Genomic DNA, 57,671 nt, shown 5'->3' with positions numbered 1-57,671 from the left:
AATGACGCAAATATTAATTGGCACTAGCAGCTTTTTTGTTAACTACTGGTGGTTATTGTTGGTAATGGGTATTGGTTCTGTTTTTGCTTGGAGGCGTTATTTAAATACAGAGCCTGGACGCTTTAAGTGGGATCAATATAAATTAAAAATTCCATTTATTGGGGATATTTTAAAACGGACATTGCTTGCGCGCTACAGTCAAAGTTTAGCTATGGTATTGCGCTCCGGTGTGCCTATGACCACTGGTTTATCACTAACAGCGCATGCCGTAGATAACAGCTATATGGAAAAAGCGATTATTACTATGCGCCAAGATATAGAAAAGGGCGATAGTTTGCTTAGGGCCTCAAAAAGTTCTGAGCTGTTTTCTCAGCTTGTATTACAGATGGTGGCGGTAGGTGAAGAAACGGGCCGGGTTGATGAGCTACTTCAAGAAGCTGCTGATTATTATGAGCGTGAAGTTGATTATGACTTACGAAGTTTAACCGCAAAAATAGAACCTATTTTAACTGTGTTTGTTGCCATTATGGTGCTGATTTTAGCATTGGGTATTTTTATGCCTATGTGGAACATGATGTCGGCAATCAAAGGGAATTAAAGTGAACACAACAATAACTTTCTCAAAAGGTTTCTCATTATTTGAGTTAGTTATTGTTGTTATTTTACTGGCAGTCATTTTGAGCTTTGCTATACCTCAATATATAGGTATTAAAAATCAAGCGCATAATGCAAGCGTTGACGCTATTGCAGGTAGTTTTTCATCAGCTGTTGGCATGGTTAGAGGACAATGGGAGTTAGAAGGTAGGCCAAACAGCAGGTCAAACAAAACATTTGTTAACTATGCAGGGGTAATAGTTGGTGTTGATGGGACGTTAGGTACACCAACAAGCGATGAAACAGAAAAAAAAGATACTCGTGCAGAAGTTATAAATGCGAATAAATGCCGCCAAGTTTTAAATATAATTTTACAAGATGCACCCAGTAGTACGTTAAGTAATGAATTATCGATAATAAAAAGTGTAAGTTTTTTAGTTAGGTACAATGCAGAAAATACGCAATGCGTCTATTATTTAACTCACACCATTGATGTTAAAAGTATACCTACCAATACGGGGGAAATATCAGGTCTAACAGGTTTTTCATACTTTGCTAAAACAGGCAAAGTAAAAATATTTAAAAACTAAGTAATTAAAAAGAGGCTTATTTATGAAAACGCAATCGTTAAAAAGTTTACCAATAAATAAACAAGCAGGTTTTACACTTGTTGAATTGATCATCGTAATTGTTATTTTGGGCATTTTAGCTGTTACTGCAGCACCTCGTTTTTTAAACTTGCAAGGTGATGCAAATGCTTCAACACTTGAAGGCTTACAAGGCTCTATTCGCAGTGGTATGAATATTGTGAATGGTAAGGCTATTATTGCTAGCACGCAAAAGGAAGACACAGAAATTGTTGCAGTTGATACAGGAAATGTTGCTATTGTGTATGGCTATCCAGCTGCAACAGAGGCTGCATTTGAAGCATTTTTGGATGTGGATTTCGATGGTACTGGAGCTGATTTGGCAGACTTTAACCTTGTAGTAACGGCTAATGGTACTAACGGCCCGACTAATGCTGGTAGTGTACCAAAAGTTACTATTTACCCTAATAGTTACACTGCAACAGGGGACTCAGCTACAGATGATGAATGTCGTATTGAGTACACTGAAGCAACGGCATCTACTGGACCAGTGAAAATAACACCACCTAAGGTTGAACTTTTCACGGACGATTGTTAATTTATATAAATGAAAAGCAGTAGTAAGCAACGATTGCGTGGCTTCACACTCATTGAGTTAATTATTACTCTAGTGATATTGGGAATACTGTCGGTAACGGCAGTTCCCAAATTTCTGGGCAGCTCAACAGAAGACGCCTATTCGTATCGAGACCGTACTTTAAATGCACTTAGGACAGTGCAGCTACGTGCAATGCAAAATACAGCAACAACAAGTTGCCATACCCTTTATATAACCTCCACACTTATTGCTCCCCCCACACCTGATACATGTAACGGTGGCGCTGATGTAAACAACACCGATCATTTAGTGGTACAAATAGACACACAAAGAAGTGATATAACATTTAGTGCTTTAGATAGTAACGCGAACATTTTTACCCAAATTAGTTTTGATGCTTTAGGTAAATCAAATCAAACTTGTACTACGCAGTGTCGAATAGACGTTGGATTAGCTGGCGTATGCATAAGTGGTGAAGGGCTAATATATGCGTGCCCTTAAAGTAAAAGGCTTTACTTTAATTGAGCTTATTATTGGCATAGTCATGTTTGCGATTGCATTGAGTATTATTACAGCTTTAATTGCCCCACAAGCCAAAAAAAGTGCAGAGCCGATTGTGGCTTTAAGAGCCTCTGAATTTGGTCAATCACTAATGAACGAAATTCAAAGTAAATCATTTGATGAACACAGCGACAGAAGCGCACCTTTTAAGCGGTGTGGCGAAATATCTATAGGTGCTGAGGCTTGTACCGCACCTGCTGACTTAGGAATAGATAACTCAGAAACCAGAACCAGTTATAACGATGTAGATGACTATATTGCACTGTCTAACCAGCCTATTACTAATAGCCTAGGTGAGGTGTTAAGCCAATACAGTGACTTTAACTTAGTTATTACAGTCCAGTACGATAGCGACTTTAACGAATTGACCATTAACGATGGCACAACCTTTAAGCGTATTACTATAGAAGTAACATCACCCTTAGGCGAAGTTTACGGATTTAGTGCATATAAAGGGAATTACTAATGCAAAGAGCCAAATATCAAAATGCATTTACCCTTATAGAGCTATTACTTGTTATGGTTATTATTGGTATTTTAGCCGTAAGTGCATTTTCGTTTATTGGTGCTGGAGTCAGTATTTATTCGCAAGGGGCTGAACGCCAAGAAGCTGTAGCCCAGGCCCGCTTTTTAATAACGCGACTTAGTAAAGAACTTCGCCACGCCACGCCAAATTCATTAAGGCTTTCTTGCGATAACAGTACTAGCGGAGCATGTGGTGCTCAGCAGTGCTTAGAATTTACGCCGTTTTTATCGGCCACTCACTATACAAATTACTTACCAACCGTAGCGCCTTTTAATGTTAGCGCTGTTGATTTTGAACTTAATAATTTAACGCAGCCGCAAGTTGGAGATTGGGCAACAACTTACCCGTTAAGCAGCGCTGATATATACGATGAGAATAATAATAAGCGTTTAAAACTATCAGCATTTAATAGCTCCACCACTAGTGCAATTGATGAATGGCAATTTAGTAAAGCGTTTGCCCAAGAGTCGCCAAGTAAGCGCCTTTATTTACTCTCTCAACCTGTAAGTTTTTGCGTTGAAGGGCAGTATTTATATAGATATACCAATTACGGTTTTACTGTTAATCAATTAGATGCCGTGAGCTTACAAATAAGCAGTGGTGTTAAACGTGATTTATTAGGTATTTATATTGCTAACAATTTAGCGAGCGATTCATTTTTTACTCTTGATGCGCTCTCCCTACAAAGAAACGCAGTGCTTAATGTGAATGCGCAAATGCAATTTAACGATACTGAAGTAATGAGCTTTAACCATGAGGTACATATTCCTAATGTACCTTAAAAAAAATCCTCACGGAAAAGCCTTACCCAGTAAGCAAAAAGGAAACTTAATAATAGTTTCTTTAGTCATTATTGTTGCTTTATTAGCACTAGGATTAGCATTAGTTAAAGTGCTTTCTGGTGCATCTCAACAAAATACCATTGAGTATTACGGCGCTCGCGCTTTTATGGCGGCGCAAAGTGGATTAGAAAGTGGCTTAACACAACTATTTCCAATAAATAGCTCAGTTAAAAGCTGTACATCAGTTACAACTAATTTAACCTTTCAAACTGCATATTTAGCTAATTGTAAAGTAGTGGTAAGTTGCAATGAATATATAGACCTACCAGATAGCAGTACAACAAACGGGCTTGTAAATATATATTACTTACAAAGCAGTGCAACGTGCGCCGCAATTGATTGCCTTGCAGGGAGTAGCTGCAGAAAGGATTATTGGCAAACACAAAGAACGCTCAGTGTGGAGGCTAAAACCTTACCATGATGAAAAATGCATTGGTCACTATATTTTTTAGCTTCGTGTTACTTTGTAATTACGCAAATGCTGTGCCTCCAAAAATCGAAGGCCGTTATATAGAACTGCAAGATACATATACATCGCCTGTTTGGACAAAAGTTAATTTTCAACAGCAATATATAACGCCTCCTGCTGTCTTTATGCTCTCAACAAACCAAGGCGGAAACCCTGCAATAATAAGAATACGTAATATAACCACAACTAGCTTTGAGGCCTTACCGCTTGAACCTTCAGGAGAGGATGGTGGGCATATTAGTATGGGGGCGCACTATTTAGCTGTTGAGTATGGTGTGCATCAATTTCCTGATGGGACAATTATGGAAGTGGGTAGTACAGACTTATTACTCGAATTACAGTATGGCTCTAAGTCTGGCTTTGCTCCACTAACACCTAAGGGATATAAATCACTGACATTTGCTCAGCCATTTACTCAAAGGCCAAACTTTTTCCATTCATTACAAACACTCAATAGCATAGACAGCAATCCACCAACGCAAGCATTAATACCATTTTTAACAGTTGCAGTAGAAAGTAATTCTCTATCTGCCAGCGGCGTTAATATTGCTTTAGAAGCATCTGAAACAGCACTTGGGGTTATAAAAACCGAAACTGTTGCTTATATGGCTGTAGAGCCTGGAAGTAATCGCACATTTTCTGACGATAATGGCGTTGAGGTATCGTGGGAAACCTTTTTTACCGGCTTTGAAGTTGACGGCTGGAGCAATGGCTGTAATTACTTTAGTTTTACTAATAATTTTAGTATGGCTCCGTTAGTTGTAGCGAGTAAAAACTCACGCCAAGAAGATGATGGCGGGTGGCTACGCAGCTGTAACCTAAGGACTGACAGGCTAGGACTTGTTGTTGACGAAGATCGTGATGGCGATAACGAGCGCCGTCACGTAAACGAGGAAGCATCAATACTCGCCATGACCAGTACCTTTGTGTTTAACGGTGATATTTTAGATTGTGATACGTTATTCCCAGGCGCTATTTCTACTTATAACAATGGTGAGGTGCAGTTAGTTCAGGGAGTAGAAATAACAGATGGTAATGCGCAGTTTGTCACCACTACAAACTTAATTTCTACAGCGCTGACGAGCCCTCCTTTGTGTAATGGTCAGGCGTGTGTTGCTGGTGGTTATAACTCTTTAGAACCAAATCAAGCGGCGCAGGTGCCAACGGTTACAAATGATGGTAGCTCAACAGGGCCCGTACCTACTTCTTTAGCTGGCGATTATTACTACGACGAGTTGCAGTTAAGTATGCTGGAAACAGAGTACAGAGTAACAGCGCCTACACGTATATTTTTAAAAGACACAACCTCACTATTATCAACTTCATTTTTGAATATAGGTAAAACAAGTATAGTGGTCGAAACCGGCGCGTACTTGGCTATTTATGTGGATGGTGCGATTGCTATTGCAGCCGATGCCAATATTGCGGCCTATATTGTTGCCACTGGTGAGGTAAGAATCGCACAAAATGTAACGTATCAGGGGTCAATTACATCGGCTACTCAAATTATTACCGAAGGGAGCTCAACGTTTGACGCTCTACCAGTACCCGAAAGTATCCCTGGTTTTTGTGGCATTTATATACCAGAAACCCTAGATCATTATCGTTTAACAATAAGCGATAACAAAGGTCTAACGTGTGAAGCTAAAGAAATGACACTCACAGCCTGCGCTAATGATGCCTGCGATTTATTATTTGCTGAGCCGTCTAGTTTAAACCTTTCTCCAGATAATAGTGGTCAGCAAAGTTGGGTTACGGGGGAGAATATTAATTTTACAGGATCAGCGGTTGTCGAATTTGCTAAACGCACCACAGGCAGTGTTACATTTGGATACAACACTGCAGAGCCTTCTGCACCTCTTCGTTGTTATATTGCAGGTAATAATGTTGGATTAAGCGGCTGTAAAGTTACGTTTTCTGATGCTGGATTTATTTTTAATAATGATACAGATGGAAATACTACCATTCCAACTCAGTTATCAGCAAAGCCTTCAAATACTGGATTTAATGCAAAAGCGCTATCTATTCAAGCGGTAAAAACAAATACCACTACGGGCGTATGCGAAGCTGCATTTCCCGCTGGTGGCGATGTAAGCTTAGATTTATCGTATACATGCAGTGCTGGTGCAAGTTGCTCTGATACGGTTTCACTTAGTAATAACAATAATACCTTTGCGGTAGAGCAAGCCTCTAAATCATTCATACTTAACTTTGATAGTGAGTCTAAAGCCCCGATTGTTATAAATTATCCCGATGCAGGAAAGTTGAGTTTAAATGTAAATACCAATTTAATTTTAGACCCAGTCACTAATTTATCAGTAAATTTAACGGGGAGTTCAAATGAGTATGTTGTAAAGCCATTCGGATTAGCGATGGAAGTTGCAAGTGATGGTTATGCAACAGACGCTGATGGAAGTTTATTTAGATTAACTGGCGAAGCATTTGATTTAAAGATGAATGCGGTGCAATGGCAAACAGGGCAAGACACTAACAACGATGGTTACCCAGATAACTACAGCAATATAACAAATAACATCATTGCCAAGCACTTTATTACAGAGCAACCACTTGTAGAGGCATTACTTAAAGCGCCTACGCCAGGCGTTCAAGGTACGCTTGAAGCGATGAGCACTGTTGCCTTTAGTGACACAGGCAGTTTGAGTGAATCTATATCGCAGTATAATTACGACCAAGTTGGCATAATTGATTTAACAGCAGGTCTGCAAGATGCCGATTACTTTGGCGCGGGAGATGTAAAAGGTGAATTATATAATATTGGTCGTTTTGCACCTTCGCAGTTTCAGGTAGTGGGGGTTCAAGCTGCCGCACAATGCACGCAATACGGCAGTAATTTAACTTACCTTGATCAACCTTTTGAACTCGGCTTTACAGTACAAGCACTAAATCAAAATGGTGAGCTAATGGCTAATTATAAAGAGGGCTTTGATAAATCGAGTGTAGTCATTAATGCCGAAAATAATGAAGTAGCTAACTATGTACCCGCAACTAATTTTGCTAGCCGCTTAGTAAACCTAGGGAATAATAACTGGGGAGATATAAGCGACGGCCAATGGCAAATGAGTCAAATAAACACCACACTTCAAAGATTAGGTGTAGGGCAAGCAGACGGACCGTTCGCTATGGTCAGTTTAATGGCAACGCTTTCTAACATAGAAGGAGCAACGCTCATTGATGCAAATGATAAACCTAATACACAAACAGCATGTTCGGGTAGCTGTAATAGTGTACGACTAAATACATTACCAATAGAGTTTAGATTTGGACGTTTAGTACTTGGTAATAACGCAGGCTCCGATCTCGACCCTTTACTTATTCCTATGCAGGCTCAGTATTACAACGGCAGTGGATTTGTAAATAACGCAGAAGATAACTGTAGTGTATTTGATCATACCCAAATCACTCAAATATCACCTAACAGCCCGCAATTAGCCTACGAATATGGAACAGGTGTATCTGGCCAGTTAGAGGCGGGAGTGTATCCGGCAAACAATGGTATTTATGCGCAGCCAAATGGTTTGGGTGAATTTACCTTAGAATATAATACTTATGATTGGTTAAAGTGGGATTGGCAGGGGGATGAAACACAGCTTGATCCTCGTACTATTTTACAATTTGGACGCTTTAGAGGAAATGATCGGGTTATTTACTGGCGTGAAACACGCGAATAGTTGTAAACTAAGATAATAATTGAACAAAGCTTGTGTTTTGTGCTGCAAGTACATAGCATAAGGCTTTAATTATAAAAAAATAATAACGACCAAATAATTGCCGCTTTTTGGGACTGGAATATATGCGAATTACTCCTTTATCTCTGTTAATTTCAGCTAGTTTGTTAGCTAGTAGTGCATTTGCACAAGACACAGCTACAGTAACTGGAATTGAGTCAGAGATTAGTGTTAAACAGACAGAATACGATAACTCGACAAGAATACTTGAAAAACATCTTAAAGAAGAAAGTCAGTTACAAAATCAACTAGAGCTACTTCGTTCTCGTTCTACAGAGCTAGATAAAGAAAAAAACCAAGCGCTCGATGCGATGAACGAAATGTACCGTCGTTTAATTGACGATCCCACTATTAATATTAGTGCGGCTCAATCACGCTATCAAAAAGCGGTGATTGATCATAAGCAAAACAAAGATGATATTTCTATGCAGTTGGCGGCAATTGCATCCCACCGTAAAGATATAGAGCAAATTCGTGTTGCTAAACATACGCTTTTAAATACTTTAGAGAGCTTAAAAGAGCAGTTAACTACAGCCAGAGTAGAGCGTTTACGTAACGAGTTTACACGTGAAGGCACGCTTGAAGTTAACCATACGATTAACTGTAAGCGAACAGAAACGCTAGCAGCGTGTGAGCAACGCGGTCAACAAATGGGGCTACAAAAAGCAACTAAACGCTTTGTAGATCAAATATTTGCAAACTTAACAGAAGAGCGCATTGTTGAGCCAAAACGTAATTTGGCGGGCGCTCAAGTACAAATATTAAGTAGCCATGTAGTTAACAGTGCATTTAGCGGCCAAGGTAACTACAACGTCAACTTAAGCGTAACCATGCGCGGCGAAGTAAACAGTAGCCGTTTATGTAGCTTATTAAGCATTGATAACCGTTATTGTTCTGAGTACGGCACGCCACTTACTGCTGCTTATCAACCCGCGTATAACAATACATTTACTGATAGTCAGTTAACATTCAGTAATAGCGCGGATAATAGCAACACGGTGTCGGTTTCTCGTTTAAATGAGCAGCCAGTACGTGATTATTCAGTTAAACCTGCATCGGTGAAAAAAGATTACCCTTCTATCCTTAATAAGAAGAAGGATCAATCAGTAGAGCTAACATTACGATCAAACGTATACGACGATGAAGTGTTTATCGATGGTGTAAGCTTTGGCTCAACACGCTTGATCACACGTTTACCGCCGGGCATTCATAACATTGAAATACGTAAACTTGGTTATAAACCTTATCAAGCACGTGTTGATTTGAATAAAGCGCAAACAATTAATGCAAATTTAGTAAAAAAGCCTAAGTCGATTGCTGCACCGACCTATACTCGAGAGCAACCAGAAGTAACAACACGCCAGGTTAGTGAAAACGTTAATGTATTAAATGCAAACGTTGAAACGCCGGTTGTCGTTATTCCTGCAGGCAAATTTAAAATGGGCGATATTAACGGCAATGGTTTAGCTAATGAACGTCCAGTAATTGAAAAAGTAATAGCAAATTCTTTCGCTATGCAAAGTAAAGAAGTAACCGTGGGTGCCTACGAAAAGTTTGTAGCAAATACAGGTTATAAAACTCAAGCGGAAAAAAATAAAGGGTGTGCGTATTATTTAAATGGCGAACCAGTATGGGAAGCAAATTTAAATTGGCGTAATCCTGGTTTTGAGCAAGGCAGTGACTTTCCTGCTGTATGTTTAACTTATAACGATGCAAAAGCTTACGCTGAGTGGTTATCGGGTCAAACAGGACAGCAATTTCGTTTACCTAACGAAGTTGAGTGGGAATACGCAGCACGTGCAGGAACCGAAACAGAATACCCTTGGGGTAACGAAATTGGTAAAAACCTAGCTAACTGTGGTTGGTGTGGTAGTGAATGGTCAAATAGACGTGCATCACCAGTAGGTTCTTTTTCTCCAAATGCATTTGGATTATACGATACCGTAGGCAATGTATGGGAATGGACCGATAAAGAATCAGGTGAGTCTGATGTAGCAGTAAGAGGCGGAGCGTGGAATTTTGCACCAAGCCTTGCTCGTGCATCTACGCGTTTAATTTTAGCGCCTGATTTTAGATCTAACTACATTGGTTTTCGCTTAGTTCGCGAACGATAAACTCAATTAAGGAAGCTTTGCTTCCTTTTTTCACAAATTCACAAAGGCGCTGCGCTTTATATTGCTCATATAGTTGAGCATGTTAAAGTGAGGCAGCTAATATAAGAACGTATTTCAAAGGTCATCCAGCCTCATGTTTAAAAAACTCCGTGGTATTTTTTCTAACGATCTATCGATCGACTTGGGTACAGCCAATACCCTAATTTATGTAAAAGAAGAAGGTATTGTATTAAACGAACCTTCTGTTGTTGCTATTCGCCAAGAACGCGCTGGTGGACCTAAAAGTGTTGCATCTGTAGGTACAGAAGCAAAACAAATGCTAGGCCGTACACCGGGAAATATTAAAGCAATCCGTCCAATGAAAGACGGTGTAATTGCTGATTTTTATGTAACTGAAAAAATGTTACAACACTTCATTAAGCAAGTGCATAACAATAACTTTATGCGCCCAAGTCCGCGTGTACTAATTTGTGTGCCGTGTGGTGCTACTCAAGTAGAAAAACGTGCAATACGTGAATCTGCAATGGGTGCTGGTGCTCGTGAAGTTTACTTAATCGAAGAACCAATGGCAGCAGCTATTGGCGCAGGTTTACCAGTATCAGAAGCAACAGGTTCTATGGTTGTTGATATTGGTGGTGGTACAACTGAAGTGGCTATTATTTCACTTAACGGTGTTGTTTACTCATCATCTGTTCGTATTGGTGGCGATAAGTTTGACGAAGCTATTATTAATTATGTACGTCGTAACTTTGGTAGCTTAATTGGTGAAGCGACAGCTGAAAATATTAAGCATCAAATTGGCTCTGCGTTCAAAACTGATGAGCCAATCGAAATTGAAGTGCGCGGTCGTAACCTTGCCGAAGGTGTTCCGCGTTCATTCACGCTTAACTCACACGAAATCCTAGAAGCTCTACAAGAGCCGTTAATGGGTATTGTGAGTGCAGTAATGGTTGCACTTGAGCAATCACCACCTGAGCTGGCATCAGATATCTCTGCGCACGGCATGGTACTTACTGGCGGTGGTGCATTGTTAAAAGATTTAGACCGTTTATTAATGGAAGAAACGGGTATTCCGGTTGTTGTAGCTGATGATCCACTTACGTGTGTTGCGCGTGGTGGTGGTAAAGCATTAGAAATGATCGATGTTCATGGTGGTGACGTTTTTAGTTACGACTAATGAAATTAATGTTTGGACGCACAGTCTCTTTGCAACTGCGACTTTTTGTCGCAGTGCTTTTGAGTATCGTACTCATAGTTGGAGACAGATATACGCAAGGTGGTACCGTTGTTCGTACCAGCCTTAATACTCTAGTTAGCCCACTAATCTATGTTGCTAATTTACCCTACGAATTATTTAGCTTAAGTGCTAAAAGCCTGCATACGCGGGATCAACTTCTTACTGAAAACGAAGCGCTGAAAAAAAAGCAAATGCTACAAAGCGAGCAACTTCAGCAGTATCAATTTCTAGCCAGAGAAAATCAAAAACTGCGCGCCTTATTAGGCTCATCTGCAAAGCAATCGAATCGTAAAATTATTGCTCAAGTACTTTCTGTACATTCAAACCCGTATAGTCATCAGGTTGTTATTAACCGTGGTACAACTGACGGGCTTAGTGAAGGCCAAGCCGTAATTGATGAAATGGGTGTAGTAGGGCAGCTTACAAAGGTTGGTTCAACAACTTCACGCGTGCTACTAATGACCGACACCACACATGCCACACCTGTACGTATACTTCGTAACGATGTACGAACGGTTGTTGAAGGCATAGGTAAAATTAACGTCGTTAAGCTCTCTCACGTTCCACACAGTTTAGATGTGCGAATTGGCGATGTACTTGTTACATCGGGTTTAGGGGGGACATTTCCTGAAGGGTACCCGGTGGCAGTAGTAACCGAAATAAATCGTGATGAAGGGCGACCGTTTGCACAAGTTTTTGCAGAACCTATTGCGCAACTAGATCGCATTCGCTTACTGGTTATTTTATGGCGTAATCAACAGGAGCAAATCAGCGATGATTAACCGTTATTCATTGTTAATTGCGCTAAGCATCTTTTTTGCGTTAATAATGGCACTAATGCCACTTCCATTTTCGTTTGAGCCATTTAGACCTGACTGGGTTTTACTTGTACTTATGTATTGGTCGCTAGCAGTACCGCATCGTTTAAATATTGGTACTGCTTGGGTTGTTGGTTTATTAATCGATTTAGCGTCTGGCTCACCGCTGGGCGTGAACTCGCTTACATTCTCGGTATGTATTTTTGTAACCGCGAGCAACTTTCAAAAAATTCGTAACTTTTCGCTTTGGCAACAAAGCTTACTAATTGGTTTATTTTTAACGCTGTATCACTTAATGCAGTTTTGGCTAAATCACTTTTTGTTAGGGGTTTATTTTAATCCACAGTATTTATGGCCAGTGGCAACCGGAATGGTTAGCTGGTTTTGGGTCTTTTTACTACTTCGTAAATATCGCAGACATTTTAGGATCAGGTAATGACTACCGCAGTATATTTGGCATCAGCCTCTCCCCGTCGTAAAGAGTTATTAAGCCAATTAGGTGTCGAATTTACACAATTTAGTGTTGATGCAGATGAAAGCCCACTTCCAAACGAGCAACCTAGAGCACTTGTTGAGCGTTTAGCGCGCTTGAAAGCCCAAAGCGGTGTAGAGCTTGGATATACCGATCGCCCTGTACTTGGTAGTGATACCGTGGTTGTTATAGATAACGAGTCATTGGGTAAACCTCGCGATAAAAACGATTTTACACACACGTTAAAACGCCTATCGGGTAACACGCATCAAGTTCTTACCGCAGTTGCATTTGCGACGCAAAATGATGTGCTTAGCTGTGTTGTAAGCACAGATGTTACTTTTAAAACCTTAACAGATGAAGAAATTAATGCTTATTGGGAGTCAGGTGAGCCACAAGATAAAGCCGGTGGCTACGGTATCCAAGGTTTAGGCGGCCGCTTTGTAACTCACATTGCGGGTAGCTATTTTTCTGTTGTAGGCTTACCTTTATATGAAACCGAACAATTATTAAAAACATTCTTAAGAAGGTAACATGAGTACAGAATTACTGATCAATGTCACACCGAGCGAAAGCCGTGTTGCCCTAATAGAAAACGGTGTACTGCAAGAAATACAGCTAGAGCGAATCGGTAATCTAGGTATTGTAGGCAATATTTACTTAGGAAAAATAAGCCGTGTACTTCCGGGGATGCAGGCTGCTTTTGTTGATATCGGCCTTGAAAAGGCTGCATTTTTGCATGCATCCGATATTGTAAATAGTGCTTCTATTGTTGAAGGCGTAGACGACGTACCAATAAAAAAAGTACAAGATATTAGAGAGTTAGTTCGTCAAGGCCAATACATTATGGTGCAAGTGGTAAAAGATCCGCTAGGCACTAAAGGCGCAAGGCTCACCACTGATATAACTATTCCTTCTCGCTATTTAGTGTTTATGCCTGATGCGACCCATGTAGGGGTTAGTCAGCGTATTGAAACTGAAGAAGAGCGCTCACGTCTTAAAAAAATAGTCGCAGAATATGGCGATGAAAATGGCAGCTTTATCGTACGTACAGCTGCCGAAGGTGCTAGCGAAGCTGAATTACGACACGATGCTGGCTTTTTAAGGAAATTATGGGAAAAAATAACATCACGTCGTAGAAAAACGAGTAAAGCCAGTATCCTACACGAAGATTTAACCCTTGCCTTTAGAACCCTGCGTGACTACGTAGGCGAAGATATGGAGCGCATTCGCGTTGACTCTAAACTCAGCTATGAAGAACTAAAGTTATTTACAGAAGAGTTTGTTCCACAGCTTTCTCAAGTGCTTGAATACTATCCAGGCGAGCGGCCTATATTTGACTTGTTTGACGTTGAAAACGAAATTCAAAAAGCACTACATCGTAAAGTTACGCTAAAATCGGGTGGTTATATAATTATTGACCAAACAGAAGCAATGACGACTGTTGATGTTAATACAGGCGCATTTGTAGGGCATCGTAATTTAGAAGAAACGATTTTTAATACCAACGTAGAAGCAACCTCTGCAATTGCCCGCCAGCTCAGGCTGCGTAACTTAGGCGGTATTATCATTATCGACTTTATCGATATGGTAAGTGAGGATCATAAAAGGCGGGTGCTTCATTCACTTGAATCAGCCCTTGCAAAAGATCGCACTAAAACGAATATTAACGGGCTTTCAGCGCTTGGCCTTGTTGAAATGACGCGTAAACGTACACGCGAAAGCTTAGAGCATATTTTATGTGATGTATGCCCAGCATGTTCCGGTCGTGGTTCACAAAAAACAGTTGAAACGGTTTGCTACGAAATACTACGTGAAATAGTGCGTGTTAACCGAGCATACGCAGCGGACAAGTTTATGGTGTATGCAGCGCCTGCTGTAAGTGAGGCCCTACTAAACGATGAGTATCATAACCTTGCTGAGCTTGAACTATTTATTGGTAAGCAAGTCAATATTCAAACAGAGAGCTTATACAGCCAAGAACAGTTTGATGTGGTAATGATGTAATGAAAGCAAAAGCGGTCTGTTTTTTTTGTTTTAGAAAGTTATGGCAGACCTGCGCCATAATTTTGGTATTACTGGCCGTTATTGTTTCAATTTTAAAATATACCCTCCCGTATGCAAACGAATACAAAGGTGACATAGAAAGCTATTTACACGAAAAGTTTGAAATAAGCTTATCTATCGGTGAAATATCAGCTAGTTGGCAGGGCAGTGGTCCTGCATTAGTGCTAGAAAATTTATCGTTTAAAGATAACGAAACCGCACCAATATCACTCACCATTGCTAAAACCAGCTTAGAGCTAAACCTATGGGAAAGCTTAAAAGCACTGCAACTTAGATCTAATTATTTTGTTATTAATGGTTTTCATACCAGTGTAAATATCACCAACTTATTTAAAACCGGTGACAACGACGAAGTTTCTTTTGAGCAAAAAGAGCTAATTGAAGAACTGTTTTTGGGTAAAACGGGTCATTTTGCAATAGAAAATTCCAGTATTAACTTTATTTTAGAAGACGGTAAAGAACGTAAATTACTTCTTCAAAACATTGTTTGGCAAAATGAAGATGAGCAGCATCTTGGTAGTGGAAGCTTAGCACTGCCGGGTATTTCGGTCGGAGACTTTGACGCGCGCATAGCACTTACCGGGGATACTCTAGAGCAAGTAGCGGGCGACATCTATGTGCAGGCTAATAAGGTCGATGTATCTAACTGGTTAGCGCAATATATAAATACGCAAAAACAACAACTGCATAGCGATATTAATTTACAAGCATGGCTAAAACTAGATAAAGGTTTTGTAAGCGATGTGAAAATGCAGTGGTTACCAAGCTTTGTACGCTGGCAGCGAGAAGAGCAAAGCCACCAAGTTAGTTTGAGTGAAGGTGGATTCCATCTATATCCAGAACAAAATAGCTGGCACTTAAAAAGCACCGGTTTAACATTTAATAGTAACGATAAAGCATGGCCAAGTTTAGAGTTTGAAGCCCAACTAGGGCTGCAAAATAAAGTGTGGCTGCATCAAGTTGATTTTGAATTACTGAGTAACCTAGCCGGGCTAAGTAATTTTAATGCACTTGAACCATTTTTAGAACGCCAACCTAGTGGGCAAATAGATCAAGCTTATTTAAGTTTTTCTAATGCACAGCAATGGCAATTATGGTTTGAGGCTAACAATATTGGCTGGCAAGAATTAAGATCGGTACCAGCAGCGCAAGGACTTAGAGTAAATGGTTTACTTACCCAAAGTAGTGGTCGAATAAATTTATTTGGTGAAAATGGCACATTAGTTACAGGCGAAAGCTTTAGTAACGACATAAATTATAATCAGCTAAATGTAGAGCTAGATTTAGCTAAGCGAGATGATGGCTGGCATATAAGTAGTGACAATATCTGGTTTGATAATGATGAAGTTACTCTTGCTGCAGAATTACAAATTAGCCTAACAGATGATCCTCGATTAGATCTTTACGCAGAAGCGTTCGCTCCAGATGCCAATATTGCAGGTCATTACTTCCCATTAAAAGCGATGAGCCCTGAACTTATTAGCTATTTAAATGGTGCAATTAAAGGCGGAGAAGTATCTAAAGCACAGGTCTTATTTGCAGGGCCTTTTTCTGGTTTCCCATTTACTGATGGTAGTGGTCAGTTTGATGTATTAGCACAAATAGACAATGCAACCTATGAGTTTGACCCTGATTGGCCTGCGGTCACTAATGCTAATGTACAGCTACATTTTGCTAATGAGCGGATGGACATATATAGCCAGCAAGGCAAGTTGGTTAATTTAGATATTGGTAATAGTGTACAGGTGAGCATTGCAGATTTAATGAATGCTGATGAACTTATTGTGCAAATTGATAAAAAAGCAGAGATGGAAAAGTTACATGACTTTTTTGCAGCGACACCTATTGCCAAACCTCTTGCTGAAATTTTTAAAGTTGTACAGGGCAAAGGCGAAGCCGATGCCAGTATTGAGCTTTTAGTAGGCTCTAAGTTTAAAGGCGGAGCCAGTGTTAGCGGCAAAGTTAATTTAAATGACTTGCCAGTATTTATAGCAACGCCAGGTATTGAGCTTAAAAACTTAACTGGCGAGCTTAATTTTAAAAACGACAACATCACACTTAAAAATGCGACTGCGAAGTGGTTGGGCATGCCGCTAAATATTAATTACAGCAGCAAAAGTGATGCTAAAAATTACCAAGCAAACATAGATATAAACGCCAAAATTGACGCCGATACATTAATTGACAGTGGACAAGGTATATTAAAAAATTATTTAAGCGGGCAAAGCGATGTTGATATTGGTTTAGTACTTAATTTTACCGAACAAGGCTTTAATTACCGTGCACAGGTAAACTCAGAACTACTTGGCTTAACGAGTAACTTACCCGCACCTTATAATAAAAATAGCGAACAAATGTGGGCGCTTGATGCAGTAGTTCAAGGTGATGATATTTCTAATCTCATTACAGCAAACGCTAATCAACAGTTTTACTTTAATGCTATTTTAGAAAATGGAAAATCACAGTTTAGTAATGTCCATTTTGTGCTCGGAAAACAAGACTTAGGATTAAACCAAAAAGACTTAAGCGTAAATATAAATCTTGAGCAGAGTGAATTAGTGCCTTGGTTTGATCTGATAGATCAAATAATTAAAGCAGGTAAATCAAACCCAGATAAAAAATCAAAAGGGATTATGCCACCGCTTAATGAGGTGGTCGCAAATATAGGTATGCTTGATGCGAGTAACATCATCTTTAATGATTTTGAAATGCGTTTAGCACCATCAAAAGACGATTTATACCTAAAGCTAAATGCTAAAGAACTTAGAGCTGGGGTTTTTATTCCTACATCACAGCCTAGCCAGCCTATACGAATTAATGCCGATTACTTAAGGCTTAATTTTGCACAGCCTAGCGAGCAATTAATTGAAATAACAGATGTACTTCCTGAGGAAGACTTGAGCTGGCTTACTAAAATACCTGCCATTGAGTTTGAATGTAGTGATTGCAAAATTGATCGCTACCAGCTTGATAAAGTGAGTGCGTCATTATTAGGTGATGGCGAGCGCTTATCGATATCAGAACTTGTAATCGATAAAGGAGATCATGTACTGCGCACTAAAGGGCAGTGGCAAAATGGTTTAACAACGCTAAGTGGTGAGCTTAAAAGTGATAATATAGGCGCATTGTTTGGCGAGTTTGATATTACCTCTGCAATTAAGGATTCTAAAGCTGATCTAAATTATGATCTTACTTGGCAAGCAGCACCTTATGATTTTGATGTGAAAACTTTAAGTGGTGAGGTTGCTTGGGATTTAGGGGAAGGTCACTTAACTGAAATAAGTGATGGTGGTGCACGCGTATTTTCGCTGTTGAGCCTTGATTCACTCGTACGCAAACTGAAACTTGATTTTAGAGATGTATTTTCAAAGGGCTTTTTTTATAACAGCATGCAAGGCTCTATGCAGTTAGAAAACGGTATCGCTTACACTAAAGATACTAAAATGGATGGTGTGCCTGCCGATTTAACTATTAAAGGCTACGCAAATTTAAATACGCTAGATATAGATTACGACCTTGCTGTAGCGCCACAAGTAACCTCAAGCATTCCGGTTATAGTGGCATGGATGGTTAATCCAGTAACAGGGCTTGCTGCTTTAGCACTTGATAAAGTTATTCATTCTGCGCGCGTCATCTCAGAGATCAATTTTAAAGTAACGGGTAAAATGAACGATCCTATTGTTCAAGAACTAGACAGAAAAAGTCGTGAAGTTACACTACCTCAAGCTGCGCAAAATCAGCCACAAGCATCAGTCGATTTAAAACTTAAAGATGCACAAGTAACAGTAACGCAATGAACAAAACAGCAAGCATAAGCACACCCACAATAGTTGCCCTACAAATGTGTTCAGGGCTAAACCCTGATGACAATATAGCAAGCTTAAAGCGCGTACTTAAAACTCTGCCAGCCACAAGGCCATTACTTGTTTGCTTGCCTGAGGCTTTTTTAGTGTTTAGTAAAACTGGTAACGATACGTTACGTGTTGCTAAGCAAGTTGAGCAATACAAATTACAACTTAGTAAATTGTGCCAACACCATAATATTTGGTTAAATGCAGGCACAATGCCTGAGCCATTTAACGAGCATAAGTATTACTCAGCATCGCACTTATATAATAATCAAGGCGAGCTGGTTGCAACGTATAACAAAATACATTTATTTGATGTAACCGTTGATGATAAAACAGGTAGCTATCGAGAGTCAGATTTTACCCAAGCAGGTAGCGATGTAGTGGTTGTTGATTCTCCCTTTGGTAAAATTGGCTTAACAGTATGTTATGATCTGCGCTTTAGTGGCTTATTTAACGAACTAGTACGCCAAGGCGCCGATATTATTTTAGTACCCAGTGCATTTACAGTCCCTACAGGGCAAGCGCATTGGCAACCGCTATTAGCAGCTCGCGCAATAGAAACACAATGTTATGTAGTTGCAGCTGCTCAGTACGGTACACATGAAAATGGCCGACAAACATATGGCCACAGTATTATTATTTCGCCTTGGGGCAATACCCTGAGTGAATTGCCAACAGGCACCGGTTTTATAAGCTGCAACGCAGATTTAGACCAGTTACAAAAAATTAGACGAGATATGCCCGTGCAGTCTCATCAACGATTTAGAGAGCATTTATTATGAATTCGGTTGAACAGCATTTACTACAAGACAGCCAGCTAAATAGAGAAGAGCTCGAAAAAACGCTCGCTTACATACATCAGCATAAAGTGGATTACGCCGATTTATATTTTCAATCAAGCCACCACGAATCATGGGTGCTTGAAGACGGCTTAGTTAAAGAAGGCTCTTATAACGTTGAACGTGGCGTTGGTGTACGTGCTGTAAGCGGCGAAAAAACAGGTTTTTCTTACTCTGATGCAATAAATCTTGAAGCACTTAATAAAGCGGCTACAGCGGCTCGTAGCATCGCAGATGCTGGCGAAGATAGAGCGATTAAAGTATTTAGTGATGTTAAAGCTAAAGAGCAGTTTGCAGCGCATCAGCCAATTTCGAGTATGAGCGATACCGACAAGGTGAGTTTATTACGCGAACTTGAAAACTATATTCGTGAACTAGCACCCGATGCAGAGCAAGTAATTAGCTCAATGTCAGCGGTATACGAAGAAGTATTAATCGCAGCTAGTGACGGTACGTTTGCCACCGATATTCGCCCGCTTATTCGTTTAAACTGCTCAGTGCTGCTTGAAAAAAATGGTCGCCGTGAACGCGGTGGCGCAGGTGGTGGTGCACGTTTAGATTATGGTTACTTTAAAGAGCTTGTTGATGGTAAACCACGTTGGATGGAATTTGCAGAAGAAGCGGTACGCCAAGCTAAAGTAAACCTTGAAGCTATTGATGCACCTGCCGGCACGATGGAAGTTGTACTTGGTAATGGTTGGCCTGGCGTGCTTTTACACGAAGCAGTAGGACATGGACTTGAAGGCGACTTTAACCGCAAAGGCGCGTCTGCGTTTAGTGGTAAAGTGGGCCAAAAAGTAGCATCAGAGCTGTGTACTGTTGTTGATGATGGCACTATGGCTGATCGCCGTGGGTCACTTAATGTGGATGATGAAGGCACACCAGCCGCTTACAACGTACTTATTGAAAACGGTATTTTAAAAGGCTATATGCAAGATAAGCTAAACGCGCGTTTAATGGGTGTAAATCCTACCGGTAACGCACGTCGTGAGTCTTATGCACATTTACCAATGCCTCGCATGACTAACACCTACATGTTAGGTGGTGAGCACAGCCAAGCCGATATTATAAGCTCAGTTAAAAAAGGGGTATTCGCGCCTAACTTTGGCGGCGGACAAGTTGATATAACCTCAGGTAAGTTTGTATTTAGCGCATCAGAAGCGTATTTAATCGAAAATGGTAAAATTACCCAGCCAATTAAAGGCGCAACGCTTATTGGTAATGGACCAGAAGTAATGCAGCAAATATCTATGGTTGGTAACGACTTAGCACTTGATAAAGGTGTTGGTGTTTGTGGTAAAGATGGTCAAAGCGTACCGGTAGGCGTAGGCCAACCAAGCCTTAAAATTGATCAGTTAACGGTCGGTGGTACAGCTTAAATATTACTCAAGCGCGAAGTGAATTCGCACCTACGTGCTTGATGTTTATTGTAGGTGAGGTTTTACACCTCGCTTTTTAAATACAGACTTAGAAATAGAGCGCGAAATAAATTCGCACTTACGATTTGTATTTTTACTTTGGGTAGGTGAGGTTTTACACCTCGCTTTTTAAATACAGACTTAGAAATAGAGCGCGAAATAAATTCGCACCTACGATTTGTATTTTTACTTTGTGTAGGCGAGGTTTATGCCTCTCCTTCACTTTCTTTATTTTTTTCAGCCTCTTTGTACCATAACGCAAAAAAGCACTCTGTTAATTTGTGCTCTATCTCAAGCGCTTTTTCTGTCGGGCAAAACAAGGTAAAGCTTGCTTTAAATTCACCTAAATCGGTTGTACCAAAGTGAATTACCGGCTCTGGGCCAGATATTTTTGCATCAAGTTTACGCTCAATCATCGAATTATAACGGCTTGCTACTTCTTGAAACTCTTCGCAGTACAGTTTAGCTTGCTCAGTGAGTGTGTCGTGAATAGGGTAAGGGTTAAAGCTCTCTCTTCGGACAATAATAAAATGATGTGTAACAAAGCGTTTTACAAAGTTTAAGTTTTTAATAGAGCTGGTAATCAGCTTATTATTAGGTATGTATATGGTTTTTCTAGAAAATTGATAAGTATGTATATCAATTTCATGCATGGTTGTTTTTATCCAATCCGTTTCAGCTACTTCACCAAAGTAATCACCTACTTGTATCCAATCACCCACTCTAAACGGGCGAGTTGTTACGAGGTAAAAAAAGCCTATTACACACTGAATAAACTCACGCGTTGCAAGTACAATCGCCACGGCAAAAGCAGCAATAGAAAGTGCAAAGTTTTGAATTTCAGTAGACCACACAAATAGCAGCGATATCATCATTACAAAATTAACAAAGTGCTTAATATTGTGTGCGATGTAACGGATGTCTTTTTCTTTTTTTTCTGCGCGACTTTTAGCAAGCTTATCAACAAGCACTTTTAGTACAAATGCAATTGTGATCATTACAATTGAAAGAAGAAACGGATGCAGCAATATATCTTTAGTCATGGTATCCAATTAAATGTGAGTTGATAAAAACAGGCTCAGTATATTGATTTATTAAACCAATTAGCAAATTTAGTGTAAAAAAGTAACCAATAAAAAATGTAGCTACGTTATTGAGTTACTTGATCAGTGCAATGCTTGTGATTTTTAGCCATTCTTTTTCGGCATATGAGTACAAGCTCAATGGCTGAAATAAAAATCAAAGTATAGCCAAGCGTTTCTATACCTTCTTCAACAATGTTTTTTACCGCACGTACATAGTCATCACCCATTACTGAATGCCAAAATGCGCCTTTGCCCATCATTCGCGAAAATGCGAGTAAAGTAACCATGCCTGATAAGCAAATTCCATAACTAGGAGTGAGGCTATAGGCTTTTAAAGCGTTAAAAATACTTCCTCTGTTTGTTATTAAATAAACAAACACGCCAGCTAAAATTGAATAGACGATACTTTGCCAAGCGCCATCAAAAAAGTATAAGTCGAGGTAGGTATCAAACTCTCTTACAAACATCATTGCCGATAATGCAGCTAGTAATACAGCCGGTATTTTGAGTTGAAAGTTAATTCGCGAAGCGTAAAAAAATAAAATACAGCTTAAAAAAGTTAAAACATCTTGCATATGTTCGGTAAGAGTTTCTTCACTGTAAAGTGCATCCTGTTTTAACTCAAAGCCTTCAAGTTGAATTAAATGAGCAACACCCGCTAGGCATAATAAATAAATAAAAGATCGCAGTAAAAACATAAATAACCAAGAGAAACTATAAATGCGCGGGATTCTAATCGTTAAAATGCTTTAAAGCCAAAACAAAATTTAAACTTTTAATCTTTTTATCGGTCTAAAATTTTTGCTGTTAAAATAATGGCTTAGTTGTTCTTTTAATGTTGAATGGATGTTTGTAATGTGACGTTTTAAGTGGTTTGTTGTGCAAAATATAACAAACATTAAAAAGCCCTTACTAATTACTTAACAAGGGCTTTTTATAATTGAGCGCTTAGAGTTTAGCGCCTAGCGCATAGTAACAAACTCTTCAGAACCTGTTGGGTGAATCGCAACAACGGCATCAAAATCAGCTTTAGTAGCGCCCATTTTCATGGCAACTGCAAAACCTTGAATCATTTCATCAACCGCAAAACCAATACCATGTAGGCCAACTACTTTTTCGTCTGGGCCGGCACATACAAGCTTCATTTTACAAGGCTGGCGATGTTTAGTTACCGCTGTGTACATAGCCGTAAAGCCAGATTGGTAAATCTTAACGTTTTCTTCGCCATACTGAGAAATAGCTTCTTGTTCAGTAAGGCCAATAGTACCAATTGGTGGGTGACTAAATACAACAGTAGGAACTAGGCTGTAATCCATTTTTAAATCATCAGGTAGTTCTTTATTAAATAAACGCTCTGATAAAGTACGCCCTGCTTTCACTGCTACAGGCGTAAGTTCAATACCGTTTTCGATAATATCGCCAACCGCGTATACATTTTTAGCTGTGGTATTTTGAAACTCATCAACTTTAACAAAACCATCGCTGTTAACTTCTACGCCGGCAGCAGCTACATTAATTGCATTTGTTGTTGGCTGGCGGCCAATGGCCCAAATTACTTGGTCAACGTTATGAGTTTTGCCATTATCTAAATGTAGCGTTACAGAGCCATCATCTTCTTTAACTAATTTATGAGGTACAGATTCTGTATGAAGAGTAGGGCCTTCAGCAGCCATAACGTCAACAAGTGTTTCAACTATGTATGGGTCAAAGTTACGAAGTGGAGAATGCTTACGAACAAATAAATGTGTTTCAGTACCTAAACCATGTAATACACCAGCAAGCTCAACGGCTATGTAGCCTGCGCCTATTACTGCAACGCGTTTAGGTTGCTCTTTTAATTCAAAAAAGCCATTTGAATCGATACCGTGTTCAGCACCTTCAATATGCGGAATGCTTGGGCGTCCACCTACTGCAATTAATATATGGTCGGCTGTGTAGTGCTCGCCGTTTACTTCAACTGTTTTATTATCTATAAATTTAGCAAAGCCTTTAATTACAGTAACGCCATTGCTAGCAAGGCCACTGTCGTAACCTTTATGAATTCGGCCTATGTAGGCTTCACGGCTTTCTACTAACTTGCTCCAATCAAAGCCTTTAACTTCAACATTAAAGCCGTAATCTGGGGCATATAAATTAATTGCTTCAGCAACCTGAGCACCGTGCCACATTACTTTTTTAGGTACGCAGCCCACGTTTACACACGTGCCGCCCATGTGTTTTGCTTCTATAAGTGCTACTTTAGCGCCACGCATTGCCGCTCTATTTGCAGAGGCAATACCACCACTGCCACCACCGATTGCAATATAATCAAAGTGTTGTGTCATTTTATGTCCTTAGGCGTTGAGTTTTATGCGCATTAGCATAACATTAAGTTTTAAAAATAAAGAGTGTTTAGGTGACCTATGTTTAGTAAAAAAACATTCGAATTTCTTGCTCAGCTTGATCAAAACAATAATAGAGACTGGTTTAACGACCATAAATCACAGTATGAGGAATACGTAAGAGAGCCCGCTTTAGATTTCATTAGGCAAATGCAAGCACCACTTGCTGAGGTTTCTAGCCATTTTGTCGCATCAGATAAAAAAGTCGGCGGTAGTTTAATGAGAATCCATAAAGACGCGCGTTTTAGTAAAGATAAAACCCCATATAAAATTAATGTAGGAATTCAATTTCGCCATTTTATGGGAAAAGACGTACACGCCCCTGGTTTTTATTTTCACTTAGCAAATGACGAATGTTTTGTAGGTGCTGGTATTTGGCGACCAGAATCAAAGGCGCTTAATGCAATTAGGACCTGCATAGATGAAAACCCAAATAGCTATAAAAAAGCAATTTATGATGAGCAATTTAAATCTATTTTTGAAATGTCAGGAGAGTCGCTAAAACGCCTACCAAGGGGTTTTGAAAAAGATCATCCTTTAATAGATGAGCTCAAACGAAAAGACTTTATAGCCATTAGCCCACTTACTCAAAAGCAAATATGCAGTAATAACCTAGTTGATACGGTACTAGAACGTTATAAAGTGGCCGACTCATTAATGGGTTATTTGTGTTTTGCTTTAGAGCAACCTTATTAAAATTAAACAACTTAAAAGCGGCTGAGTTGTTTTTTTACTTTTAGACCCAATTTAAAACGTAATGCATTAACGCAAAGAGAGTATTTATGAGCAACCCACTAATTGGCCTTGAAGGCTTACCACCATTTTCAAAAATAAAGCCTGAGTACGTAGTACCAGCACTAAAAGACGGTATTGAGCTTTGTCGTAAAGCCATTGATGACGTGCTAGCGAAAGGCTCGTACACGTGGGATGACTTAGTATTACCCCTTGAAGAAGCGGACGATAAATTATCACGCATGTTCTCCCCTGTATCGCATTTGAATTCAGTAATGAATAACGACGAATTACGTGAAGCTTACGAGCAGTGCTTACCGTTAATATCTGAATATTCAACATTTGTAGGTCAGCATCAAGGTTTATACAACGCGTATAATACGCTTTATAACAGCGACGAATTTAAAACGCTGACTACAGCACAGCAAAAAACAATTACTAATGCGCTTCGTGACTTTAAATTATCGGGTATTGCATTATCAGCAGAAGATCAAAAAAGCTACGGTGAGATTAGCGCGCGTTTATCAGAACTTAACTCAAAGTTTGGCAACAACGTAATGGATGCCACACTTGCTTGGCACAAACATATTACTGATGAAAGCGACTTAGCTGGCTTGCCAGAATCTGCTTTAGCGCTTGCAGCTGATACTGCAAAAAGTAAAGAGTTAGACGGTTGGGTATTTACCCTTGATTTTCCGTCGTATTTACCAATTATGACCTATGCAGATAACCGCGAACTCCGCAGAGAAACTTACACCGCGTTTTCTACGCGCGCGTCAGATCAAGGCCCTAATGCCGGTGAATTTGATAACTCAGAGATTATGAGTGAGGAGCTTGCGCTTCGCCATGAACTTGCACAGTTACTAGGATTTAACAGCTACGCTGAAAAGTCACTGGCAACTAAAATGGCCGAAACACCGGCGCAAGTATTCTCGTTTTTAGAAGATTTAGCGGCTAAATCAAAACCACAAGCAGAGCAAGAAGTGGCAGAGTTAAAAGCCTATGCTGAGCAAAAACATGGTATTTCTGAATTACAGGCATGGGATTTTGGTTACTACAGCGAAAAACTTAAGCAAGAAAAGTACGCTATTTCAGATGAAGTACTGCGTCCTTACTTCCCAGCAAATAAAGTATTAAGTGGCTTATTCGAAACCGTTAACCGCTTATTTGGTATTAGCGTAAAAGAAGTTACTGACTTTGATACTTATCACAAAGATGTACGTTTTTTTGAAATTGTAGATAGTAGCAATACTCTACGCGGACGTTTTTATCTCGATTTATATGCACGCGACCGTAAACGCGGCGGGGCGTGGATGGACGACTGTATGGGTCGTAAAGTACGTGCTAACGGCGAACTACAAACTCCAGTGGCTTATTTAGTGTGTAACTTTAATAAAGCAGTTGGCGATAAACCTGCATTGTTTACTCATGACGAAGTGACAACCTTATTCCACGAGTTTGGTCATGGTATTCACCACATGCTTACACAAGTTGATGCTGCTCCTGTTGCGGGTATTAATGGCGTGGCGTGGGATGCGGTAGAGCTTCCTAGTCAGTTTTTAGAAAACTGGTGTTATGAAGAAGAAGCACTGAGCTTTATTTCAGGCCATTATGAAACGGGCGAGCCGTTACCTAAAGAGCTACTTGATAAGCTACTAGCGGCTAAAAACTACAACTCAGGCATGCAAATGCTGCGTCAAATTGAGTTCTCGTTATTCGACTTTAAAATCCACAATGATTATAAAGCAGGTGAAGAGTGTCAAATTCAAGCAGTACTTGATGACGTACGCAGCCGTACCTCGGTCGTTAAGCCTCCTGAGTTTAACCGTTTTCAGCATGGCTTTAGCCACATTTTTGCAGGCGGTTACAGCGCTGGTTATTACTCGTATAAATGGGCTGAAGTACTCTCTGCTGATGCTTATTCTAAATTTGAAGAAGAAGGTATTTTTAACCCGCAAACCGGTCAAGCCTTCATGCAAAATATTTTAGAAAAAGGCGGCAGTGAAGAGCCAATGGAATTATTTAAAAAGTTCCGTGGTCGTGAGCCTAACGTTGACGCGTTATTACGCCACAGCGGTATTGCAGCTTAAAAAGCTAATATTTAGCACAAACCAAATTAAAGCGCCTACATGGCGCTTTTTTATTGTTTGTAAATTATTATCTAATAATTTTTAGTAATTTCATCCTACCGTACTATGCTTTTAGCACACCTATTAAAATGGATTAAGGCATGGCAAAGTTGGTATTGGCAATTGATGACGACAAGTATGTTCATCATATAATTGAAGAGTCTTTAGCAGGGTTTTGTAAAATAATTCATGCAAAAGATGGCGATGAAGGATTAAGGCTAACCAATAAATATAACCCTGATATTATTTTACTCGATATTGAAATGCCAGGTATGTCAGGCTATGACGTATGTAAAACGATAAAGCACAGTGAAAGCACTCAAGATATTCCCGTTATGTTTCTCTCATCCAAAATAGAGCTAAGCGATCGTGTAAAAGGTTATAGCGTTGGCGCATCTGATTACATTACAAAACCTTTTAATGCAGAAGAGTTAATAGCGCGAATAAAGGTACTTTACGAATATAGGCAAAAATGCACAAAACTAAAACTGGATATAGCAAAAGCGAATAAAACAGCGGAAATAGCGATGACAGAGTCGGGCGATATGGGCCGTATAATGCGCTACGTTGGACAAAGTTATCATGCTAATAACTTTCAATCGTTGAGTGAGCACTTTTTTACCTTTTTTGCGCCTTTAAATTTAGATGTTGTGGTGGTGTTTTGGTATCAAGGAAAAGGTGTTTTTTATAGTCAGCAAAGCGGTGTGTGCCCGTTAGAGCAAGAGCTGCTTGAGCAACACAGACAAGCTCAACGATTTGTTGATATTGGTAGTAGTACTATTATTAATTACCCCAAAGTATCCCTTTTGATAAAAAATATGCCGGTTGATAATGATGCTTTGTACGGGCGCTACAAAGATCTGTTCCCGCATATATTAGAAGTAACTAACGAGAAGGTTGTTTCCATGGAAAGAAGCGAAAGCAGTTATGAGCAGGCAGCTCAAATAAGTACAGCCCTTCAAGATATTGTTAAGCAGTTAACTACACAAAATATAGAGCAAAACAAAATTACTAAAGTATTTATAGAGCAGTTACATGAACTTGACTGCGCTGTTAAGCAACAGCAAACACAGGCAAATTCTGCAGATCTCACCTTATATATATCTCAATTAGATCAAACAATGCAGTTATTTGTATCGGCTAATAGCGATTTAGCCTTTATCAAATATCAGCTTAAACAAGTTGCCGAAAGCCGCAATGAACTTATATCTAATTTACGCACTAAATCAGAAGCCGCAAAGGTCAATACTAATCATCACAGTGATATAGAGCTATTTTAGTGCTTTAAAGTAAAGCGGTTGATATACTACAGGCGTATTTTATCGTCGGAGTTTATTGTGGTTATTCAGTGTGCTTTTAAAGAGTTACGTCCTTATTTAAATGAATTAGAAACACGCTTTGGTTTAGCCCAATGGGCGCAAAATTGCAGTGGCTTTAGCTTACATTACGATGATAAAGGGTTAAGCCTATTTAAAACCGACGAGCCTAAACTAGGTGCAATTAATGTTGATTTTGTAACCGGTGCTGCCGCCCATAGGCGCAAGTTTGGTGGTGGTAAAGGGCAAGCTATTGCCAAAGCGGTTGGCTTAAACAAAGGTGCAACGCCTGTTGTACTTGATGCTACCGCTGGCCTTGGGCGAGACGGCTTTGTACTTGCCTCGCTAGGGTGTAAAGTCATATTACATGAACGTCATCCGGTTGTTGCAGCCCTTTTATACGATGGTTTAAAACGAGCCTACAGCGATATTGAAATCGGTGTGTGGATGAAAGAAAACATGAGCCTAATATTTGGTTCAAGCCACACTCTACTTGAGCAATGCGAAAGTATGCCTGATGTTGTTTATTTAGATCCTATGTTCCCGCATCGCGAAAAATCAGCATTAGTTAAAAAAGAAATGCGCGTGTTTCAAGAGCTAGTTGGTGCAGATAACGACGCTGACGACTTACTTGATTTTGCCTATCCACTTGCCAGTAAGCGTGTCGTTGTAAAACGCCCCGATTACGCCCCATTCTTAAACGAAAAAACCCCAAGTATGCAAATTAAAACTAAAAAGAACCGTTTTGATGTTTATGTAAAGGCGGCAATGGTTTAAACATCAAAACAAATTGGTGGTATATCCCTAGAATTTACCCATGTAAGAATCGTTATATTGGCTTGGATCTTAGGATCTAGCCTTTTGAATCTAGGATCTTATTACATTTTCATGTTAGAATTTGCGCAATTTTTTGGCATAGCAAAGTAGCACAGTAATGATCTTAGATGATATTCGCATTGTTTTAGTTAACACGTCACATTCGGGCAATATTGGTTCGGCGGCTCGCGCCATGAAAACCATGGGTTTATCAAAGCTTTATTTAGTTGATCCTGCTTGTGAAATAGACAGCCAAGCAAGTGCTTTAGCTGCAGGCGCAACTGATGTTTTAGGCAATGCAGTTATTGTAGGTACTGTTGAAGAAGCTATCGCTGACTGTACATTAACAATTGGCACAAGTGCGCGTTCTCGTACGCTTTCGTGGCCAATGGTTGAACCACGTGAATGTGGTGAAAAACTCGTTGCTGAAGCTGTAAATGGTCCTGTAGCGCTAGTATTTGGTCGTGAAAACAGCGGCTTAACTAATGAAGAATTACAGCTTTGTAATTACCACGTATGTATTCCTGCTAATCCAGAGTACAGCTCGCTTAATTTAGCTATGGCCGTACAAACACTTAGTTACGAAACACGTATGGCGTTTTTAAATCAACAACCTAAAAAGGTTGAAGAAGACGATGCTGTTTACCCAAGCTCAAAACAAACAGAGCTGTTCTATGAGCACCTTGAAGAGACGCTTTTCAAAACAGGCTTTATTATCAAACAGCACCCTGGTTTAGTTATGACTAAATTACGTCGTTTATTTAACCGAGCTCACCCTGAAGATGCCGAAATGAATATTTTACGCGGTATTCTCACCTCAATTAATAAGTCTATCCCTAAGTAACTTAGGTATAGCTATTAGTTATAAAAACCAATGGGTAAATAACTAGCTAATACTTGACTAAAATACTCAGGTAATTACAATGGCTGCAATACTTGACCAAAGAGGTCAAGTATTGAAAGTTTGTTAACTCTACTATTTAAAAAGTAAGAGTTTATAAATCAAATTTTTATCAAGTGATAATACTTGACTAATTTACTCTGGTAATTAAAATTTGCACTCTTTTGTGCAGGGGGCGTTATGAAGTTAACATCAAAAGGCAGATATGCCGTTACAGCTATGCTGGATGTTGCACTACACACAGGTGTAGGTCCTGTAGCCCTTGCTGATATTTCACAAAGACAAGAAATTTCTTTGTCTTACCTTGAACAATTATTTGCTCGTTTACGTAAAAATGGCCTAGTAAGTTCTGTTCGTGGACCTGGTGGTGGTTATTTACTAGGGCGTGAAGCGGGCGTTATCTCTGTTGGCGATATTATTAGCGCCGTAGACGAATCGGTCGATGCAACACGTTGCCAAGGTGCCGATACCGGCTGTCAGAGTGGTATGCGTTGTTTAACACATAATTTGTGGTCAGACTTAAGCGCACGCATAGAAGAATTTTTGAATAATATTACCCTTGCTGAATTGGTGGAAAAATCAGATGTGAAAGAAATAGCATCGCGCCAAGATAACAGTATCAATAATGCAATTAAGCAGTTGGAAAACATTCAAGTAAGCTGTCAACTTTAAGGTTGACCTGCAGCGGAGAGAGAAATGAAGTTACCGATTTATTTAGATTACGCAGCGACCACGCCTGTTGATGAACGTGTTGCTAAAGAAATGATGCAGTGCCTGACAATGGACGGTAAGTTTGGTAATCCTGCGTCACGCTCACACCGTTTTGGTTGGCAAGCAGAAGAAGCTGTTGACCAAGCGCGTACAGATATTGCTGATTTAATTAATGCAGACCCACGTGAAATTGTTTTCACATCGGGTGCAACAGAATCAAATAACCTTGCTATTAAAGGTGCAGCACAGTTTTACAAGAAAAAAGGTAAGCACGTTATTACCGCTAAAACTGAGCATAAAGCTGTAATCGACACATGTCGTGAGCTTGAGCGCCAAGGTTTTGAAGTAACTTATATGGACGTTGAAGAAAACGGCCTACTTGATTTACAAAAACTTGCAGACACAATGCGTGACGACACAGTACTTGTAAGCATCATGCACGTTAATAACGAGCTAGGTGTGATTCAAGATATCGCGACTATTGGCGAAATGTGTCGCGAACGTAAAATTATGTTCCACGTAGATGCAGCGCAAAGCGCGGGCAAAGTATTAATCGACGTGCAACAGCTTAAAGTTGATTTTATGTCGTTCTCTGCACATAAAGTGTATGGCCCTAAAGGTGTTGGTGCACTTTACGTTCGTCGTAAACCACGTGCTCGCCTTGAAGCGCAAATGCACGGTGGCGGACATGAACGCGGTATGCGCTCTGGTACACTAGCAACTCACCAATTAGTGGGTATGGGTACTGCGTTTAAAATTGCTAAGCAAGATTTCGAAAAAGATCACGCACACATCAGCGCCTTACGTAATCGTTTAATCGACGGCATTATGGCTGATATGGACGAAGTATACTTTAACGGCACACAAGACCAATCAGTACCGGGTATTGTAAACATCAGCTTTAACTTTGTTGAAGGTGAGTCGTTACTTATGGCAGTAAAAGACATTGCAGTATCGTCAGGTTCAGCCTGTACATCTGCAAGCTTAGAGCCTTCTTATGTATTACGTGCACTTGGCCGTAACGACGAATTAGCACATAGCTCAATTCGTTTTAGTATTGGTCGCTTTACTACCGAAGAAGAGATTGATTACACCGTCGAATTAATGAAAAACTCTATCGGTCGCCTACGTGAGATGTCTCCACTTTGGGAGATGCATCAAGAAGGTATTGATTTAGATTCAGTTGAATGGGCTCACCACTAATAGTGTGAGCACATACCCTAGCAGGTAATGAGGATAGAATAATGGCTTATAGTGATAAAGTAATCGACCACGTAGAAAACCCACGTAACGTAGGTACTCTAGATAAGAACGATCCGTCAGTGGCAACGGGTATGGTAGGCGCACCAGCATGTGGTGACGTAATGAAACTGCAAATTAAAGTATCTGCCACTGGCGTTATTGAAGATGCAAAATTCAAAACCTACGGTTGTGGTAGCGCAATTGCTTCATCTTCACTTGTAACAGAGTGGGTTAAAGGCAAAACGCTAGACGAAGCAGCGACAATTAAAAACACTGATATCAGTGCTGAGCTTGAGTTGCCACCAGTGAAAATTCACTGTTCAATTTTAGCCGAAGACGCAATTCAAGCAGCAATTGCAGACTACAAAAGCAAACAAGCGAAGTAAGAAGAGAAACTCATGGCAGTGACATTGACAGATGCGGCAGCAAACCGCGTACAATCATTTTTAGCAAACCGCGGTAAAGGTTTAGGCCTGCGCGTTGGCATTAAAACGACGGGCTGTTCAGGTCTTGCTTATGTACTTGAGTTTGTTGACGATTTAAACGAAGACGATGAAACTTTTGCGGCTAAAGGTGTTACATTAATTGTTGACGCTAAAAGCTTAGTTTACATTGATGGCACAGAGCTCGACTACACTAAAGAAGGCTTAAATGAAGGGTTTAAATTTAATAACCCGAATCAAGCAGATGAGTGTGGTTGTGGCGAAAGCTTTACCGTTTAAGCTTTAAATATCTTTGTAGTATAAATAAGCCCTGCCAGTTAATGTAGGGCTTTGTTATTTCTGAATATTATTGGTTGAAGTTATGCGTTACTTTGAATTATTTGCAGTCCCCGTTGATTACAATATTGATTTAGCAACGGTTAACAAGCACTACTTGGAATTACAGCGTACTGTACATCCCGATCGCCACGCGAATGCGAGCAGCCGCGATAAGTTAATGGCTGTGCAAAGTACTGCCGAAATTAACGATGCGCTACAAACATTAAAGCACCCAGTAAAACGTGCTGAATATATGTTGAGCGAGCTAGGCGTTGATATTCGTGCAGAGCAGCAAACCTTGCAAGATCCAATGTTTTTAATGCAGCAAATGGAACTTCGCGAAGAACTTGAAGAGCTAACATCAGCTAGCGATCCTGATACCGCCATTGCAAATTTTGAAAAACAAATTAAGCAATTAAACGCGCAATACAGTGCACAACTTGCTGAGCAATTAGCAAGTAATGATGAGCAGCAATATCAACTTGCCGCAGATAATATTCGTAAACTGAAGTTTGTTTATAAGTTACGTGAAGAACTAGAGCGTATCGAAGACAGTTTATTTGACGATTAATTACTTGCTGCAAAGCGAGCAACACGAGTTTAAAGAGCATTATGGCATTATTGCAAATTGCTGAGCCGGGGCAAAGCGCGGCACCACACGAACATAAACTAGCGATTGGTATTGACCTTGGTACAACTAATTCATTAGTTGCAACAGTGCAAAGCGGCGAAGCCCGCACGTTAACTGATGATCTTGGCGCGGCTATGTTACCGTCGGTTGTTCGTTATCAAGCAGGCGGTATTACTGTTGGCGCAGAAGCTGCACAAGCAGCAACGCAAGACCCTGCTAACACACTTATTTCGGTTAAGCGTTTTTTAGGTAAAACTCAGGCTGAAATAGAGCAAAGTTATGGGCAACTACCGTATGAATTTTGTGAGCACAATGGTGCGCTAGCAATAGAAACTGCGGCAGGTAAAATTAGTCCAATTAAAGCATCAAGCCATATTTTAGCTGCATTAAAAGCACGAGCTGAGCAAAGTTTTGGCAACCAAGAAATTTTAGGGGCTGTAATCACAGTACCAGCGTACTTTGATGACGCACAGCGCCAAAGTACTAAAGATGCCGCAGAGCTTGCTGGTATTAACGTACTACGTTTATTAAATGAACCAACAGCAGCAGCAGTCGCTTATGGTTTAGACTCTGGCCAAGAAGGTATTATTGCTGTTTATGATTTAGGCGGTGGTACGTTCGATATATCAGTACTTAGATTACACCAAGGTGTGTTTGAAGTAATGGCAACCGGTGGCGACTCTAGCCTCGGCGGCGATGACTTTGATTCGCTCCTTGTTGATTACTTTAAGCAGCAAACAGGTGTGTCAGCATTATCACCTTCAGTTTTACGTTTATTTATCAATAAAGCAAAAGCGTGTAAAGAAGCATTAAGCCAATACGCTAAAGTAAACGTGGGCCTTGAGTTTGACGATCAAAAATACACCGTTGAAGTAACGCGCGAAACGTTTGATGAAATGGCTATGCCACTAATTAAAAAAACGCTGCGCTCGTGTCGTCGTGCTGTAAAAGATGCTGGCATTGAAAATGAAGAAGTGCTGCAAGTTATTATGGTAGGCGGTTCAACCCGTATGCCATTGGTACGTAGCCAAGTACAAAGCTTTTTTGATAAAGAGCCGCTAACTTCAATCGATCCTGATCGTGTTGTAGCCTTAGGTGCCGCGCTTCAAGCCGACGTGTTAATTGGCAATAAGCCCGATTCTGACATGTTATTGCTTGATGTATTACCGTTATCGCTAGGCCTTGAAACGATGGGTGGTTTGGTTGAAAAAATCATTCCGCGTAATACAACGATTCCGGTAGCACGCGCACAAGAATTTACAACGTTTAAAGACGGTCAAACAGCCATGTCATTACATGTGCTGCAAGGTGAGCGTGAGCTTGTTGATGATTGTCGATCGCTTGCTAAGTTTAGCTTAAAAGGTATTCCACCAATGGCGGCAGGCGCTGCGCATATTCGTGTAACCTTTAAAGTTGATGCTGATGGCCTATTAAGTGTTTCAGCTATGGAAAAATCAACAGGTGTACAAGCTGAGATTCAAGTTAAGCCTTCGTTTGGTTTATCTGATGACCAAGTAGCTAACATGCTAAAAGAATCAATGAGCAACGCTAAAGGCGACATGCAAGCGCGTATGCTTAAAGAGCAACAAGTAGAAGCGTTGCGCGTAATAGAAGCGCTTAACGCATCACTTGAAGCCGATGGTGCATTACTTGACGATATGCAACTAGCTAACTTACGCGCTGAAATTGCAGAACTGGTAAAAGTGCGCGAAAATGCACAAGAGCCTGGCGAAATTAAAGCAGCTATCGAAAAAGTCGATAATGCGAGTAGCGACTTTGCATCGCGTAGAATGGATGCATCAATTAAAAAGGCCCTTACAGGGCAGTCAGTAGACAACATTTAAGAGAGATTAGAATGCCACAAATTGTTTTTCTTCCACATCCTGAATTATGTCCTGACGGCGCTGCAATTGAAGCTCCTACAGGTCAAACGGTACTCGACGCTGCGCTTAAAAATGGTATTAGCATTGCGCATGCTTGTGAAAAGTCTTGTGCATGTACTACGTGTCACTTAGTGATTCGTGAAGGATTTGACTCACTTGAAGAAAGTGATGAGCTAGAAGACGACATGCTAGATAAAGCATGGGGCTTAGAGCCTGAGTCACGCCTTGGTTGCCAAGCAATTATAAGAGATGAAGACCTAGTGGTTGAAATACCTAAGTACAATCTCAATATCGTTAATGAAGAGCACTAGTTTTTAACGATGTATATATTAAAAGCCGCTGTTTGATACAGCGGCTTTTTTGTTTGTGAATTGTAGGCGTGACAAGCAAAGCTCGTAAGTTATTTTGCAGGCAAGCAAAGCTTGCTGGCGTTATGTGTTTTAACTCTAGGTTATAAATATAGAAGCTGCGCTTCTCACGTGAGCAAAGATCCTAAAATGTTAGCCTTGGCTCTATGCCACGCATTAAAAGCTAACACCTGAAAACGTAATTTTGGAGGTTTATTTTGAGTAATCTTATTTTTTCTGACTCATTTATTAACGGCGAATTTTATAAAACCGATACGCGCTTTAGTGTTAACGATCCCGCTACCGAAAAAAGTATTGTTGAAGTAAGTGATATTGACGAGCAGGGTGTAAATAGCGCAATAAACGCAGCTCAAGGGGCTTTTGTTAAGTTAAAAACGACAAATGCCACTGAGCGAAGCGAAACCTTGATGCGCTGGTATGAGCTAGTAATAAAACACAAGCAAACACTTGCAGAGCTAATGACCAAAGAGCAAGGCAAGCCACTCAAAGAATCTCTTGGTGAGATTGATTACGGTGCAGGTTTTATCAAATGGTTTGCAGAAGAAGCCAAACGTAGTTACGGAGATGTAATTCCGCCAACAGATGACTCGCATCGTTTAACTAGCTTTAAGCAGCCTGTCGGTGTTGTAGCTGGTATAACGCCGTGGAACTTTCCTATTGCTATGGTTACTCGTAAAGTAGCGCCAGCTTACGCTGCGGGCTGTAGCTTTATACTTAAACCTTCTGAACACACGCCACTTTGTGCTATCGCACTTGCTTACTTAGCTGATCAAGCCGGTTTTGTTAAAGGTGCATTTAATGTACTGGTTTCTCAAGATGCCAAAACAGTAGGTAAAATGCTGACTGACTCAGAAATCGTGCGTAAGTTTACATTTACCGGTTCTACCGGTGTTGGTAAGCAGTTGCTATCGCAATGTGCTGACACAATTAAACGCACCTCGATGGAGCTTGGCGGTAATGCACCTTTTGTTATTTTTGATAATGCCGACTTAGATGAAGCTGTTGAAGGGCTAATGGCGGCTAAATTTAGAAACAGTGGGCAGGCATGTGTTGCTGCAAACCGTATTTTTATACAGCGTAATATTCTCGACAAAGTACTGTCAAAAATCACGCCTAAGGTTGCAGCGTTAAAAGTGGCAAATGGTTTTGAAGACGATGTTGATATTGGTCCGCTTATTTACCCTAAAGCCAAAGAGAAAGTACAGCAGTTAGTACAAGACGCACTCGATAAGGGCGCGACGCTGATTGGCGATAATAGTGACTTAGGTGGCAGTTTTCAAAATCCATTAATAGTAAACAACGTAACTACAGACATGGATATTTACCACGAAGAGGTATTTGGTCCGGTATTGACGGTTATTCCTTTTGATGAAGAAAGTGAAGTGCTTGCGCTTGCTAACGATGTACCATTTGGCCTAGCAGCCTATTTTTACAGCCAAAATATTAAGCAAATTTACCGAGTTAGTGAAGGGCTTGAATTTGGTATGGTCGGCGTAAATGAAGGTGTTATATCAAACCCAGTAGCGCCATTTGGTGGTGTTAAGCAATCTGGTTTGGGTCGAGAAGGCGGTCATCAAGGGCTTGATGAGTACTTAGAAGAAAAGTACGTGTGTATTAAAATATAACGCCCGTTAAGTTTATGAGCGCGAATTTACTTCGCGCTTTTTTATGACGTTAATATGGCAGATATATGAACTTTATCTTTTACTGTTGCTACACAAAGCACTAAATGCTACCTTTGGAGCCATATTTTTTGTTAATAAAACAAAATAAAGAAACAAATAAAAAGTAAAAGGATTTCTATAAGTAGAAATAACCCCGTGTGTAAATGCCACCGTATGGTGGCATTTTTTTGTTTGAATAGTTATAGACTGTAACAAGCGCATTTTGAATAAAGGCATGGCTTATAGGTGCTAACTTATAGGTGTGTAACCGGGTAAATTATCAAAATCTATCTCATCTAACTGCTCTGGATCTGCATACTCGTTGATATAATTTTTATAAACCTCTGACTCAATAAAAATAGCAAAAATATCACCATCAAGATGGTTTTTAGCAACCATTGACCCTAAAATAAATAAACACTCACTGACCGGTTTTGCTTTTTTGTAGGGTCTGTCTACTGCAGATAGCGCTTCAAAAATATCTGTAATAGCCATTAACCTTGCAGGCACCGACATTTGCTCTTTGGTTAAACCTCTTGGGTAACCAGTACCATCAAGTTTTTCATGATGACCTAAAGCATATTCAGTAACATTGCTTAAGTGTTTAGGAAACGGCAGGGCATCTAAAATATTTTTAGTTACATCCATATGACGCTTCATTACTTCACGTTCGGCTTCGGTTAGCGTGCCTCTTCGTATTGTTAAGTTTTCAACTTCATCAGCTGAGAGCAATGGTGTATTAATATCATTAATAACGAGTTGGTATTTGTTTGCAATGCGTTCAATGTGCTCAAGTTCTGCATCACCTAAAAACTCGCCCCCTACATTAACACGCTGTAATAATGCACGGTCTAATGCCAACTGTTTAAGCTCGGTATCAAGTAGGCGTTCAAATTGTTGAACTTCGATAGGCTTTTGCAGCTTCATCGCACAGATGATCTTTTGCTGATACGCTATTTTTAAATCTCGGCTAATTATTTCAAATTTAGCATCTACATATTTTATTCGATCAAAAATAGTTTCTAGTTTTGTCGACTTTTCCATGATGTGATCGGGGGTCGCTATTTTCCCACAGTCATGTAACCAGCCAGCTATATCAAGCTCATGTCGGTCAGCTTCAGTCATCGAAAATGAAGCCAAAGGACCTTTATTTATATCATTAACGGCATCAGCTAGCATTAACGTGAGTGCTGGCACTCGTTTACAATGGCCACCGGTATGAGGAGACTTTTCATCTATTGCCATCGCAATTGTTTCAGCAAAGGTCGAAAAGAGATCTTCCATTCCCTTAATTAGTGTTGAGTTAGTTAGCGAAATAGCGCCTAAAGAGGCAAAAGATCGAATTAGAGTGACGAGCTCTTCACTAAAAGGAATGTTTTTATTTTGCGTATCTTTTACATTTATAAGCTGGATAACACCAATAATGTCATCTTCATGATCTTTTAAAGGAATTGTTAGCATGGACTCAGAACGATAACCCGTGCGTGCATCCATTTTTCGTGCAGCGCTCATATCAAAAGGCAAGGCATCATACACGTCAGGAATGTTAATCACTTCGCCAGAATTTGCAGAGTGGGCAACAATAGCGGTTTCGTTTGGTTTGCCATCAATAAAAAGATCGATATTAGGGAAATCAACAGGGCTCCCTAACGTGCCACCTAAATAAAGATTTAATGACTTATTTATTACCGTTTCAAACTTGAGTTGTTTGTTTGGGGTAATGGAGTAGATACTGCCAGCATCAGAATTTGCTATCGACATTACAACTTGCAGTATTTCATCAAGTAATTTAGACGAGTCTTTTTCTGTTGTTAGCCTAATACTAATATCGATAAAGTGCTGAAGATTTGTTTTGTCTTTAATGTGCTGTCGCATATGTTTACTACTTTTGAGTATGTTTGAAGGCACCATTCCAATCCTTAGCTAGTGTTTGCAAATCAGTGCCCTTAATACGTTCAATAAAAATGGCATAAATGTTGGGGCTAAATACAGACGTACTGCGTAGTTCTTTAAATAAGCTAAGTGCTTGTGGCCAGTTTTTATTATAAAAAAGCGTCATGGCCTGCTGCGACTTTTTAACTTCATTTAACTGCTCTTCATCGAGCTTATCTGTAAAGTTTATAGGTTCAAACAACTGTACAGCGGCTGTTTTACCAACAACTTGCACTTTATCTATTAAACGAAATGAAATATGAGGGCATTTTTTCATCGTCTCTTCTGTAACAAGAATAGCTACGCCATAAAATTTGGTCAAGCTTTCTACTCTAGCACCTAAATTAACAGTATCACCAAGAACTGTATAGGCTTTACGATAAACCGAACCCATATCACCTACATTCATGTCGCCAGTACTTAAACCGATACCTATTTTTATTGCAGGCTGGTTGTTTTCTGCAAATAACTGATTTATTTTCGTTAACCCGTTGATCATAGACATTGCGGCTTCAACACCATGGCGAGCGTGGTTTTCATCTTTTAGTGGGGCATTCCAAAATGCCATCACCATATCGCCTACGTACTTATCAATAGTTCCGTGATGATCAAATATGATTTTGGTAATAGCTGTAAGATATTCGTTTAAATATTCACTTAACTGATGAGGCGACATACTTTCTGATAGTGAAGTGAAACTACGAATGTCGGCAAACAACACCGTCATATTTTTTCGCTCACTTTTTTGAGATAAACTTTTACCTTGCAGTATCATTTGATTTATACGCTCAGGAGGAACGTATTGGTCAAACATAGATTTTATTTTTCGGCTGTGTTTCATTTCAGCGATAGAGCCTACAATGATGTAATAACCCGCTAATATAATGATGAGTAAAAGAGGCATTAATAAAGGTAAACTAATTTTTTGTACTGACCATAAATAAACGTTTAAAAATATAACGACACTTGTGACTGTAAGAGACAAAACAATAATAGAACGTGCGCTCTTAGCGTGGCTAAAAAACGACAGTACGCAACCCGTTAATGCAATGATGAGTAAGCTTGCTCCCTGTGACCAATTAGGTCTAGAGGGAAGTAGCTCTGGGTGCATTAAACCTTCAAATATATTGGCATGAACCTCCACACCAGGGTATTGCAAACCAACAGGTGTTGATCTTAAATCAGCAAGCCCTACGGCGGAAGTACCAATAAAGGCTACTGTGCCTTCTAATTCCTCTAAACCAATTTTTTTTGTCAAAATATCGGTAGCCGAATAATAGGGGAAGCTATGCGCACGCCCTTTGTAAGGAATTAATATTTGCCCATACTCATCAGTTTGAATCCACTTATCTTGAAACTTTATACCTTCGAATAAGGTTATACCATCTAACCTATTGGAACGGGTTTCTATGTTTTCAGCAAGGGTATAAAGTCGAGCAACTTCAAGTGCTAAAGAAGGATAAAGCTTATCGCCAACCCGATTTATAAGAGCTGCTTTACGTATAAAACCATCTTCGTCACTATGTGCATTAATAAAGCCGGTGCCCGTTGCTGCATTTTGTAACTGTGGAATATTTACAATAGCACCAGGAAACTGGTTTATTTGTGAATTAGTGTGCTCTTCGCTTGCCCATACAACACTGTTTTTAGCTGGCAAGTTTTGATTAGTCAGTTGTTCATCAATTAGTAAAAAACCAAGAACAGTATCATTTTTAGATAATGCGCTTGCTAGTTTTGTGTCTGCATCGACTTGTTTAGTAATTTCAGCAAAGGGGATGGTGTACTTTTTTGATAAATCAGGAATTTCAGACATAATTTTTGTAACAGGGTTTTCTTCCTGTTCAGAAAAAAATATATCGAATGCAATAACAATAACACCTGCATCACTAAGCTTTGTAACAAGGTCTGCTAATTTTGAGCGACTCCAAGGAAAGCGTCCTTGTTCTTGCATGCTCTTTTCATCGATATCAATTATTACAACGGTTTCATCGATGCGTCTAGGCGTCTCTGAAAGCGTCAGTAATAATCGAGAGTCGTATATTATACCTTCTACACGGTTAACTAACTTTGCAAGCGACCCAGTTGAAAATAACTCTATTGATGCAATTAATAATGTAATAACAGCGCCAATAAAAAAGTGCTTTGAGGTAATGGGTTTTAAGAAGCTAATGAGCAACGCTCCTTGATAGACTAAAAATCAAAAACTCGTCCTTCTCGGCCGCATTCTATTTTTACCTGTTTAGCGTACTGCGTGTGTAAATACTTTTCTATAGAGACTAACTGTTCATCGGTTCTTGATGGATCGTGGCTAATAATAATCACATTTTTAATACTCGCTTTTATAGCAAGCTCAGCAACCTGATCTATGGTGCTATGACCCCAACCATGCTTAAGAGGCAAGTCTGCATCTATAAATTGAGCATCGTGAATTAGTAAATCAGCGCCTTCAATAAAATTACTCCATTCGCAAATACTTGTGTTTAGCTTGTCTGGTGGGTTTAGCTCATTGTCGGTAACGTAAGCTATCTTTTTTTCATCTGCTTTAATGCAATAAGCAGTACCGCCACCAGGGTGATTCAGTGGAGCAGTAGAAACTAAAAAACCGTTAAGTGTAAATTGCTTTTGAGACGATAAATCAGTATTAAGCGTAATATTGGCAGGTAAATCCTGATAACACACAGGAAAGTACGAACCACTCATTTGCTTTAATATGGCATCTTGGCTTTTTTTATCATCAACGTTGCCAGCTACAATGGTTATATTGCGGTTGGGCTGGTAGATAGGTTTAAAAAAAGGAAACCCTTGAATATGATCCCAATGATTGTGCGTTAGCAAAATATTGATAGGACTTTGTGTTTCTAGTAAACGTGTACCGAGTTCTACAATACCGGTACCAGAGTCTAAAATAAGATCTTTACCGTTGTTTTGTTCAATGTACACACATGAGGTATTTCCCCCAAAAATGTGTGTATTACTTCCAGCTGAAGGCATCGAGCCTCTAACACCAAAAAATTCAACTTTCATAATTTAAGGCTAAGCTCCATCTGCTTCAAAATTGAATTTAGAAATACTAACATTGTTAGAGTTAGTGTCATTACAAGTGCTACTTACAACAACTTGGGTATCATTTTGCAGGATAATTGAAGTAAATACATGGGTACTGACACATTGGCTTGCTTCATAAAATCCGGCACCACTGGCTCCAAACGTATTATCTAAAGTACCATCAGTTAAAATGCGCGCTAACATTCCTTTATTGTTAGCCTTGCCTGCTAAAATAAGTTGATCGCTGCTATCTAGCGCTGCACCACTTAGCTCAGTGTTACCGGTTGAGGCCAAAGTATATTCACCGACACCGTTTACGGCAAAGCTAGTATCAAGCGTACCCGTAACAAGCAACCTAATAACATTGGCTTTATTTGGCGAATCAATAAGGTTTGCTATTAAATATAACTTACCCGTTGTGTCAGTTAAAATCTGCACTATTTTATTGTCGGTATCTGTAGTTTCTTCACCTACATATTTAAAGGTTTCAGTACCGTTTGAGCTCAACTTCAATGCGATTAGCTTTGAAGTGCCACTTAATACAGACTTACCACCAATGAAAATATCTGCATTGTCGGTATGTACGCGGTTATAGTACTCAAAAGCTGAGCCTATGATACTTCCGCCAGTGCCAAAGTTAGGCTCTAGAGTACCTTCTTGCGTCAACATTATAACGATTGGGCTAGGAGTGCCACTTGTTACTATTGACCCAACAGTAATAATGTTACCGCTGTTATCAAGTGCAATATCTGTCAGGTTTACCAATTCTGCGCCACTGACAGAAGTTGTATATACACCATCTGTAGCAAATGAAGAGTCTAAATTACCAGACTGATCAACTTTAGCTACAAAGCCCGCTTCACCATTTTCACTATTTTTAGAGCCTGTAATAACTAAATTGCCGTCGCTTTGCTCGGTTAAAGCAACACGCGACTTACTCAAATCTATGGCGATTTCTTTATGGCCACTTTCGCTAAAGCTAGTATCGATATCACCCGCACTCGTAAAACGTGTTAATACTAACTTAGTAACTGAGTCCGATTTAGCCGTTGATGCAAGAATGTACTTACCGGCATGAATGTCATTGCTAAGTTGTAAAACGTGCATTGATTCGTCGTTTGTCGCATCTACTAAATTATTAAGGGTAAAGTAACCATTGGTTTCAAAGTTACTAAATAATGTGGCTTGACTGTCTATTGCAGCAATAAACGGTTTTGTATTAGAATCATCATTAACACCAGCTACCCAAATAGTGTCATTAGAGTCGATAGCTAAAGTGTTGGCATATTGCTTACCACTTATACCATCAATTATATTAATGCCGGAGGTGCCATAAGCACTATCTAAAGTACCTTCATTATTAATCCGTGCTGAAAATAATTTTTCTGAGGCTGATACGCCAGTCGTCCCTGACAAACTAATGCCATTGTTACTAGACTCGTGTTTAATACCTGTAATTTTAGCGCCGCCATTACCATTTCCACCGTTACCATCAATATCGTAAATAGCAGTACCTGCATCACCAAAACTCGTTATAAGAGTACCTGTTTTATCAATAGCCAAAACCACGGCTTCTTTTTCACCACTGTTACGAGTTATGTAACCACCTGCGAAGGCAGTAAATTCAGAATCAACAACTCCGCCTACAGCAAAAAGTTCGTCGTCTTTATTATTATCTGATATATCAATTATTAGTGCTGCGCCACCATTAAAGTTATTGTCATTATCGCCATCAGATTTTAAATAACGAATTAGAGAGTCTTTTGTTCCCTCTGCACTGGTAACAGTCCCTACAACTAAGTAGTCGGATTTATCAAAGTTCTTAATTGCAAAGCCTTCATCATCTCTATTAGCGCCGCTAACATCGACAATAGCTGGAGTAGAGTTCTCAAAATCTAGATCTGATTTTTTGTAATGTATCCATAGGCTATCGTTTTGAGTCCCGTCAAAGTGTTTACCTACAGCCAGTATTTTATTGTCATCAATTTCAAGGTCATTAATAACGGTAGTACTATTAAGCGTTGTACACTGAATACCTGCGCCACTTTCACCGTCGTCGTCGTCATCATCATCGTCATCATCCGAACCAGTGCTTAACGTTCCAGCGAGATCCATTTTAAGTATACAAGCTTCATTATGGGTGCCATCAAAACTCGAATAGGCAATGAAAAGATCTGTACCGTCAGAAATAATAGCTGTGGCTTCCTCATCTTGATCTAAATCGAGTATTTTAGTGCCGGTGTTATTAAAGGCAGTATTTATATCACCATTATTTGAGTAAGAGACAATAAGAAGGTCTTTATCAGCATTGTTGGTAAAACCAACAAAATATAGGTTGCCATTAAGCTCAATACTGTCTTTAAACTCACCACCAGAAAAAATGTTCGAAAGATCAAGCTCTCCTGTAATTGGGCGGCCAAATGTCACATCTTCAGTTGGAATAAGAAGTTCAACTTCATCAGTAATATTAACGGTTATGTTAACGTTTGAACTTTCATTAGGTGTGCCATCATCAGTTATAGTGACATTTAAGATATATTGATTAGTTGTTTCAAAATCAAATGGGCTTTCACCTACGGTTGATAAAACACCAGAGCTACTATTAATTTCAAATGAAGCAGTGTCACCGCCAGTTAAACTATAAGTTAAGGTCTGGTTATCAATATCTGACGCGCTAACAGTCCCAATAATGTCGCCATCTGTAGCATTTTCACTAATACTAAAACTTTGAACCGATGCTACAGGTGCATCGTTAACCTCAGTTATCGTAATAGCGACTGTGGCTGTATTGGTTCCACCATTATTATCACTTACAGTATAAGTTACCGTGGCGAGTCCATTGGTATTCGCAGCTGGGGTATATTGAATTTGATTGCCAACTACTGAGGCTGAGCCAATATCAGCTGATGCTGCGCTTATGGCAAGGCTGTCGCCATCTTCATCTGAGTCATTGGCTAATACGTTTATCAGTATTGGCGCTGCATCTTCAGCCATAGTTGCAGTATCGTTATTAGCCACTGGTGCATCATTCACGGCAGTTATCGTAATAGCGACTGTGGCTGTATTGGTTCCACCATTATTATCACTTACAGTATAAGTAACTGTTGCTAAGCCATTGTCGTTGGCTGCCGGTGTGTATTGAATTTGATTGCCAACCACGGATACAGAGCCAATATCAGCTGATGCTGCGCTTATGGCAAGACTGTCGCCATCCACGTCTGAGTCATTTGCTAATACGTTTATTAGTATTGGCGCTGCATCTTCAGCCATAGTTGCCGTGTCAGCATTTGCTATTGGAGCATCATTTACAGGTGTAATAGTGATAGTTAACGTTGTTGTACTGGCACCGCCGTTGCTATCGCTTACAGTATAAGTAACTGTTGCTAAGCCGTTGTCGTCGGCTGCCGGTGTATATTGAATTTGATTGCCAACCACTGATACAGAGCCAATATTAGCTGATGCTGCGCTTATGGTAAGGCTGTCGCCATCCACGTCTGAGTCATTGGCTAATACATTTATTAGTATTGGCGCTGCATCTTCATCTATTGTAGCTGAGTCTGCGTTTGCTATTGGAGCATCGTTTACGGGAATAATAGTAATTGTTAAGTTAGTAGTTGCAGTACCGCCGTTACCATCACTTATTGTGTAGTTAATAATTGCTGTTCCATTTGTATTAGCAGCAGGCGTATATTGGATTTTATTATCAACAACAGATGCAGAACCTCTATCTGCAGTAGCAGCAGTTATCACAAGAGTAACGCCGTCAATGTCGGAGTCGTTAGCTAATACGTTAACTAATAACGCAGGAGCATCTTCGTTCATCGTTGCTGAGTCAGCATTTGCAGTAGGGGCATCATTAACGGGTGTAACAGTAATCGTCACACTTGCTGTTCTGTCGTTTATACCTTCATTACCAGTGCTATAACCATCGGTAATGGTGTAAGTCAGTACTATCTCACCTGAAAAATTTGCTGGTGGAGTAAACTGCATTTTTCCGGCGACAATAGTCGCTTCACCAGCAGTATTTTCTATATTAGAAATAGTAATTGTATCGCCATCTGCATCAGTGTCGTTAGCTAGCACATCTAATAAAGATGCAGAGCTGTCTTCGTCTAACGTATATTGATCGTCATTGGCTTGTGGAAAAGTATTAACGCCGCTTTCACTTAAGGTTACTTGAGCTGTTGCAGTTAAGCCTTGCTCATTTGAAATTGAATAGGTAAAGCTATCTACACCAATAAAACCTAAGTCTGGCTGATAGGTAAACGAGCCATCAGCATTTAATGTAAGTTCCCCATTTTGAGTTGTATTAATTGCCGTGGTATTAACCGATAAATCACCAGCCTCAATATTAAAGTCGTTAATTAACAAGCCATTTTGTACTGTTACTTCAAATAGTTTATTTTTGCTAAATTGATAGGCATCATTTTGTGCAACAGGGTTATCGGGTTCGCTGTTTATTACTAAAGTTACTGTGGCTGTAGAGGTTGCACCTAATGAGTCTATAGCTTGATATTGAAATTGATCGACACCATTAAAATTAGCATCCGGCACATAACTAAAGCTGCCATCAGTTGCTAATAATAGTTGGCCATTTGTGGGTGCCACCATAAACGTTTCATCAACTGAAAAACTGTCATTATTTGGGTCAGTATCGTTACTAAGCACACCATTAGCTGCTGTAACCACAAGTGTTTCATCTTCGCTTAAACTATAGCTATCATTTTTTGTTACAGGGGCTACGTTAGTGTTTGAACTTACAATAGTTACATTTGCAATAGCCTGAGCACCTTGTGCATCAACAACTCTGTACTGAAAACTGTCTTGGCCTTGCATATTTTGCTCGCCTTGATATTCAAAGCTACCATTATCAAAAAGGGTTAATTGTCCTCTTGTTGGTTCGCTAACCGGCGTTGTATCAACAGTTAAGTCATCTAAGTCTATATCGCTATCGTTTATAAGTAAGCCTGGCGATAGGACAACTAAGGTTCCACTGTTTGTAATGCTGTAAGTATTATCAAGCGCAATAGGGGCGTCGTTAACAGCTAAAATGGTTATCTCTACAACTGCGGTGTCTGTCATACCTAGCTCGTTAGCAACTTGATAGCTAAAGGCATCTTCACCATTAAAGTTTGCAATAGGGATATAAGTAAAATCCCCATTTTCATTTATATTAAGAGTGCCATGCTGCGGTAGAATTAATGCATCTGCATTTACACGTAAATCGCCACTGTATTGATTCGTATCATTTGTTAGTACGTTACCTTGCAGAGTTTGATCTTCACTTATCTGAAACTGATCGGCATTTGCCTCTGGTGCAAATGCAAGCTCTCCACCCACTGGCGCTATGTTTATTATATTGGCAAAACCACTTTCACCACTGCCATCAACACCGGTAATAAGTACTTGGTAACTTTTATTAGTAAGTGACTCGGTAATGCTTAATGCAGTATCTTGAATACTTAAAAATTGTTGCCCATTCTCTAATTCATTAATATTAGTGGATGAGACTCCAGCTTGAGTTGCAATATAAACGTTGTAACGATTAAGTTCGGGGTTAGCTTGCCACGAAAGATTAATATTATCTTCGTCTCGTTGTGCTGTAACACCTTCAATTTGATATGGTTGCCAGTTAAAAGTGATTGCATCAGCAAGTGCTTGATTATTTAAAGTGTCAGTTATCCATATTTCAAGGCGTATTTCCCCTGGAGTTGCGCCATAAAGCGCAGGACTGAGGCCTATAATTGACTTTTCGTAGTCAACACCACAATCAGAAGAACAAAGTGATATGCTTTTATTAACGCTAGGGAGTACTAAATTAACTTCAGCAATGCCATCAGTATCCGAAGCTTCAAGTAAAAAAGAAACATTACCTTGTACGGTGTCGTTTGTTTGTGAAAAAACAATATTAGCGCGAGTATTAGCTAAACTTGCTCCAACAACTCCTCTACTTGAAGTGACAGCACCTAAAACTTTTGTACTCTTGGTTTGATTACTCGCTATAACACCAGCCAAATTAATATAGCTAGTAACCGTTGGCGGTATTACTTCAGCCGTAGGTGATTGTATTGCCTCTTGAGTGGGGCTTTCTTCTGAGCCTCCACAGGCACTTAACAAAAACACCATAGAACCAAGCAAAAATATATTTTTTGCTGTCATTTTAAATACTCCATAATAAAAGCTTTGTATCCAATGTGTTTATGGTTCTAATTTAAAAGAACCACTAGCATTTACATCAGGATTATTTATTTCGTTAAGATTAAAGTTGCCAGTAATGTTGTCTAAGTCATTCAAAAATATTGCATCAACATCGCCCTCGGCTTTATTGTTACCATGGGATGCAAATGTAACGGCCAGTTCAAGTTCGCTTAAATTTATTAAGCCGCTGTAAGCTGCATACCAATTTCCACCGGCGTCATTAAAACTAATTTCGCCATCAGGCACTGTGCCATTATCAAAATCAACTGCCATAGTCATAGCAAAGTCAGTAACAGCACCCACACTCGAATTTACATTAAAGCTTGATGCCTCATAGTTAAATACACCTTGGCGCTGAGCTATTTGATCGACTAAAGATGCGCTGCTAACAGTTTGAAATTGTTGTTCAGAATATATATCCACAACACCTGTATCAGCTTCAAAAGCATTTACTTCAACTTCAGTTACCGATGCTTGCTCAGTTTCTTCTTCGTTGTCGTCTTTAGGATCAATTGCTACTATATTTTGATCAAACACGCGTGCCGCACGTGTTGTTTTAAAGACTTCACCAGTGGCTGTAATTTGTGCAAACGAAAATGCCTCGTTATCACCCAAAGAAACCACGTTATTATTTTCTAACGTTAAATCTATTGCGCCATCCCATACCGCTAAAAATACATCGCCTTTAACCAGTTGAACTTCAAAATGCGTTCCGCGTATACCAATAGGGCCTACGGGAGTTTTTACACTATAAGAGCCGCCATTTTTTTTAATTACGCCGGAAATAGAGCGCAAACCGCCTTTAAGTAACTCAATAGAAGCAGAGCCTTGTTGGGTATTGTCATTAAATTCGTAGTTAGCAATATTTAATTCTGAGTTTTCTTTTAAGGCTATTAAACCACCATCCAACATCGAAAATTGCGCTTTGCTTTTCTCTCCAGTCGTAATGCGATCTACGCCAAAAACAGTATCTCTGCGCTGCAACTGTCGTTGTTGTTCATTGCTTCCATCAACCGCGAGTACAGAGCCTCGTGCTAAAATAGTTTTACCAGCAGGGTCGTTTGCTTGTGTATAAAAACTTACACAAAGTAAAGTGGTAATTACAGGGAGTAAATGTTTCATAAATACCTTAAATTAAAATGAGTAAGAAGCGCTTAAATTTATATCTAAACGGTCATATTCGAATAAAGAAATATTACTGGATTTATCTTGATAGTTGGCAGCCAACTGTATGGCTAAATCGCGATTAACTAAGTAGCGAACAGAAGTTGAGAACATAAAGAGGTTATCGGCACGTTCTTGTAAAAATAAAGGGTGATCATCTTTATAATTAATCCATTGGTATCCAGCAAGAGATAACAACTGCCAATGTTGAGCCAACTGAGTGTTCACTTGGTAGTACAAGCTCGTAATATTACGGCTATTAAATTCCCCCTCAGTAATGTCAGCTTCCTCGCTTTTAGCGTTAATGCTTAAGCTTTGAAACCAATTTTTAGCTGCATAGCTAGCACCTGTATTTATCGCATAAAATGAGTTATCGAGCTTTTCATCAAATCTATTGTTTAAAACACCTGCAGTCAAAGAGCTAAATAAATTAACTTGTTTATTTAGCGTAAAATTAGCTCCGGCCGTTAAAGCTGATTCAGTACGATAAAGTTCGCCATCAAGTATCAACGGAGTGGTAGCAACTCGTGCAAACCAACTTATGTCATTTTGTTTATATTGATAGGCGGCATTAATGTGCGCATTTATACGATCGTATTGACTGAGTTCTTCAAACTTGTACCACCCAGTATCAATACTTAAAGTGATTAAGCTTTTTTGATCAATAGGGTGAGAGTACTTTCCTCTGTAATTAAGTCGTGCATAGTTGTCCTGCGTACTTTTACTTTCTGGCGATAACAAAAACTCACCAATATTAGGAATTATAATCGTATTTTCTGCAGTACCTGCGTTTACGTTGCCATCTACGCCAAGGGCAAGCTCAATATTTTGTTTATAAGAGCGTCCAGCCTCTTGTTGCTTAAGTGCTGCAGTTTCTAGCAATGACTGTGCTGAAGACTTTATATTATTAGGTGTGTCAGGTGAGTTAATTAGTATTAAAGCTTGAGTATCGGCAGCAGGTAAATTATTAACTGTTAAATAAGCGCGAACTAAGTACAAGCGAGCTTCATACCATCTAGGATTATTTTCAACCACGCGTTCAAAGGCAAATACAGCTGGCGCCGCATGCCCTGTTTTAAGTGCACTGACCCCTAATAAAAAGTCGTATACGGGTTCGCCCAGGTACTGGTATTCGCTATTACTTTTTTGATAAGCCTGAGTGTATTTTTTTTCAGAAACTAATTTTTGAAGCTCAATCAATAGCTTATTGAATTCATCATTGCTTTGAGCCAATGAGTTAAAGCTCATTACAGCTAAACAACTACACAGTAAATTTCCTAAAACCTGTTTAATCATGCTTAATTTTATATCCCAGTAGAAGTTTGATGTTTTGTAATAAAATGATGTTAGTACTAGAAACCTAGCACTTTTTGTATTGAAGTACAGCCAGTACAATCACATTGGTTAAATAAATGTAATTTAAATAGGGGAGGTTGCTGAAAAACTGTTTTAGTTTAAAATATTAATTAATTCAGGTGATAAAGCTTTGGTTTGCTGTACGGGATATTAAAAGAGATAAGTAAGGGAGATTATTCAATATAAAGATAGGATATTACTAATATAAAAAAGTGGGGCGATTGACGGGGCTTGAACCCGCGACAACCGGAATCACAATCCGGGGCTCTACCAACTGAGCTACAACCGCCACTACACACACCTCGTTTGGTGTGGCGCGCATAATACATAAAATAATAATTGTTGTGAAGCCCAAAAGTGAAATAAATTAAAATAATTTAAATCAGGCAAATATAATTAGTATTTAGTCGTTAATATTTTTTCAAAGTAGGCTATGTATTATCGCATAAATGCCTCTAAAAAATAGAATATACTTGCATTTAATAGTATTAATTCATTATTTCATGAGAATAAATTGTAAATTAATGTATAATAATGCCCGAAAACGCTTAATAAAAAACATTTGGAGTAAATATGGATTCAGTACTTAATTGGCTTAACGATAACTCAGGCCTAATTTTACACTACGGTATACAAGCTGTTGTTGCGCTTGTTATCTTTTTACTTGGTAGTCGTGTTGCTAAGTTTTGTTCTAACTTAACTGAAAAAGGTTTTGCTAAAAAGAAAGTAGATAAAGCTGTCGGTTCATTTGTTTCAAGTATTGTGTACACACTTGTATTTGCTGTAACTATTTTAATGGCACTTTCGCAAATTGGCATTGAAACAACTTCGTTCATTGCTATTTTAGGTGCTGCCGGTTTAGCTGTTGGTTTAGCATTACAAGGTTCATTATCTAACTTCGCATCAGGCGTACTTATTATTTTACTTCGTCCATTTAAGTCTGGTGACTTTGTTGAAGCAGGTAATAAAATGGGTACAGTTAAAAAAATCGAAATATTCTCAACTGAACTACGTACTCCAGATAATAAAGTAATTATCGTACCAAACTCTCAAATAATGTCTGGTGCTATTACTAACTTCTCACGAGAGTCTACTCGTCGTATCGATTTAGTTATTGGTGTTGGCTACGATGCTGATTTACGTCACGCAAAAGAAGTATTAAAATCTGTATTAGATGCAGAAACACGCATACTTAAAGATCCAGCTTACAATGTATCTGTAAATGAGTTAGGCGATTCAAGTGTTAACTTTATTGTTCGTCCTTGGGTTAACGCTGCTGATTATTGGCCTACTTACTGGTCATTAATGGAAAATATTAAAATCGCATTAGATGATGCAGATATTACTATCCCATTTCCACAAATGGATGTTCACTTTCACAAGCAAGACTAATTTTAAATAGTTATTTAATTAAAGTTATCTTTAATTGTTATAGTGCTAAAGAGCTATAACAATTAAAGTTTTCATGCGGTATTTGCTGCATGAAAATTTTTTACATTATTACTTAGCTGTTTAGCTTGCTCTAACAAGTAATGCTTTAATAAAATAGATGTACATTTATACAAAGGTTATTTTTTAATGAAATTAAAGCTTTTATCAGTTTTAGTTGCGGCTTCTGCTGCAACAAACGCATTTGCTGCAGACGCAGAACAAAGAACATGGGAAGTTACCAGTGAATTAGGTGCTATTGTCACAAGTGGTAATACAGAAACGACCACACTTAAAGGTGGCATTAAAGTTCAGCACAACCTTGAACACTGGAATAACGAATACAAGCTAGACGGCATCTACAAAGAAGATGAAGTTGAAGATGCAAATGGTGACAAAAACAAGCAGCGCACTAACGAGAAGTATTCAATTTCTGCACAAGGTAATTACAAACTAAATGAAGATCATTCTCATTTATTCATTTATGGTTCACACGTTTCAGATTATTTTGGAGCGTATAGAAGTGAGTCAGTAATTTCTGCAGGTTACGGTTTACGTTTATTAAACGAAAAAACTATGTGGCTAAGTGCTGAAATTGGTCCTGGTTATAAATACTTTGAATACCCAGATGACAGCACTGAAGTTGATGACAACGGTAACTCTCTTGCTGGTGAATTTGAAGGCGAAGTAATTGCCTTGGGTAAGTTAGATTACAACTGGCAAATTTCTGAGAATGCACGTTTTACTCAATTAGTTGCTGTTGAGTACGGTGATACAAACACTAAGACTCGTTCTGAAACTGCATTACTTGCAAAAATAAACGGCTCGTTACAAATGAAAGTCGCTTTTAATGTCACTAACAACTCAGATGTTGCTGACGATAAAGAAAGCACTGACACAGAAACGTCATTCACGTTGGTTTACAGTTTTTAACCAATGTAGTTAAGTTAATGACATTAAAGTGACAAAAGGGACGAAAGTCCCTTTTTTATTTTCTTAAAATTAAGGTATTATAGCGGCCAATTTTGGTTGTAGACCTAGGGATATACCTACTCGTGAAAGTTTTTACACAATTTATTAGTGCTTTTATTCTACTTTGTAGTTTTAGTACTTTGGCTTTTACGCCAACAGCGTCTCAAATTGAGCAATTTAAAAAGTTACCTAAAGCTCAACAAGAAGCCCTCGCAAAACAGTATGGTGTTGATATATCAACGATCACTGGTACAAACCAATCTAATAATCAAAATAATACACAGCAGCAAAATAGTATTGGTGAGCGCGCAGAACCCGAAAAAGAAAAGCTTACAGATGAAGAGCGCTTTAAACCAAAAACAGACGAATTAAAGCCGTACGGTTACGAATTGTTTGCAGGTGAACCAACTACATTTATGCCAAGCGAAAATGCCGCAGTACCAGATACATATATTGTGGGCCCTGGCGATCAATTAAAAATAAACTTTTATGGTAAAGAAAGTGACAGTTTTGAAGTTATAGTTGACCGTGAAGGACGTATTAGTATTCCAGATTTAAGCCCTGTAGAAGTGGCCGGTTTAACTTTTGCTGAAATTAAAGAATTAGTAAAAGTAAAAGTAGAGCAAGAGGTAATAGGTGTAAAAGCGTTTGTATCGCTTGGTCAGCTTCGTAGCATGCGTATTTTAGTGCTAGGTGAGGCTTACAAGCCTGGTAGCTACAGTGTTTCTTCGTTAACAACCGTTTCGCATGCATTATTTGTAAGCGGTGGCGTGTCTGACATTGCTTCTCTTCGTAATATTCAAGTTAAACGCGCAGGCAACGTAGTTGCAAACTTTGACCTTTACGATTTACTTATTAATGGCGATAGCAGCAACGATATCGTATTAAAGCCGGGCGATGCTGTATTTATTCCATCAGTTGGCGCTCAAGTAACAGTTGAAGGTGCAGTTAAACGTCCCGCTATTTTTGAACTTAAAAAAGGTGAGTCTGCTAAGCAGTTATTAGCAATGGCCGGAGGCCTTAAACCCAATGCATACGCTAAAAGCGCAATTGTAGAGCGCTTTAACTTCGATCGTAAAGAAGTACTCTCGGTCGATTTTTCAAAACCACAAATTAACTATATCCCACAAGATGGCGACCGCATTCGCTTTAATTCAGTTAGCTCGCAATATCAAAATTCAATTAGCTTAATTGGTGCAGTAGCACGCCCAGGTAATTATCAATGGCACCAAGGTAAGCGTATTTCAGATGTACTTAAATCTATACGCGGTGACCTACTACCGCAAGCCGATTTAAGCTACGGCCTCGTAATCCGCGAAATAAATGTAAACGGCGATATAGAAGCGCATCAGTTCGACGTTGCTCAAGCGATTATTAAAAATCCTGAAAACAACTTACAACTTAAAGCTAATGACAAGATAGTTGTATTTAGTCGTTTTGAAGAAAAAGAAGCAGAGCAATCAGCTCTAGCAAATATGGCCCTTAGCCAAGAGCAACAAGAGCAGCAACAAAAAGCAGAGCAATGGCACAAGTTTGAGCAAAAAGAGTTCGAAAAATATATTGGTGTTAATCAAGAAGACGAAGAGCTTGTTCTTGAAGACAATAAAATACTAACAATTGCTGAAATTTCTAAACGCAAAGCAAAAGAAGAAGAAGACCAAGAACTCAAACCTGAGGATTATGCATTATTTAGTCGCCATAACTTATTAGCGCCGATTATTGCTAAATTTAAACAGCAAGCATCAGTGCAACAAGCAATGCAATTAGTTGAAATCAGCGGGAATGTAACTTTCCCTGGTATTTATCCACTAATGATTGGTGGTGAGGTAAGTGATTTAATAACAGCAGCCGGTGGCCTGTTAGAGTCTGCCTACGTAAAACAAGCTGAAATTACACGTATTGTAGCCAGCGATGGTTCTAAAATAGAACACTTAAGATTTGACCTTGAAAGCGCCATGAAAGGCGACCTTCAAAGTAATATTACATTACAAAGTAAAGACAGCATCAACGTTTTTGCAATTCCAAATTGGCAAGAAAATGTAAAAGTAGAATTAAAAGGCGAGCTTAAATTTCCAGGTACGTACACTATACGCCGTGGTGAAACGCTAACTGAATTACTTGAACGCGCAGGTGGTTTTTCACAATTTGCAGAACAAAAAGCAGCTGTATTTACCCGTACATCAATTAAAGAGCAAGAGGAAAAGCAGTTAGCGCGTTTATCTACAGAGCTTCGCCGCGATATCGCCTCAAAAAGCTTTCAAAATTCGGTAAGCAGCAATACACTTTCTTATGAAGAAATGAACAAGCTGTTAAACGACCTCGCAAGTGTAGAAGCCGTAGGACGTTTAGTGATTGATTTACCTTTAATTGTAAATAATCAACAAAACTTAGTATTACAAGATGGTGATACACTTTATGTACCAAGCAAGCGCGATTCAATCAGTGTAATAGGTGAAGTTAACTACTCAACATCACATCTTTATAAATCAGGTGTTAGTGTTGATGACTATATAGCGCTAAGTGGTGGCCTTAAAGAGCGTGCCGCTGAAGATCGAATTTACATTATTAAAGCTAATGGTTCAGTGAAAATACCAAACACAGGTGGCTGGTTTGCAGCAAATAATGCTGATCAGTTAGAACCAGGTGACACAATAGTAATACCAATGGATGCAGATCACATGGATAAATTGACACTTTGGAGTACTGCAACACAGATCCTTTATCAACTTGGTGTAGCTGTTGCTGCGATTAGTAGTATTTAATAAAAGACTAAATATTACCTTGTATTATGCTATTGCACGAAAATTAAGCCGGAGTTTAGTTTTGTGTAATAGCTGCTGAATAGAGATATATATGAATAGTAAAGATACACATACTAAAAACCTATCTGTACCCACTATTGCTGATGATGAAGTGAATTTAAGTGAGCTATTCTTTGTCATTTGGGAAGGTAAATGGGTAGTAATTTTAATAACAGCCTTATTCACAATTGCATCAGTGTTTTATGCTTTAGAGCAACCTAATGTTTATAAATCGGAAGCATTACTTGCTGCGGCGGAACAAGAACAAAGCGGCGGCTTAGGTGTTCTAGCAGGTCAATTTGGTGGTTTAGCTAGTTTAGCTGGAGTTAATTTGGGCAGTAGTGGCACCGCTAACAAAACTCAGTTAGCGCTTGAGGTTTTAAAGTCTCGCCAATTCACATTTAACTTTATTGAAAAGCACAATATTTTACCAGACCTAATGGCTGTAAAGTCATGGAAGCAAGCGGATAATAGTATTGAATACGATGAAGAGATATATAACGAAAAAGAAAAAAAATGGTTAAGGGAAGCTAAACTACCTTTTAAAGCCGAACCTTCAATGCAAGAAGCCTTCAAACAGTTTAGCCAAATAATTACTACAGACATGAACAAAGAAAGTGGATTGATAACTGTATCAGTTGAGCATGTTTCGCCAGTAATTGCGCAGCGGTGGGTTAACTGGTTAATTCAAGACATCAATACTGTTATGAAGTCTAGAGATGTTGAAGAGGCTAATAAAAGTACTGAATTTCTAACAGAGCAATTACAACAAACAAAAGTTGCCGATATTCGAGCTGTTTTATATAAGTTAATTGAAGAGCAAACAAAAACTATTATGTTTGCAAATGTGCGAGATGAGTATGTATTTAAAACAATTGATCCTGCATTAGTACCGGAACAAAAGTTTAAGCCGAAGCGTGCATTAATTTGTATATTAGGTTTTCTTTTTGGAGGTATTTTAAGCGTATTAATAGTGCTCGCTAGATACTTTTTAAAGAAAGCGAATGACTAAAAGGCTCTAACTCAATTTTATGAATATGCTGCTTAAGCATTTTGGTATATCAAAGAATAAAGATACATTTTGTATTCGATACATAAAGTATAGAAATATTTAAGGAACTAATATGTTAAACAAAAAAACAGTGTTAATTACTGGTGGCACTGGGTCATTTGGTAAAAAATTTATAGAAACTATTTTAGCGCGCTACCCAGATGTAAAAAAAATAATTATCTATTCGCGTGATGAATTAAAGCAGTCTGTAATAAAACAAAAATACCCAGCATACGATTACCCGCAATTACGTTTTTTTATTGGTGATGTTCGCGATAAAGAGCGTTTAACGCAAGCGTGTGAAGGTGTTGATGTAATAATTCACGCAGCCGCTATTAAGCAGGTTGATACCGCTGAATACAATC

44 protein-coding genes and 1 tRNA gene (1 of these 45 running past the window's edge) are annotated in these 57,671 nt (G+C 39.2%); 35 read left to right on the top strand and 10 right to left on the bottom strand.

Translation table 11 applies throughout. The annotated features are described in order from the left end of the window. From H5120_RS08820 to tldD, 17 genes are all read left to right on the top strand, one after another. Nucleotides 1-598, top strand: partial view of a type II secretion system F family protein gene (locus H5120_RS08820; RefSeq protein ID WP_039485775.1) — the final stretch only. Its footprint begins 623 nt before the window's first position; only the last 598 of its 1,221 coding nucleotides appear in the window; its start codon lies off the left edge, out of view; the stop codon is at nt 596-598. Nucleotide 599: 1 nt separating this feature from the next. Next, the gene (locus H5120_RS08815) at nt 600-1,184 is read left to right on the top strand and encodes a Tfp pilus assembly protein FimT/FimU (protein WP_039485772.1); all 585 of its coding nucleotides are present in this window, start codon (nt 600-602) and stop codon (nt 1,182-1,184) included. A 22-nt stretch (nt 1,185-1,206) separates the two neighbouring features. Beyond that, nucleotides 1,207-1,779, top strand: a complete 573-nt coding sequence (locus tag H5120_RS08810) for a prepilin-type N-terminal cleavage/methylation domain-containing protein (protein ID WP_182674125.1) — start codon at nt 1,207-1,209, stop codon at nt 1,777-1,779. A 9-nt stretch (nt 1,780-1,788) separates the two neighbouring features. Next, on the top strand, nt 1,789-2,280 hold the full coding sequence (locus tag H5120_RS08805; RefSeq protein ID WP_182674124.1) for a type II secretion system protein: 492 nt from the start codon (nt 1,789-1,791) through the stop codon (nt 2,278-2,280). Beyond that, nucleotides 2,267-2,806, top strand: coding sequence for a prepilin-type N-terminal cleavage/methylation domain-containing protein (locus H5120_RS08800; protein ID WP_154904150.1), 540 nt, complete (start codon nt 2,267-2,269; stop codon nt 2,804-2,806). The genes H5120_RS08805 and H5120_RS08800 overlap by 14 nt, the downstream gene beginning before the upstream one ends. Continuing rightward, on the top strand, nt 2,806-3,648 hold the full coding sequence (locus H5120_RS08795) for a type II secretion system protein (RefSeq protein WP_182674123.1): 843 nt from the start codon (nt 2,806-2,808) through the stop codon (nt 3,646-3,648). Before H5120_RS08800 ends, H5120_RS08795 begins: the two co-directional genes overlap by 1 nt. Next, nucleotides 3,638-4,129, top strand: coding sequence for an agglutinin biogenesis protein MshP (locus H5120_RS08790; protein ID WP_182674122.1), 492 nt, complete (start codon nt 3,638-3,640; stop codon nt 4,127-4,129). The genes H5120_RS08795 and H5120_RS08790 overlap by 11 nt, the downstream gene beginning before the upstream one ends. Then, a complete protein-coding gene (locus tag H5120_RS08785; RefSeq protein ID WP_182674121.1) occupies nt 4,126-7,866 on the top strand; it encodes an H-type lectin domain-containing protein in 3,741 nt (1,246 codons plus the stop codon). The genes H5120_RS08790 and H5120_RS08785 overlap by 4 nt, the downstream gene beginning before the upstream one ends. A 122-nt stretch (nt 7,867-7,988) precedes the next feature. Continuing rightward, nucleotides 7,989-10,037, top strand: a complete 2,049-nt coding sequence (locus tag H5120_RS08780) for a formylglycine-generating enzyme family protein (RefSeq protein ID WP_154904154.1) — start codon at nt 7,989-7,991, stop codon at nt 10,035-10,037. Between the two features lie 133 nt (nt 10,038-10,170). Then, the gene (locus tag H5120_RS08775) at nt 10,171-11,214 is read left to right on the top strand and encodes a rod shape-determining protein (RefSeq protein WP_002958401.1); all 1,044 of its coding nucleotides are present in this window, start codon (nt 10,171-10,173) and stop codon (nt 11,212-11,214) included. Further along, nucleotides 11,214-12,056 carry a rod shape-determining protein MreC gene (mreC, locus tag H5120_RS08770; RefSeq protein ID WP_173400216.1) on the top strand — a complete coding sequence of 281 codons (843 nt, stop codon included), beginning with the start codon at nt 11,214-11,216 and terminating at the stop codon, nt 12,054-12,056. The genes H5120_RS08775 and mreC overlap by 1 nt, the downstream gene beginning before the upstream one ends. Continuing rightward, nucleotides 12,049-12,528 (top strand): rod shape-determining protein MreD, encoded by a 480-nt coding sequence (mreD, locus tag H5120_RS08765; RefSeq protein ID WP_002958403.1) that lies wholly within the window; start codon nt 12,049-12,051, stop codon nt 12,526-12,528. Before mreC ends, mreD begins: the two co-directional genes overlap by 8 nt. Then, on the top strand, nt 12,528-13,097 hold the full coding sequence (locus H5120_RS08760) for a nucleoside triphosphate pyrophosphatase (protein ID WP_002958404.1): 570 nt from the start codon (nt 12,528-12,530) through the stop codon (nt 13,095-13,097). Before mreD ends, H5120_RS08760 begins: the two co-directional genes overlap by 1 nt. A gap of 1 nt (nt 13,098) precedes the next feature. Next, the gene (gene rng, locus H5120_RS08755; protein WP_002958405.1) at nt 13,099-14,571 is read left to right on the top strand and encodes a ribonuclease G; all 1,473 of its coding nucleotides are present in this window, start codon (nt 13,099-13,101) and stop codon (nt 14,569-14,571) included. Beyond that, nucleotides 14,571-18,428, top strand: coding sequence for a YhdP family protein (locus H5120_RS08750; RefSeq protein WP_182674120.1), 3,858 nt, complete (start codon nt 14,571-14,573; stop codon nt 18,426-18,428). Before rng ends, H5120_RS08750 begins: the two co-directional genes overlap by 1 nt. Continuing rightward, nucleotides 18,425-19,264 carry a carbon-nitrogen hydrolase family protein gene (locus H5120_RS08745; RefSeq protein WP_182674119.1) on the top strand — a complete coding sequence of 280 codons (840 nt, stop codon included), beginning with the start codon at nt 18,425-18,427 and terminating at the stop codon, nt 19,262-19,264. The genes H5120_RS08750 and H5120_RS08745 overlap by 4 nt, the downstream gene beginning before the upstream one ends. Next, nucleotides 19,261-20,700: a metalloprotease TldD gene (gene tldD, locus H5120_RS08740; protein ID WP_024597409.1), complete on the top strand. Its 1,440-nt coding sequence runs from the start codon at nt 19,261-19,263 to the stop codon at nt 20,698-20,700. Before H5120_RS08745 ends, tldD begins: the two co-directional genes overlap by 4 nt. 245 nt (nt 20,701-20,945) lie before the next feature. Here the strand turns inward: tldD and H5120_RS08735 are convergent, their stop codons facing one another. From H5120_RS08735 to gorA, 3 genes are all read right to left on the bottom strand, one after another. After that, nucleotides 20,946-21,782 carry a mechanosensitive ion channel family protein gene (locus H5120_RS08735; RefSeq protein WP_182674118.1) on the bottom strand — a complete coding sequence of 279 codons (837 nt, stop codon included), beginning with the start codon at nt 21,780-21,782 and terminating at the stop codon, nt 20,946-20,948. A gap of 107 nt (nt 21,783-21,889) precedes the next feature. Continuing rightward, nucleotides 21,890-22,522: a hypothetical protein gene (locus tag H5120_RS08730; protein ID WP_165742883.1), complete on the bottom strand. Its 633-nt coding sequence runs from the start codon at nt 22,520-22,522 to the stop codon at nt 21,890-21,892. A 264-nt stretch (nt 22,523-22,786) separates the two neighbouring features. Further along, nucleotides 22,787-24,148 carry a glutathione-disulfide reductase gene (gene gorA / locus H5120_RS08725; protein WP_182674117.1) on the bottom strand — a complete coding sequence of 454 codons (1,362 nt, stop codon included), beginning with the start codon at nt 24,146-24,148 and terminating at the stop codon, nt 22,787-22,789. Between the two features lie 78 nt (nt 24,149-24,226). Between gorA and H5120_RS08720 the strand changes: the two genes are divergently transcribed. From H5120_RS08720 to H5120_RS08660, 13 genes are all read left to right on the top strand, one after another. Further along, nucleotides 24,227-24,901, top strand: coding sequence for a DUF2461 domain-containing protein (locus H5120_RS08720; protein WP_182674116.1), 675 nt, complete (start codon nt 24,227-24,229; stop codon nt 24,899-24,901). An 86-nt stretch (nt 24,902-24,987) separates the two neighbouring features. Beyond that, on the top strand, nt 24,988-27,027 hold the full coding sequence (gene prlC / locus H5120_RS08715; RefSeq protein WP_182674115.1) for an oligopeptidase A: 2,040 nt from the start codon (nt 24,988-24,990) through the stop codon (nt 27,025-27,027). 140 nt (nt 27,028-27,167) lie between these two features. Beyond that, complete coding sequence (locus H5120_RS08710) at nt 27,168-28,346, top strand: response regulator transcription factor (RefSeq protein ID WP_182674114.1); 1,179 nt, start codon at nt 27,168-27,170, stop codon at nt 28,344-28,346. Between the two features lie 57 nt (nt 28,347-28,403). Further along, complete coding sequence (locus H5120_RS08705) at nt 28,404-29,159, top strand: class I SAM-dependent methyltransferase (protein WP_149593394.1); 756 nt, start codon at nt 28,404-28,406, stop codon at nt 29,157-29,159. Nucleotides 29,160-29,316: 157 nt separating this feature from the next. Next, nucleotides 29,317-30,042 carry a tRNA (cytosine(32)/uridine(32)-2'-O)-methyltransferase TrmJ gene (trmJ, locus tag H5120_RS08700; RefSeq protein ID WP_002958423.1) on the top strand — a complete coding sequence of 242 codons (726 nt, stop codon included), beginning with the start codon at nt 29,317-29,319 and terminating at the stop codon, nt 30,040-30,042. Between the two features lie 237 nt (nt 30,043-30,279). Further along, nucleotides 30,280-30,771: a Fe-S cluster assembly transcriptional regulator IscR gene (gene iscR / locus H5120_RS08695; RefSeq protein WP_002958424.1), complete on the top strand. Its 492-nt coding sequence runs from the start codon at nt 30,280-30,282 to the stop codon at nt 30,769-30,771. Nucleotides 30,772-30,795: 24 nt separating this feature from the next. After that, on the top strand, nt 30,796-32,013 hold the full coding sequence (locus H5120_RS08690) for an IscS subfamily cysteine desulfurase (RefSeq protein ID WP_002958425.1): 1,218 nt from the start codon (nt 30,796-30,798) through the stop codon (nt 32,011-32,013). A gap of 41 nt (nt 32,014-32,054) precedes the next feature. Continuing rightward, nucleotides 32,055-32,438 carry a Fe-S cluster assembly scaffold IscU gene (gene iscU, locus H5120_RS08685; protein WP_002958426.1) on the top strand — a complete coding sequence of 128 codons (384 nt, stop codon included), beginning with the start codon at nt 32,055-32,057 and terminating at the stop codon, nt 32,436-32,438. Nucleotides 32,439-32,450: 12 nt separating this feature from the next. Continuing rightward, complete coding sequence (gene iscA, locus H5120_RS08680) at nt 32,451-32,774, top strand: iron-sulfur cluster assembly protein IscA (protein WP_002958427.1); 324 nt, start codon at nt 32,451-32,453, stop codon at nt 32,772-32,774. 82 nt (nt 32,775-32,856) lie between these two features. Beyond that, complete coding sequence (hscB, locus tag H5120_RS08675; protein ID WP_002958428.1) at nt 32,857-33,384, top strand: co-chaperone HscB; 528 nt, start codon at nt 32,857-32,859, stop codon at nt 33,382-33,384. A gap of 41 nt (nt 33,385-33,425) precedes the next feature. Further along, the gene (gene hscA / locus H5120_RS08670) at nt 33,426-35,288 is read left to right on the top strand and encodes a Fe-S protein assembly chaperone HscA (protein WP_002958429.1); all 1,863 of its coding nucleotides are present in this window, start codon (nt 33,426-33,428) and stop codon (nt 35,286-35,288) included. A gap of 11 nt (nt 35,289-35,299) precedes the next feature. Next, on the top strand, nt 35,300-35,638 hold the full coding sequence (gene fdx, locus H5120_RS08665) for an ISC system 2Fe-2S type ferredoxin (RefSeq protein ID WP_002958430.1): 339 nt from the start codon (nt 35,300-35,302) through the stop codon (nt 35,636-35,638). A 254-nt stretch (nt 35,639-35,892) separates the two neighbouring features. Beyond that, entirely contained in the window at nt 35,893-37,320 is a 1,428-nt protein-coding gene (locus H5120_RS08660) for an NAD-dependent succinate-semialdehyde dehydrogenase (protein ID WP_182674113.1), read from the top strand. A 288-nt stretch (nt 37,321-37,608) separates the two neighbouring features. On the opposite strand, the gene H5120_RS08655 is transcribed toward H5120_RS08660, so the two are convergent. The 7 genes from H5120_RS08655 to H5120_RS08625 form a co-directional block, all read right to left on the bottom strand. Next, nucleotides 37,609-39,270, bottom strand: a complete 1,662-nt coding sequence (locus tag H5120_RS08655; RefSeq protein ID WP_182674112.1) for an HD domain-containing phosphohydrolase — start codon at nt 39,268-39,270, stop codon at nt 37,609-37,611. Continuing rightward, entirely contained in the window at nt 39,242-41,467 is a 2,226-nt protein-coding gene (locus H5120_RS08650; protein ID WP_182674111.1) for a CHASE2 domain-containing protein, read from the bottom strand. The genes H5120_RS08655 and H5120_RS08650 overlap by 29 nt, the downstream gene beginning before the upstream one ends. Before the next feature lie 14 nt (nt 41,468-41,481). Next, nucleotides 41,482-42,315 carry an MBL fold metallo-hydrolase gene (locus tag H5120_RS08645; RefSeq protein WP_182674110.1) on the bottom strand — a complete coding sequence of 278 codons (834 nt, stop codon included), beginning with the start codon at nt 42,313-42,315 and terminating at the stop codon, nt 41,482-41,484. 9 nt (nt 42,316-42,324) lie between these two features. After that, on the bottom strand, nt 42,325-48,495 hold the full coding sequence (locus tag H5120_RS08640; RefSeq protein WP_182674109.1) for an Ig-like domain-containing protein: 6,171 nt from the start codon (nt 48,493-48,495) through the stop codon (nt 42,325-42,327). A gap of 39 nt (nt 48,496-48,534) precedes the next feature. Next, nucleotides 48,535-49,656, bottom strand: coding sequence for a FecR domain-containing protein (locus tag H5120_RS08635; protein ID WP_182674108.1), 1,122 nt, complete (start codon nt 49,654-49,656; stop codon nt 48,535-48,537). A 12-nt stretch (nt 49,657-49,668) separates the two neighbouring features. Then, nucleotides 49,669-50,994, bottom strand: a complete 1,326-nt coding sequence (locus H5120_RS08630; RefSeq protein ID WP_182674107.1) for a surface lipoprotein assembly modifier — start codon at nt 50,992-50,994, stop codon at nt 49,669-49,671. A 273-nt stretch (nt 50,995-51,267) separates the two neighbouring features. Further along, nucleotides 51,268-51,343: transfer RNA gene (locus H5120_RS08625), tRNA-His, on the bottom strand. A 284-nt stretch (nt 51,344-51,627) separates the two neighbouring features. On the opposite strand from H5120_RS08625, the gene H5120_RS08620 reads away from it, so the two are divergent. From H5120_RS08620 to H5120_RS08600, 5 genes are all read left to right on the top strand, one after another. Next, the gene (locus tag H5120_RS08620) at nt 51,628-52,446 is read left to right on the top strand and encodes a mechanosensitive ion channel family protein (RefSeq protein WP_002958438.1); all 819 of its coding nucleotides are present in this window, start codon (nt 51,628-51,630) and stop codon (nt 52,444-52,446) included. Between the two features lie 186 nt (nt 52,447-52,632). Continuing rightward, nucleotides 52,633-53,415 (top strand): YdiY family protein, encoded by a 783-nt coding sequence (locus tag H5120_RS08615; protein ID WP_024596589.1) that lies wholly within the window; start codon nt 52,633-52,635, stop codon nt 53,413-53,415. 122 nt (nt 53,416-53,537) lie between these two features. Next, nucleotides 53,538-56,216, top strand: coding sequence for an SLBB domain-containing protein (locus tag H5120_RS08610; protein WP_182671015.1), 2,679 nt, complete (start codon nt 53,538-53,540; stop codon nt 56,214-56,216). Nucleotides 56,217-56,307: 91 nt separating this feature from the next. Continuing rightward, nucleotides 56,308-57,267 (top strand): Wzz/FepE/Etk N-terminal domain-containing protein, encoded by a 960-nt coding sequence (locus tag H5120_RS08605; protein ID WP_182674106.1) that lies wholly within the window; start codon nt 56,308-56,310, stop codon nt 57,265-57,267. A gap of 112 nt (nt 57,268-57,379) precedes the next feature. Beyond that, nucleotides 57,380-57,671, top strand: a 292-nt coding sequence (locus tag H5120_RS08600) for a polysaccharide biosynthesis protein (protein ID WP_182674105.1), incomplete at its 3' end; no start/stop codon positions are given.

It is taken from the genome of Pseudoalteromonas sp. SR43-2 (assembly GCF_014163885.1).
Classification (GTDB): domain Bacteria; phylum Pseudomonadota; class Gammaproteobacteria; order Enterobacterales; family Alteromonadaceae; genus Pseudoalteromonas; species Pseudoalteromonas distincta.
This window is presented reverse-complemented; position numbering and strand designations above follow the sequence as displayed.

Coding starts and splice junctions, on each gene's coding strand:
- H5120_RS08690 (WP_002958425.1), top strand. CDS start 30,796: ATGAAGTTACCGATTTATTTAGATTACGCAGCGACCACGCCTGTTGAT.
- H5120_RS08710 (WP_182674114.1), top strand. CDS start 27,168: ATGGCAAAGTTGGTATTGGCAATTGATGACGACAAGTATGTTCATCAT.
- H5120_RS08780 (WP_154904154.1), top strand. CDS start 7,989: ATGCGAATTACTCCTTTATCTCTGTTAATTTCAGCTAGTTTGTTAGCT.
- iscU (WP_002958426.1), top strand. CDS start 32,055: ATGGCTTATAGTGATAAAGTAATCGACCACGTAGAAAACCCACGTAAC.
- H5120_RS08735 (WP_182674118.1), bottom strand. CDS start 21,782: ATGACTAAAGATATATTGCTGCATCCGTTTCTTCTTTCAATTGTAATG.
- H5120_RS08750 (WP_182674120.1), top strand. CDS start 14,571: ATGAAAGCAAAAGCGGTCTGTTTTTTTTGTTTTAGAAAGTTATGGCAG.
- tldD (WP_024597409.1), top strand. CDS start 19,261: ATGAATTCGGTTGAACAGCATTTACTACAAGACAGCCAGCTAAATAGA.
- fdx (WP_002958430.1), top strand. CDS start 35,300: ATGCCACAAATTGTTTTTCTTCCACATCCTGAATTATGTCCTGACGGC.
- mreD (WP_002958403.1), top strand. CDS start 12,049: ATGATTAACCGTTATTCATTGTTAATTGCGCTAAGCATCTTTTTTGCG.
- rng (WP_002958405.1), top strand. CDS start 13,099: ATGAGTACAGAATTACTGATCAATGTCACACCGAGCGAAAGCCGTGTT.
- H5120_RS08800 (WP_154904150.1), top strand. CDS start 2,267: ATGCGTGCCCTTAAAGTAAAAGGCTTTACTTTAATTGAGCTTATTATT.
- H5120_RS08775 (WP_002958401.1), top strand. CDS start 10,171: ATGTTTAAAAAACTCCGTGGTATTTTTTCTAACGATCTATCGATCGAC.
- H5120_RS08790 (WP_182674122.1), top strand. CDS start 3,638: ATGTACCTTAAAAAAAATCCTCACGGAAAAGCCTTACCCAGTAAGCAA.
- H5120_RS08620 (WP_002958438.1), top strand. CDS start 51,628: ATGGATTCAGTACTTAATTGGCTTAACGATAACTCAGGCCTAATTTTA.
- H5120_RS08635 (WP_182674108.1), bottom strand. CDS start 49,656: ATGAAACATTTACTCCCTGTAATTACCACTTTACTTTGTGTAAGTTTT.
- H5120_RS08630 (WP_182674107.1), bottom strand. CDS start 50,994: ATGATTAAACAGGTTTTAGGAAATTTACTGTGTAGTTGTTTAGCTGTA.
- hscB (WP_002958428.1), top strand. CDS start 32,857: ATGCGTTACTTTGAATTATTTGCAGTCCCCGTTGATTACAATATTGAT.
- H5120_RS08785 (WP_182674121.1), top strand. CDS start 4,126: ATGATGAAAAATGCATTGGTCACTATATTTTTTAGCTTCGTGTTACTT.
- H5120_RS08640 (WP_182674109.1), bottom strand. CDS start 48,495: ATGACAGCAAAAAATATATTTTTGCTTGGTTCTATGGTGTTTTTGTTA.
- prlC (WP_182674115.1), top strand. CDS start 24,988: ATGAGCAACCCACTAATTGGCCTTGAAGGCTTACCACCATTTTCAAAA.
- trmJ (WP_002958423.1), top strand. CDS start 29,317: ATGATCTTAGATGATATTCGCATTGTTTTAGTTAACACGTCACATTCG.
- H5120_RS08605 (WP_182674106.1), top strand. CDS start 56,308: ATGAATAGTAAAGATACACATACTAAAAACCTATCTGTACCCACTATT.
- H5120_RS08655 (WP_182674112.1), bottom strand. CDS start 39,270: ATGGTGCCTTCAAACATACTCAAAAGTAGTAAACATATGCGACAGCAC.
- H5120_RS08720 (WP_182674116.1), top strand. CDS start 24,227: ATGTTTAGTAAAAAAACATTCGAATTTCTTGCTCAGCTTGATCAAAAC.
- H5120_RS08745 (WP_182674119.1), top strand. CDS start 18,425: ATGAACAAAACAGCAAGCATAAGCACACCCACAATAGTTGCCCTACAA.
- H5120_RS08810 (WP_182674125.1), top strand. CDS start 1,207: ATGAAAACGCAATCGTTAAAAAGTTTACCAATAAATAAACAAGCAGGT.
- H5120_RS08795 (WP_182674123.1), top strand. CDS start 2,806: ATGCAAAGAGCCAAATATCAAAATGCATTTACCCTTATAGAGCTATTA.
- H5120_RS08730 (WP_165742883.1), bottom strand. CDS start 22,522: ATGTTTTTACTGCGATCTTTTATTTATTTATTATGCCTAGCGGGTGTT.
- gorA (WP_182674117.1), bottom strand. CDS start 24,148: ATGACACAACACTTTGATTATATTGCAATCGGTGGTGGCAGTGGTGGT.
- H5120_RS08645 (WP_182674110.1), bottom strand. CDS start 42,315: ATGAAAGTTGAATTTTTTGGTGTTAGAGGCTCGATGCCTTCAGCTGGA.
- H5120_RS08760 (WP_002958404.1), top strand. CDS start 12,528: ATGACTACCGCAGTATATTTGGCATCAGCCTCTCCCCGTCGTAAAGAG.
- hscA (WP_002958429.1), top strand. CDS start 33,426: ATGGCATTATTGCAAATTGCTGAGCCGGGGCAAAGCGCGGCACCACAC.
- mreC (WP_173400216.1), top strand. CDS start 11,214: ATGAAATTAATGTTTGGACGCACAGTCTCTTTGCAACTGCGACTTTTT.
- iscR (WP_002958424.1), top strand. CDS start 30,280: ATGAAGTTAACATCAAAAGGCAGATATGCCGTTACAGCTATGCTGGAT.
- H5120_RS08615 (WP_024596589.1), top strand. CDS start 52,633: ATGAAATTAAAGCTTTTATCAGTTTTAGTTGCGGCTTCTGCTGCAACA.
- iscA (WP_002958427.1), top strand. CDS start 32,451: ATGGCAGTGACATTGACAGATGCGGCAGCAAACCGCGTACAATCATTT.
- H5120_RS08805 (WP_182674124.1), top strand. CDS start 1,789: ATGAAAAGCAGTAGTAAGCAACGATTGCGTGGCTTCACACTCATTGAG.